Here is a 56,952-nt window from a genome sequence, read left to right as displayed (position 1 = left end):
GAGAAGTTCGATTACGAGAAGGGCTTCAAGTTCTCCACGTATGCAACGTGGTGGATTCGTCAGGCCATCACCCGCGCCATCGCCGACCAGGCGCGCACGATTCGCATTCCCGTGCACATGGTCGAGACGATCAACAAGCTCGTCCGCGTTCAGCGCCAGCTGCTTCAGGACCTTGGTCGCGACCCGACTCCGGAAGAGATCGGCGCCGAGATGGACATGAGCGCCGATCGCGTTCGCGAGATTCAGAAGATCTCGCAGGAGCCCGTTTCCTTGGAGACGCCCATCGGTGAGGAGGAAGATTCGCAGCTGGGCGATTTCATCGAGGACTCCCAGGCGGTCGTGCCGCCCGAGGCGGCGAGCTTCTCGATGCTGCAGGAGCAGCTCACCCAGGTGCTCGATTCTCTTGCCGATCGCGAGCGCAAGGTTATCGAGCTTCGCTTCGGCTTGGTTGATGGGCATCCGCGCACCCTCGAGGAGGTTGGTCGCGAGTTCGGCGTGACGCGTGAGCGTATCCGTCAGATCGAGTCCAAGACGCTCGCCAAGTTGCGCCACCCCAGCCGCTCGAGCAAGCTCAAGGACTATATCGAGAGCTAGCGATTCTCGTTTATCGCCTTTGTTGTTCAGGCCCCGGTTCGCCGGGGCCTTTTCTATGACGTTGCGCACCTGGTGCGTGCAACGCTCGGCGCGCTCTGCGTGGTTGCTGCTTCTCGAGCTTATGCATGCGTTCGCGTTCTCGGGGACAGAGGCGATTCCATCCTTTCGCATATATCGGATCGGACGGCAATCGACGGCATAAAAAATCCCCGCCAGCAAGCTGACGGGGATATAGAAATCTGGCTCCTCGAGTAGGACTCGAACCTACAACAGCGCGGTTAACAGCCGCGTGCTCTACCATTGAGCTATCGAGGAATTCGGTTGCGGCTAAGCAACGAATCTTAGTATACGCGCTGACGAATGGATTGCAAGAACAAAATTCGATTTTTCTAAAGACGAAGTAAGGTGCGCCGTTGTTGCATGGAAACATGGTGTGAAAGAACGACCCGCAAGAGAAGGGGCGGGAAGGGGCGATGGGGGATCGTTCGGGTTCTCGGGGGATGATGCGAAGAAAGCGCCAATCGTGAGGGCAGGTAATAAAAAACCCTGCCAGAAAACTGACAGGGTAAATATTCATGGCTCCTCGAGTAGGACTCGAACCTACAACAGCGCGGTTAACAGCCGCGTGCTCTACCATTGAGCTATCGAGGAATGGTAGTTGCGTTCGCAACAAAGAGAATTATACACAGGGGTTTCGCGATGACAAGCGAGATTCTAAAACTTTTTTCCTGCTGCCTGCGTGCGCCGCTACGGCTGATGGCTGCGGGCATCGGGGGATGTGACGCCCCGTGGTGCGGCCGCGACCGGGCCTTGGTCCAGATGGGCCTATTCGGAAACATCTGCACGCGAACGCGGTGGATTCGTTGTGCGTCCATGTAGAGACACTGTTTTCACGGCGCGCCACCAGGGCTGCGTAGTAACATAGTTAAGAATACTCCCAAGAACTGGCGCGGCATGGAGCCCGTCGCGGAAGGAGATACATGTCTGAGATTATCAAGGGCGCCCTCAGCGTTTCTAACGATGTGATCGCTGATATCGCGGGCTACGCCGCCATGTCCTGCTACGGTGTCGTCGGCATGGCTGAGCAGCTACAGGGTGCCGAGAGCGTTCGCCTCTCGCCCGGTCAGCGTCTGCGCAAGGGCGTTTTGGTTTCCACCTCTGAGGAGGGCCTCGCGGTCGACCTTCATGTGGTTATCGAGGCCGGCGTCAACATGAAGTCCGTCTGCCAGAACCTGGCTAGTTCCGTAACGTTTACGTTGCAGGAGATCGCGCAGATCGATCCCGCCCGTTTGAAGATCGCCATCCATATCGATGGCATGAAGTCCCGCGCTTAAGCGGCTATATTCGAGATGGAGTCGCACGCCTCATGATTGCAAAGACCGTTCGCACTTGCTTTCCCATCGCCGCCGGCGCGGTTGCCGAGAAGGCCGAAGAGATCAATAAGCTCAACGTATTCCCCGTACCCGATGGTGACACGGGAACCAATATGTCCCTTACCCTGCAGTCGGTCGTGAAGGAGCTCTCAGCCCTTCCCGGCGACGCCGATATGGAGGCTATCGCCGGCGCCATCACCCACGGCTCGCTTATGGGCGCGCGCGGCAACTCCGGTGTCATCACCTCGCAGATCCTGCGCGGCGTTGCCGAGGGCCTCGTGGGCGCGACCGAGCCGGCCACGTCGTCTGACGTCGCCGTGGCCCTTCGCCGTGCCGTGAAGGTCGCGTTCCAGGCCGTTCGCAAGCCCGTGGAGGGCACGATCCTCACCGTGTTGCGCGACATCTCAACCAAGGCCGATGAATGCGAGCGCAAGCGTCTCACCATCGAGGAGGCGCTTGATGCCATCGTCGTCGAGGCATACCAGTCCGTCGCTCGCACCCCCGATCTGCTGCCCGTTCTGAAGGAGAACGGCGTCGTCGATTCCGGCGCATTCGGGTTCGCCATCTTCCTCGAGAACTTCGTCGCTGCCGCTTTGGGCCGCGCGAGCGCCGTGGAGAACTTCTCCGCCACCTTCGACGCCGATTCCGCCAAGGCCGGCGCGCTCGGACGCGTCGAGATCGAGGCGAACGACGACTGGGAGGGCTCCGAGTACCGCTACTGCAACGAGTTCCTCTTCAAGGCCGAGAAGCGCTTCGACGAGGACAAGGCGCTGCAGTTCCTGGCTTCCATGGGCGACTGCGAGCTGCTCGTGGGTGCGTATCCCGACTATAAGATCCACGTTCATTCCAATACCCCCAACCTGGTGCTCGAGCACATGCTGCAGTACGGCCAGGTATACGAGGTGTTCATCCATAACATGGATATCGAGGCGGCCCAGCGTACCGCGAAGATCCATGCCGACCAGCAGGCTGCTTCCGAGCCTGCGAAGCCCCTGGGCTTCGTTGCCGTTGCGGCCGGATCCGGCGAGGCCGACATCCTGAAATCTCTCGGTGTCGACGTGGTCGTGTCGGGCGGTCAGACCATGAACCCCTCCACCGCCGATCTTCTCGATGCGGTTTCCCAGGTGAATGCCGAGGCCGTCATCATCCTGCCCAACAACTCCAACATTCGCATGGCCGCCGATGCGGCTGCTTCCGCTTGCAAGGATAAGCGCGTCGCGGTGGTCCCCACCAAGACCGTGCCGCAGGCGTTCTCCGCGCTCTTCGCCGTTATGCTCGACGCCGATCTCGACGAGTGCGTCGAGGCCATGGTCGAGGCGTTCGCCGAGGTTCGCGATGGCGAGGTCACGCGCGCCGTCCGCGATAGCTCCGCTTCCGACGGCACGCCCATCCACGACGGCGACGTCATGGGCATCATCTCGGGTTCGATCGATATCGTCGGTTCCGATGTGAAGCAGGTCACCGTCGATTGCATCAATCGCATGATGGGCGATGAGGAGGGCGATTCCCTCACCATCCTGGCCGGCGAAGAGCTTGATGACGAGGCTTTCCAGGAGATTCTGGATGCCATTGAAGAGGCCCAGCCCGACCTTGAGATCGACGCCCAGCGTGGCGAGCAGCCCCTGTATCCGATCATCTTCTCCATCGAGTAGGGACGGCTTATCATGTCGCGCGGCGTGCAGCTGCCGGACGCATCCGCGCGACTTTCGCGCACCTCGCTGCTCGGTGCAGACGTGGCGCGTCTTCCATATGTTTCGGCATCGCGTGAGGAGGCCCTTCGCAAGCTCGATGTACATCGGGTGGGGGACCTCCTCTTTCACGTTCCATATCGGTATCTAGATTTCAGCCATGCCCATTCCATCGAAACCGCGCCCATCGGGTCGGTCTGCACGGTCGTCGCGGTGGTCGATCGGGTGCTGCAAAAGCGTCCGCGCCCCAACCTCACGGTTACCGAGGTTGCCCTTGTCGACGATACCGGCGTCATGAACGTCGCCTTTTTCAAGCAACCGTGGATCGCCCAGCAGATCAAACGTGGTGACCGGCTGGCCGTGATGGGTAAGGTCGAGTTCTCGTACGGCTTCAAGCAGATGGCGTCGCCACATTTCGAGAAACTTGATGCGAGTGCGAAAACCGGCTCTATCCTGCCGGTGCATAGGGTGCACGAGGGGCTTACCGCAGCTTGGATGCGACGTATCGTTTCGACCGCGCTCGAGCAGGCGGTCGATCTATGCGATCCCATACCGGCTCGGCTTCGCGCCGGCCGGCGCCTCATGAGCCTCTCCCGCGCGCTTCGCCAGATTCACTTTCCTTCCTCGACCGGTCAGGTCAAGCTGGCTCGCCGCAGGTTGGCGTATGAAGAGGTCCTGTACCTGCAGCTCGCGCTCCGCTTGCGAAACGACGCGAATCTTTTGGAGGTTCGGCCCGTCGCCCATGTTCGGGGGGAACATGCCGCCGCGCTCATCGCCGCGCTTCCATTCGAGCTTTCCTCCGAGCAGCGCGCGGCCGTGGATGATATCCAGCGCGATATGATGAATCCCGGGCGCGTTATGAACCGCTTGCTTCTGGGCGATGTGGGTACGGGTAAGACCGCTGTGGCGAGCGCGGCGTTGGCGCTGGTCGTCGACACCGGGACCCAGGCATGCGTGATGGCTCCCACCGGCGTTCTCGCGCAGCAATATGCGGTGAAATGCGGTCCGCTGCTCGACGCCGCCGGAATTCGATGGGCGTTGCTCACGGGTTCCACGGGGCATCGGGAGCGCGAGCGGATCCTGCACGACCTGGCTTCGGGCTCGCTCCACGTCCTGTTCGGCACGCATGCGGTCCTGAGCGATGACGTCCGCTTCGCGCATCTGTCCTTCGTCGTGATCGACGAGCAGCATCGTTTCGGCGTGGGGCAACGCAACATCCTGCGCTCCAAGGGGCCCGGCGCCGATCTGCTCGTCATGACGGCGACCCCTATTCCGCGCACGCTCGCCCTCTCCGTCTATGGTGATTTGGACACCAGCATCATTCGCACCAGGCCCGTGCCAGGTGCCGGCGTTTCGACGCGTGTGCTCGACGATGCCAACCGCGATATCGCCTGGGGGGCCGTTCGCGCCGCGCTCGAGTCCGGACAGCAGGCATACGTCATCTGTCCTCTCGTCAACGAGAAGGAGCCCGAAGACGAGCTCGAGGACGTGCCCGGGGTCGAGGCGATGGATGGCGGCGGGCGGCGTTCGCGGCCGCCGCTGCGATCCGTGGAACGCGAAGCCGAAGAGCTTTCCCGCATGTTTCCCGATCGTGTTGTAGACGTGCTCCATGGCAAGATGCCGCCGCGCGAGAAGGATCGAGTCATCGAGGCGTTTCGTGCCGGCGCCATCGATGTGCTCGTTTCGACCACCGTTGTCGAGGTGGGCGTGGATGTGCCCAATGCCACGGTGATGGTCGTGGAGAATGGAGAGCGTTTCGGCCTTGCTGCGCTGCATCAGCTGCGGGGCCGCGTCGGACGTGGTAAGCTATCTGGCTCGTGTTATGTCATGTGCTCGCTCAAGCGCTCTCGCTCTAAGCGCAACGTCTCGCTCGACCGTCTGGAAGCCCTCGAATCGACAGCCGACGGCTTCGCATTGGCCGAGCTGGACCTTCGTCTGCGTCATGAAGGGGAGATTCTCGGTCTGCGGCAGCACGGCGGGGTGAGCCTTCGCTTCGTCGACCTCGATGATGATGTCGATATCGTCGAGGCGGCCCATGACGATGCCTGCGAGCTGCTGCGGTATGCTCCGCGGCTTCATGCGACCGCCACGTTGCCCCTGCGCCACGAGGTGATCGATCGATACGGAGATGTTTTCAAGGAGGTCAGCGGCGGATGAGAATCATTGCCGGCGACTGGCGCGGGCGCAAGCTCGCAGAACCAAAGGGCCGCGAGACCACGCGCCCCACGACCGATCGCGTGCGCGAGGCCTGCGCCTCGATGATCGATTCCGCTCTCGAGACGGGCATCGAGGGCTCCTGCGTTCTCGACGCCTTCGCGGGGTCGGGTGCCATGGGCATCGAGATGCTTTCGCGCGGTGCGGATCGCGCCGTCTTCTTCGATGTAGACCGCGGCGCTGCGCAGCTCGTTCGAAAGAACCTCGAGTCGCTCTCGTGCCCCGCCTCGCGCGGCTCCGTCGTGGGTGGCGATATCCTGGCCGCCGCAGAGCGCGGACGCGTTCCCGGCGCCCCGTTCGACGTCGTCGTGCTGGATCCCCCGTATGCGCTCGATGTCGCCACGGTGAGCTCCCTGCTCGATAACCTTGGGAGCCGCGGGCTGTTGCGCGAGGGCGCCGTGGCGCTCTACGAGCATGCGCGCGGTTCGGCGGGCGCGTCTGCGCGCGGGTTCGCGGAGGTGCGCGATAAGCGATATGGTGGAACATCCGTCCAGCTGCTTCGCTACGGCTCCGCTTCGCCCGATCGCGATGCTGCGTGCGAGGCGGGCGCCGATGAGTAGCATCGAGCATGCCCTGGTCCCCGGCACCTTCGATCCCATCACATTCGGCCATATCGACGTCGTGCGCCGTGCGAGCCGCCTGTTCCCGCGCGTGACCGTCGCCGTGGCCGAATCCCTTGGAAAAAACGGCGTGGGCACGGTCTTCACGCTCGACGAGCGCGTCGAGATGGCGAGCCGTGCGCTGTCGGATATCGACAACGTGTCGGTCTTGCCTTTTACGGGGCTGCTCGTCGATTTCGCCCGTGAGCAGCATGCCGGCGCCGTCGTCAAGGGGCTTCGCGCCATGACGGATTTCGAGTACGAATTGCAACAGGCCGAGCTCAACTACCGCCTCGATGCCGAGCTCGAATCCATCTACGTCATGAGTTCTCCGCAGTACGGCTACCTCTCCTCATCGGTCGTTCGCCAAATCGCCTCCTTTGGAGGGGATGTGTCGGACTTCGTGCCCGCGTGCGTAGTTGGCGCGCTGCGCGACCGCTTTCGGTAAGTCGCTTGCAGCATGTGGTACCATTACCGATTGACATGAAACCGTTGAAAGGAGATCGGATGCCGGGCGAGTACCTTCCTGGCGAGAGGATTGAGAGCTTGGTCGATGAGCTTGAGGGCATCATCGAGGAGGCCAAGCCGCCTTTCGGCAAGGGCGCGCAGTTCAAAGTGATCGAGACCGAGGTCTTCTTCAACATCCTCGAAGAGATCCGCATGAGCTATCCCGAAGAGTGGCAGAAATCCCGCCGTATCCTGCGCGAGCGCGATGAGCTCCTGGCCTCCGCCGTGTCCCAGGCTGACTCCATCGTTGCCGATGCCGCCCAGCAGGCGCTCACCATCGCCGGCGAGCAGGAGATCGTTCGCCTTGCCCAGCAGCAGGCCGATGATATCCGCGACCGCGCCCAGCAGTACGAGCGCGAGACGCGCTACGCCGCCGAGGATTACGCCGAGCAGGTGTTCACGCATCTCGAGGAGAACCTCAAGAGCCTTACCTCTACCGTTGCACGCTGCCGCTCCCAGCTCAATGAGAGCGCGAGCCAGTCCCAGAACGGTGCCTGGTAGCCATGGACGAGTTGATTCCAGTCGTGGTCGACCTTACCGGCCAGCTCGAGAACCCCGGTGAGTCGCTTCCGGTGAACGGACGCGTCGAGGTCTCGAGCTTCACGGTGGGGGATAAGGACTTCGCACTTGCCGACGGCATCTCCTATGATGTCGTCCTCACCAACGCCGGCGACGGTATTCTCGTGACGGGCATGGTTCGGGCCACCGCTACGGGTGCGTGCGACCGCTGCCTCGATGAGGCGCACGTGGAGATCGCGGGCGAGATCGAGGAATACTACCTCTTCGAGGCGCCCGAGGACCAGGAGGAGTTCGAAGACGGCTTCGAGCTCATCGGCGAGGACCGCCTCATCGATCTGGCGGGCGCCATCAACGATGCCGTCGTTATGGACGTTCCCTACGTCGTGCTGTGCCAGCCCGATTGCGCCGGCCTGTGTCCCGTGTGCGGGGTCAACCTCAATCGCGAGCAGTGCGACTGCGCCGCCGGCGCCGAGGAGCGCTGGGTGGAGAGTGATGAAAACCCCTTCGCAGCCTTGAAGAACCTTAAGTTCGACGACTAGGCTGCTTGATTGTGAAGCTTCGTTCACAATTCCTCTACGCAGCTGGCGTTCATCAAAATCTCCCCTGTACACAGGACGTATCTATGCTAATATCGCTACTTGCGCGTAATTGTGCTCAAGATTAGTTTATAAGGAAGGTCAACATGGCAGTACCTAAGCAAAAAAAGGGTCGCGCGAAGACGCATTCCCGTCGCTCCACGAACATGAAGATCACCGCCGCCGCACGCTCCGCGTGCCCCCGCTGCGGTGCCGTGAAGCTTCCTCACCACGTGTGCCCCAACTGCGGGTTCTACAAGGATCGTGAGGTCATCGTTACCGAGTAGCTTTCATGAGCTATCGTGACGTTATCGCGAAACATGCATGGCCGGCTCGGTGAGTCGGCCATTTCGCTATAGAGGGCAAATGGTTCCGTTGGGGGTTTGACATCATGAGTACTGTTCGAGTTTGCGTTGATGCCATGGGCGGAGATGAACCCGTCGAGGTCGTGCTGCGTGGAATAGAGGCCGCGCTCGAGGCCGATGAGGGGCTCGAGATCGTCGTCGCCGCCCCCCAAGAGCAGATCGAGCCGTTTTGCAACGAGCACGAGCGCGCGGAGGCGCTGTTCGCTCCCGACGTCATCGAGATGGAGGACGATCCGATCGCGGCGGTCATGAGGAAGCGTAAGTCCAGCATCGTGCTGGGTTGTCGTGCCGTTAAGAAAGGCTCGGTCGATGGTTTCTTCTCAGCCGGCTCCACCGGTGCCGTCACCGCCGCGGGCGTGGCCTACGTCACCCCCTTCAAGTTCCAGGCGTCGACGGGGGAGAAGCGCCCCATCCGCCCGTGCCTGACCTCTACGCTCCCCAATCGCCGCGGCGGCTTGACGGTGTTTTGCGATATGGGGGCGAACCCGGACGTCGATCCCGAGGACGTCGTGCGATTCGCGCAGATGGGCGCCGCCTATGCCCGTACGGTCCTGAATGTCTCCGCCCCCCGCATCGGCCTGCTTTCCAACGGCACCGAGGAGGGCAAGGGCTCCGCGTTTACCAAGTCGTGCTTCCCGCTCATGCGCGAGCATGTCCCCGGGTTCATCGGCAACTGCGAGGGCAACGATATCGTCTCCGGCGATTTCGACGTCGTGGTTACGGACGGCTTCGCGGGCAACGTGGCCCTGAAGGCCACCGAGGGCGCTGCGAAGTTCCTCATGGCCGAGCTCAAAACCTCTCTCAAGAGCTCGCTGCGCGGCAAGATCGCGGCCATGCTCATCAAATCCGACCTCAAGGAGCTGAAGGATAAGATGAGCGGCGACGCCAAGGGCGGGGCGATCCTGCTGGGCCTGCGCGGCGTCGTGCTGATAGGCCATGGCGCCACTTCCGTCGAGGCCGTGAAGAACGGCGCCCTGGCCACGGCCCAGGCCGTGCGAGCGGGTCTTGTCGACAACGTGGCGGCTTCTATGGATGGTATTGTTCGGTAGCGTGAGCCCTCGTGTTGAGCAGCCCTGCTCGAGCGGGTACACTACTAACCGATTGTCGATACGGCAGGGCGTCCGCGCGGCCTGCTGCGAGCTGAAAGGAGCTCATTCATGGATCGCTCTGAGATTTTCGAGAAGGTCGCCGAGATCGCCAGCGACGTTTTGGGGATCAACGCCGACGAGGTCACCGAGACCACGTCCTTCGATGACCTCGATGCCGATTCCCTCGACCGCCTGCAGCTCGTAACGGCTATGGAGGACGAGTTCGACCTTGAGATCGAAGAGGACAAGCTGCTGAGCATCAACTCCGTTGCCGATGCTATCGAGGCTATCGAGTCCGCCCAGGAGGCTTAGTCGTTCGTGTCCATCGCTAAGAAAGCATCGCGCGCCGAGCAGATCTGCGGGTATTCCTTTAGCGACCGCAGCCTGCTCGAAAGCGCCCTCACACATCCCTCGGCCGTCGAGGGCCAGCCGGTCTCGGCATCCTACGAGCGTCTCGAGTTCCTGGGCGATTCCATTTTGGGTGCGGTGGTAGCGGAGTCGCTGTTCCGCACCTATCCGGGATTCGACGAGGGCAAGCTCACGCGCCTCAAGGTATCCCTGGTTTCGGGCATGACGCTTTCCGAGGTCGCGCTCGAGCTCGGCATCGACGAGTGCATCGTCTTCGGCGCTTCCGAAACGGGCACCGGCGCCCGCGGCCTGCATTCCGCGCTCGAGAACGTGTACGAGGCCCTGGTGGGCGCGCTGTATCTCGATGGCGGCTGGCAGGCCGCAGCCGATTTCATCGCGCGCACGCTCAAGCCCCATCTGGCCACCGAGCGTGCCGAGCATCCTTCCAATCCCAAGAGCTACCTGCAGGAGCGTGTGCAGGCAGACCATATGGAGGCCCCTTCGTACAAGCTGATCGGCGTCGATGGCCCCGCTCACGAGCCCACGTTCACAGCCGTCGCGTTCGTCGACGGCGTTCGCCGCGGGCGCGGCACGGGCTCCTCCAAGAAGGAGGCCGAGGCTGCAGCGGCCCTCGACGCGCTCAACCGCATGGGCTACACGCACAACGGCGTTATCCTAAAGAAAAAGCCCGGTAAATAAGCGAGGCCCCGTGTATCTCAAGTCTCTCACCCTCAAGGGGTTCAAATCGTTTGCCGACCGGGCTCATATGACGTTCGAGCCCGGTCTCACCGTGATCGTGGGTCCCAACGGGTCGGGAAAATCGAATATCTCCGACGCCATCCTCTGGGTCCTGGGCGAGCAGAGCGCCAAGCAGCTGCGCGGACAGGCTATGGAGGACGTCATCTTCTCGGGCTCCTCTGCGCGCAAGCCCGTGGGCGTGGCCGAGGTGACGCTCGTTTTGGACAACTGCGATCACATGCTGCCCGTCGACTTCAACGAGGTCGCCGTCACGCGTCGCATGTACCGATCGGGTGAGAGCGAGTACCTTATCAACAACAGCCCCTGCCGCCTTATGGATATCCAGGATATCCTGCATGATTCGGGCTTGGGCAAGGAGACGCATTCCATCATCTCGCAGGGCAAGCTCGACGCCATCCTGCAGAGTCGTCCGGAGGAGCGCCGCGCGCTCATCGAGGAGGCCGCGGGCATATCCAAGCATAAGCGCCGCAAGGAGCGCGCGCTGCGCAAGATCGCGTCCATGGATGAGCATCTGACCCGTGCACGCGATATCAACCGCGAGATCTCCCGCCAGCTTAAACCGCTCGAGCGCCAGGTCGATCGCGCGCGAAAGTACAAGGATCTTTCCACGCGCGCCCGCGAGCTTACGCAGATGCTCGCGGTAGACGAGCTTCGCCGCCTGCAGGCGCAGTGGCAGGATATCGAATCGGCTTCGCGCGAGGCCGCCGCCTCATTGGAGCTCGCCCGCTACCGCGTTGCCGAAAAGGAGCGCGAGCTCGAGAAGCTTCAGGTCATGCTTGAAGAAAAGGGCCTGTTCGTGGGCGACTTGGGCGAGCGCCGCCGCCATATGCAGGATGTGGTGGGCCGCATCGGCTCCGATATGCGCCTGCTCGAGGAGAAGGGCCGCAACATGGTCGCGCGCCTTTCCGAGATGCGCGGCACCCTTTCCGGTTCCGAGCACCAGCGCCGCCGCGTCGCCGCCGAGCTCGAGGACACCGAGCGCCAGCTCGACGAGGTGCGCGCCGCCGCCGATATCGCCCAGCGCGACGTCGACGATTTCCTGCCGGCGGCTGACGAGCTCCATGCGCGCCGCGTAGAGCTCGACGAGCGCATCTCCCGCCTCAGCCGCGCGCAGCGAGACGCCCAGCGCGCCATCGATGAGGCCTCGCTGTCGCTGGTAAAGGTGAAGGAGTCGCTGTCCAATGCGGAGATCGAGGACTCCATGTACGCCTCTCGACTCGAGCAGATCGACTCCAACATCGAAAACGTCCAGGCTTCCCTCGAGAGCCGTCGTTCGCGCGCCGACGAAATCGAGGAGCTTCTGACCGATGCTCGTGCTCGTCGCGAGGAGGCCCGCGCCGGCATCGAGTGCGCCCAGGCTGCGTTGCAGGGGCTGCGTGATCGCGAGCGCGAGGCGCGCCGCAAGCTCGATGAGGTCCGTTCCGAGCTCGCAAGCCTCGAAAAGCTCGATGAGAAGCTGTCCGATTCGTCCCCGCTGGTCTCGCGCATCGCCCAGCAGCGCTCGGGCGATATCGCGGCGCGTCTGGGCGATGTGATCGAAGCCCCGGTGGAGCTCGAGCCGCTCGTCGAGCGACTGCTCGCATCCGACATCGAGGCGTTCGTCGTCGACGACGCGCGTTCGCTCCGAAGCGTCTCGTCGTTCGCGATCGATGAGGCCAAGACCACGGGCGAGGCCGTGGTGCTCTCACGTGAGCTTCGCGTCGCTCCTTCGTTGCCCGATGCCGCGGGCTACCGTCTGGTGGAGCGCTTGTCCGTTCGCGATGGATTCGCCGGCGTCGTCGGAGCGCTGCTCGGCGGCTATTACGTCGTCGAGTCCATCGACGACGCCCTGTCGGCCCCCTCGCTCCCCGGTGTGACGTATGTGACCGCCGACGGCGCCCGCGTGCGCGATGGCGGCGTGGTCCGCATCGGATCGGGAGCCGTCCAGACGAGCGGCGCGCTCGAGCGCAAGCGCCGCATTCGCGAGCTCGAAGGCGTGGAGCCCGATCTTGCAACGGTGCTCGAACGAGCCTCCGCCCAGGTCGAGGAGGCGCTTAAAGCCGTTGAGGACGCGCGCGCGCTCGAGTCGGGCTGCGCGGGAGATATCGCGCGCCTCGATGGCGAGCGCAGCTCCGTTCTTTCCGAGGTGGGACGCCTCGAGCATTCGCTCACGCAGGCATTCGCCGAGCAGAAGCAGATCAAGCGCCGTCGCGAGGAGGCCGCCGAGGCCGTTCGCGCGGCGCAGCCGAAGGTGGACGAGCTGACCGAGAAACGCGACGCCGCGCGCACGGAACTCGATGGCCTGGCCTCCCAGATCGCCGATGCGACCGACGAGCTGGACCGCGTTCGCCGCGACGATAGCGAGGCCGCCGGCAAGCTCGCCGACGCCAAGGTGAGGCTCGCGCAGTCCAAGGAGCGCCTGCGTAGCCTTTCGAGCAGGCAGCCCGAGCTCAAGCGCAGGCTCGAGGGCATCGACCGGCGCATCAATGCCACCGAGCAGGCGTCGCGGTCGCTCGAGGTCCTGCGCCTGCGTGTCGACCCGCTGCACAGCCGCTACGAGGCGCTCTCCGAACGCGCGATGGACTGGGCGGCGCGCCTGCGCGACCAGGCATCGCTCGAAGAGGCCGATTCCGCTTCGCTCAAGAAGACCATCGAGGATGCCAAGGCCGAGGTCATGCGGGCCAAAGCCGAGGTCGAGGCTGCTAACGTGCAGGTGAACGATGCTCGCGTCGCCCGCGGAAAGCTCGAGGTCCAAGTCGAGAACGCCGTGCAGTCGATCACGGCCGACGGCCAGACGGTTCTAGAGGAGGCGCTGCAGCTGCCCGCTCCCACCGACCGCGCCGCGGCCGAGCGCGAACTCGCTTCCCTGGCGCGCCAGATCAACAACCTCGGCCCGGTGAACCAGGTGGCCTTCGAGGAGTACGAGCGCTTGAAGGAGCGCGCCGATTACGTCGAGACCCAGCTTGCCGACCTCGAGAGCGCCCGCAAGGCGCTCACGAAGATCACCTCGGCCATCGATCGCAAGATGCGTCGCCAGTTCCTCGTGACGTTCGAGAAGGTGGATGAGAACTTTCGCGAGGTCTTCTCCATGCTCTTCCCGGGTGGCCAGGCCCATCTCGAAATGACCGACCCCGAGCATCCCGCCGATACGGGAATCGAGGTCGTCGCTCAGCCGCGCGGCAAGCGCATCACCAAGATGATGCTCATGAGCGGTGGCGAGAAGAGCCTCACGGCGCTCGCGCTGCTCTTCGCCGTCTACCGCACGCGCACGGTTCCCTTCTATGTCCTCGATGAGGTCGAGGCGGCTCTGGATGACTCGAATCTCTCGAAGCTCATCGGCGCCATCAACGTCTTGCGCGAGAGCACGCAGCTGTTGGTCGTCTCGCATCAGCGCCGCACGATGGAGGAGGCCGACGTGCTATACGGAGTGTCCATGCAGGCCGACGGCGTGAGCCGTGTGGTCAGTCAGAAACTTGATCGCGAAACCGGAAAGGTCGTGAACGCATAATGGGATTCTTTGATGCTTTGTCGCGCGGACTGGAGCGCAGCCGCGAGGCCCTGAACGAGGTTTTCTACTTCGGCGGCGAGGTCGACGAAGACTTTTGGGAGACGCTCGAGGATACGCTGGTGATGGGGGACATGGGCGCCGAGATCGCCATGCAGGTTACCGATGACCTTCGCGACGAGGCCGCACGGAAGAACCTGCGCACTGCGCGCCAGCTCCGCCGTGCGCTCTCCGAACGCCTCTCCCGGGTATTCGTGCGCCCCGATCGCGATATCTTCCGAGATACACCCAGCTGCGTGCTGTTCGTGGGAATCAACGGTGCGGGTAAGACCACCACGGTGGGCAAGATCGCCAGCGATATGGCCCATCGCGGCAAGAAGGTCGTCATCGGCAGCGCCGATACCTTCCGTGCCGCCGCCATCGAGCAGCTCGATGTGTGGGGCACCCGAGCCGGCGTTCCCGTGGTGAAGCGCGAGCGCGGCAGCGACCCCGCGAGCGTGTGCTACGACGTCCTCGATGAAGCCGACCGTCTTGGCAGCGACCTCGTGCTCATCGACACCGCCGGCCGACTCCATACCTCTCCCGAGCTCATGCGCGAGCTCGCCAAGGTCGTCAAGGTGACGCGCAAGCGCGCAGAGCAGATGAAGCGCGGACCCATGGCCGTGCACGTGGTGCTCGTTATCGATGCCGCCACCGGGCAGAACGGTCTGAACCAGGCACTCGAGTTCAACGATGCCCTGGGCCTGGACGGCATCATCATGACCAAGCTCGACGGCACGGCGAAGGGCGGCATCGCCCTGGCGGTCGCCTCGCGTCTCAAGCTGCCCATCTATCGCGTGGGCGTGGGCGAGCAGGTGCATGACCTGCAGGAGTTCGACCCGGATGACTTCGCCCGCGCGCTGGTGGGCGAGGAGTAGCCCGCACGACCCGCGGGCCCGTGCGCGTTCCCGGCGCTCGCCCGCGCCCGATTCCATGCCGGATTCGCCTGGCAAGACCGCGGCGATACCGGCTCTATGCAGTATGTTCGACTCTCCAAGGGGATGACCAATGTTCAACAGCCTTTCCGACCGCCTGAACGACACCTTCGACCGCCTGCGCGGCAAGGGCAAGCTCACCGAGGCAGACATCACCTCGGCTATGCGCGATATCCGCATGGCGCTGCTCGAGGCCGACGTCAACTACAAGGTGGTCAAGGATTTCGTGGCCAAGACGAAGGAGCGCTGCCTCACCGCCGAGGTGCTCGAGTCGCTCTCCCCGGCGCAAAACGTCGTGAAGATCGTCCTCGACGAGCTCATCGAGCTGCTCGGTGCCACCGAGAGCAAGCTCGTGCTGTCCAGCCGCATCCCCAACGTCATCATGCTTGTCGGCTTGCAGGGCTCCGGTAAGACCACCGCGGCCGTAAAGCTCGCCTACATGCTCAAGAAGCAGGGCAAGAGCCCTCTGCTCGCAGCCTGCGACGTCTATCGTCCCGCCGCTGCCGACCAGCTCGCCACGCTCGGCGGCGAGATCGGCGTGCCGGTGTTCCGCGGCGACGGCAAGAATCCCGTCGAGATCGCCCGCGCCTCCATCCGCGAGGCCGTCGACCACATGCGCGACGTGGTCATCGTCGATACCGCCGGTCGCCTGCAGATCGACGAGCAGATGATGCAGGAGGCCGTCGATATCAAGAAGGCGGTCAAGCCCGACCAGGTGCTCATGGTCGTCGACGCCATGACCGGCCAGGACATCGTTAACGTGGTCTCTACCTTCGCCGAGCGCACCGACTTCGACGGCGTCATCATCTCCAAGCTCGACGGCGATGCCCGCGGCGGCGGCGCCCTTTCGGTGCGCCAGGTGACCGGCAAGCCCATCAAGTTCGTCTCGATGGGCGAGAAACCCGAGTCGCTCGAGGTCTTCAACCCGGAGCGCATGGCCAAGCGCATCCTCGGTATGGGCGATGTCATCGGCATCATCGAGAAGGCCCAGGAGATGGCCGACGCCGAGCAGATCGAAGCTGCCGAGCGCATGCTGCGCGAGGGCTTCACCATGAACGACATGCTCGAGCAGATGCGCGCCGTCAAGAAGATGGGCGGCATGAAGGGCATTCTCGGCATGCTCCCCGGCGGCCAGCGCGCCCTCAACCAGATGGGCGGCAACCTCGACGAGAGCGTGTTCGAGCGCAACGAGGCGATGATTATGTCCATGACGAAGGAGGAGCGGGAGAAGCCCAGCATCATCAACGGCCAGCGCCGCGCGCGCATCGCCCGCGGTTCCGGAACCACGCCTGCCGACGTGAACGCCCTTATGAAGCAGTGGGGCGAGATGAACAAGATGATGGGCAAGATGCGCTCCATGACCCAGCAGATGGCCTGTGGCGGCAAGAAGGGTAAAAAGGGCAAGAAGGGCAAGAAGATGCGTATGCCCGGCATCCCCGGCATGGGCGGTATGAACATGAACCAGCTCATGGGTGGCGCGAACCCCTTCGGAGGCGCTTCCGGCGGAAGCGAGATGGATATGCTGCGCGCTATGGAGCAGCAGATGCGCAACAAGCGGTAGCGCATACGGCCCGTCGTTTCTCCGGCGGGCCGTTTTCGTGCATATCGTTTGGGCATCGTGTGATGGGCCGCCATCCGCGTCATCAAGGGGGACGCGGCGGGTACACAGCAGCAAGTACGTTATTCGACGCGCGCGGGCTGCGTGCGAGAGGAGCCGGATATGAGCAAGGCCGACCAGCAGTTCGTGAGCATGTGCCGCGAAATCTTGGATCACGGAACCACGACGGAAGGGGAGAAGGTGCGCCCGGTTTGGGAGGACGGCACTCCCGCGTACACCATCAAGAACTTCGGCGTGACGGCTCGCTATGATCTGCGCGAGGAGTTCCCCGCGCTCACGCTGCGCCGCACCGCCCTCAAGTCGGCCATGGACGAGATCTTGTGGATCTACCAGAAGAAGTCCAACAACATCAACGATCTGAACTCGCATATCTGGGACCAGTGGGCGGACGAGACCGGTTCGATCGGCCGCGCGTACGGCTATCAGATCGCGCAGACCTCGCACTACCCCGAGGGCGATTTCGACCAGATGGACCGCGTTCTGTACGACCTGACGCATACGCCCTATTCGCGACGCATCATGACGAACATGTACACGTTCGCCGATCTCTCCGAGATGCATCTGTATCCGTGCGCGTACAGCGTCACCTACAACGTCACGGCCGAGCCGGGTTACGATAAGCCCGTGCTCAACATGGTGCTCATGCAACGAAGCCAGGATATCCTGGCCGCTAACAATTGGAACGTCTGCCAGTACGCCATTCTGCTTATGATGGTTGCGCGCCACTGCGACATGGTCGCCGGCGAGCTGCTGCACGTGATCGTCGATGCCCATATCTACGACCGCCATGTCGATATCGTGCGCGAGCTCATCGAGCGTCCCCAGTACGCGGCGCCCAAGGTTTCCCTCAACCCCGAGGTGACCAACTTCTACGATTTCACCACCGACGATCTCATCGTCGAGGATTACCAGCACGGTCCCCAGGTAAAGAACATCCCCATCGCGGTCTAAAGGAGCACCGTGGGGGTCCGCGTACATGGGGCGATGCATCCCGTGTGCGTACAGATTGGAGTGTTATGAGCTGTGAGTTGAAGGCGATCGTCGCCGTTTGCGATGATTGGGGAATCGGCCGTGCCGGAGATATGGTCGTTGCCAACAGGGCCGACATGCGCCATTTCGTTCGGATGACCACGGGGCATCCGGTCATCATGGGCCGCAAGACGCTCGAGAGCTTTCCCGGCGGCAAGCCGCTTAAGAATCGCCGCAACATCGTACTTACACGCGATCCGTTGTTTCATTGCGCGGGAGCCGAAGTCGTGCGATCGGTCGACGAAGCGCTCGGGCGCGTTGCAGACGATGGGGAGGCATGGGTTATCGGCGGCGCGGAGGTATATCGGCAGTTTCTTCCCCTGTGCTCGACGGCGATCGTCACGAAGAATCATTGCATCCGTCCTGCGGATGCGTTCTTCGACGACCTTGATAGCGATGACGCATGGCGGCTTGTTGATGAGACCGAACCCGAGCAGGTAGGTGAGGGCGAGGGCGACGAAGGTGTCTACTACACCTTCGCCACCTACGTCCGCGTATAGGGCCAACCCGCCCGCTGCGTGCTAAACGGCAGCGTGGTGGGGTATCATGGAGAGCATTGCATTCCTGCCGGGCCCGCTGGGGCCCGGCTTTGTTGAAGGGCCTCGTTCATGAAAACCATGATTCTGTATCGTTCCAAGCATCACGGCAACACCAAGAAGCTGGTCGACGCCGTCGTCAATGCGTTTCCCGAGGTGGAGGCCATCGATGTTGCCACGCTTGGCAAGAACGAGTATCCCGACCTGTCCGAGTATCCGCTCGTGGGCGTAGGTACTGGAATCTATTACGGCGAGATCGACAAGGACCTTGCGCGCGTCCTCGCCAACACGCTGTGCGAGGGCCAGCAGGTTTTCGCTCTCATGACCTATGGCGGCAAGGACAAGTGGTATGGCAAGGACATCGACGGCCTGTGCCGCATGCGCAAGGCCAATTTCCTTACCTCCTACGGCTGCCTCGGCTACGATACCTGGGGCCCTTACAAGCTCATGGGCGGTATGTGGAAGGATCATCCCAACGACGAGGACATCCAGGGCGCCATCGACCATTACCAGCGTTTGATGGACGAATACGGCGATATCATCGTCGATCAATACGAGCAGGCGCGCAAGCGCGCGGCCTGGGCGGCCGCCCATCCCGCGGGCGGCCTCATGGCGAACATCAAGCGTTCCGCCAAGAAGATCGCCAACAAGAGCGCGCAGAAGAAGCACGACCGCGCTCCCGAGCACGAGGCCGCTTCCGCATCCGACCGAGCCGAGTCCGCTGATTCCCCCGAGGCGAACGAGTAGACGATGAGCTACCAGGTCATTCCTATCGCATCCCTCGATGACGAGCGCCTATCCGCCTATACGAAGCTGACGGAGCGCGAGCTGCGTTCGGTTCTCGAGCCGCAAAAGGGGATCTTCATCGCCGAGAGCGCCAAGGTGATCGAGCGCGCGCTGGCCGCGGGCCTCGAGCCCGTGAGCTTTCTTATGGGCGAGCGCTGGCTCGACTCGCTGCTTCCCCTCATCGAAGAGGTCCCAGCTGCACAGCCCGTACCGGTGTTCACGGGCAGCATGGACCTTATGGAAGAGCTCACGGGTTTCGCCGTGACGCGCGGCGCCCTGTGCGCGATGCGCCGCCCGCCGCTGGAGCCGGCCGCCGCGTTCTTGTCGAACCTATGCGCGCACGCCGGCGACCGCCCGGTCCGCGTGTGCGTTCTCGAGGGCATCGTCGACCACACGAACGTGGGCGCCATCTTTCGCAGCGCCGCGGCGTTGAACGTCGACGGCATCCTCGTGAGTCCGACGTGCTGCGACCCGCTGTACCGGCGAGCGGTGCGCGTGAGCATGGGCACCGTGTTCCAGGTGCCTTGGACGCGTATCGGCACCGATGCCCGCGCCTGGCCGGGTGACGGCCTCTCCGTGCTGAAGGAGGCCGGCTTCACCTGCGCCGCCATGGCGCTGACCGACGATTCCGTCTCCCTTGACGACCCCGCCCTGCTCGAGGAGCAGCGTCTTGCGCTCTTCATGGGCACCGAGGGCCAGGGGCTGGGCTCGCGCACCATCGCTGGATGCGACCGTGCCGTTCGTATCCCCATGGCGCACGGCGTCGACTCGCTCAACGTGGCCGCGGCCTCGGCCGTCGCGTTCTGGCAGCTTTGCCCCCACGTCGATAACGGCTACCGCTATCAGCCCGGCCGCTTTTAGCCGTCGAGTGCATCGTTCGATCTTGCGGACCCCTTGGGCCGGGCTTCGTCCTCGCTGTTCATCGACCCTCAGCCTCCGTTCATAGATTGCTTGAGCGCGCCCCTTGTATCAAACGATACGAGGGCGTACCCTTTATGCGGGGGATTGCATACGCTGTGATCTATATGCTGCAATAATGAGATACGGGGGAGTGCATATGGCTGGACGGGGCTCGTCGGGTTCTATCGATGTGACGCAGGGGGTTATCTGGCGGCAGCTGCTTGCGCTATGCGTACCGATCTTCTTCGCCTCGTTTTTCCAGCAGTCGCATGCCCTTATCAACGCGTTCATCGTGGGCCAGTTCGGTGGAAAGCTCGCTCTCGGCGGCATTCAGGCGACGATGAGCCTCTCCGAACTCGCGGTTGGCTTTTCAGTCGGCTTGGGTGCCGGCTGCGCCGTTATCACCGGCCAGTTTTTCGGATCGCATGATGATGAGCGCCTCTCGCGTTCCGTTCATACCGCTATCGCCATCGCGCTGGGCCTCGGTTTGGTCGTCTCCATCGGCGGCGTCATATTCATGCCGCAGATTCTCTCGATCATGGAGACGCCGCGGGAGCTCATGTGGGAGGCGGTTGCCTATTCGCGCTGCTATTTCGGTGCGATGGTGTTCGCCTTGCTGCTGAATATGGGCACGGCGCTGCTGCGCGCGGTGGGCGACACGCGGGCGCCCGCGCTCATCATCGCGAGCGGCTGCGTTATCAACGTGATCTTGGACCTGATACTCGTGGCCGGGTTGGGGCTCGAGGCCCTCGGCTGCGGTATCGCTACGGCAACTACGATCTTTATCAACTGCTGCTGCGTGCTGTGGCGCCTCATGCGCGCTCAGGGCGCGTGGCGCCTTGATCTGCGCCGCATCGGTATCGATCCGCGTATCTGCCGCTCGATGCTGTCGTGCGGCTTGCCGCTCGCCATTCAGGCCAGCGTCTATTCGGTGTCGAACATCATCATGCAGTCGACGGTGAACACCTTCGGCGTCGATGCGGTTACGGGTTGGGGTCTGTCCGGCCGACTCGATGCCATCGTGTGGATGGTCACCGAGGCCCTGGGTGTATCCATCACCACGTTCTCCGCTCAGAATTTCGGTGCGCGGAACTACGAGCGCATGCGCAAGGGGTACCACACCTCGCTGCTCATCACCGTCTTCCTCGTCGGCTCGCTGTCGCTCTTCCTCGTGCTGTTCGTGGAACCGCTTGCAGCCATCTTCATCGACGACCCCGCGGTTACGGGCTATACGGCCAAGATGGTTCATTTCATCGCGCCGTTCTATTTCTTCTATTCCATCGTTGACAATACGTCGGGGGCGATCCGCGGGTCGGGCGAGAGCTTCCGCCCCATGCTCCTCACCATCCTGGGCACCTGCGTGTTCCGTGTCATCTGGCTGCTCGTCGTCGTTCCGCTGCATCATACGGTCGAGACCATGTTGCTGGTATATCCGGTCACCTGGATCCTGACGGCCGGGCTGTTCGTTGCCTATCATCATTGGGGCCATTGGCTGACGCATGCCGAGGAGAAGGCCACTCGCATGGAGGTCCAGCTGTAGGGGAGACCTGATCGCGGAGCCGGCTTGCGGGCGCTAACCGTCGTGTCGTCAGTACTCGATGCCCTTGCGCGCGAGCAGTCCCTCGTCGAAGTAATGCTTCTCGCAGCGCATCTCGGTGACGAGGTCGGCGAGGTCGGCGATCGGAAGGAGTCCGCGTCCGGTGAGGACAAGCTCGGTGGTCGCGGGCTTCTCGTTCACGAGCTCCTCGACATCCTGGCGGGTCACGAAGCCGCGTCGCATCGCTTCTCCCAGCTCATCGAGGATCAAAACATCGACCGGCTCTGCTGCGTGGGGTGTCGCGCCATCGCTTTCCGTGCTGGCGGGCGCTCCGAGCGCCCGATGGGCGAGCTCGATGATCTGCCTCGCGCATGCCTCGGGCGTATCGCGCGTGGCCTGTACGATTTTCAAACCGAAGCGGTCGGCGGCATCGTGCTCGGCGCAGTGGAGCTTCTTGGCGAACTGCAACATGAGGACGTTGAGCCCGTAGCCGCTCGCCCGGAAGGCGAGACCGAGCGCCGCCGTTGTCTTGCCCTTGCCGTCGCCGGTGTAGATCTGGACCTTGCCTTCGTCGAGTCGCGTCATCTTAGGGGCTCCTTAAGTATCTGGAAGTCTACGAAATACGTCTGTGGGTACTATTACACCATTGTGAAACCTTTGGGATGGAGTTTGGTATATGGAAATGGATGATCATAAGCGTAGAAGGAATATGATCCTCTACGTGCTCATTGCATTCGTCGTGTACCTGGTTATGAGTCAGCTGCTCTTCCCCAGCATGAAAAACCAGGTACAAGTCGAGCCTGCCAGCTACTCGACGTTCGTTGAGAAGCTTGAGGACAAGCAGGTGAGTCAGGTCGACTACACGCAGGATGCGTCGTCGCAAGCCCTCTATATGCTCAAGGGCGAGAAAGACAAGGCGTACAGCACCACGGTTCCCACCACGGACAGCGGTATCTGGCAGCTCATCCGAGAGTCGGGTGCCGATACGACGGTCGATATCCCCAGCCAGAACTCGGGATACATGACCTATATCCTGCTTACCGTGGTGCTGCCCATCGGCTTGTTCTTCCTTGCCGGCTGGTGGCTCAACCGCCGCATGAAGAAGGCTATGGGCGACGATAACCCCTCCATGAACTTCGGCGGCGGCGGTTTCGGCGGCATGGGGGGCGGCCTGGGCAAGTCTGGCGCCCGCATCGTTGCTTCCAAGGACGTCGGCGTCACCTTCAAGGATGTTGCCGGACAGGAAGAGGCCAAGGAGTCTCTCAAGGAGGTCGTCGACTTTCTCGAGAACCCGAAGCGCTATGAGGACATCGGTGCCAAGCTTCCGCGTGGCGCACTGCTCGTGGGCCCTCCGGGTACGGGCAAGACGCTCCTCGCCAAGGCGGTTGCCGGCGAGGCCGGCGTTCCGTTCTTCAGCATCTCCGGTTCGGAGTTCGTCGAGATGTTCGTCGGCCGCGGCGCTGCCAAGGTTCGCGACCTGTTCAAGCAGGCAAAGGAGAAGGCGCCCTGCATCGTCTTCATCGACGAGATCGATACCATCGGCAAGAAGCGCGACGGCGGCGGATTCTCGGGTAATGACGAGCGCGAACAGACCTTGAACCAGCTCCTTACCGAGATGGATGGCTTCGACAACCAGAAGGGCATCGTCGTGCTCGCTGCTACGAACCGCCCCGATAGCCTCGATCCGGCCCTGCTGCGCCCTGGCCGCTTCGATCGGCGCGTCCCTGTGGAGCTTCCCGATCTGGCCGGCCGCAAGGCTATCCTGGAGCTTCATTCCAAGGACGTTAAGACCGAGCCGCCCATCGACTTGTCCGCTATCGCACGCTCTACCCCCGGCGCTTCCGGCGCGGATCTTGCGAACATCATCAACGAGGGCGCGCTGCGCGCTGTCCGACTTGGTCGCAAGCGCGCGACGCAGGAGGATTTCGAGGAATCGGTCGAGGTCGTCATCGCGGGCCAGCAGCGCAAGTCCACCGTTTTGTCCGACCACGAGAAGCAGGTCGTCTCCTATCACGAGATCGGCCATGCGATCGTGGCGGCAAGCCAGACGGAGTCTGCGCCCGTTACCAAGATCACCATCGTTCCTCGCACCTCGGGCGCGCTGGGATATACCATGCAGGTCGATGCCGACGAGAAGTTCCTCACGACCAAGCAGGAAGTGCTCGATAAGCTTGCCGTCTACTGCGGCGGACGTGCTGCGGAGGAGCTCATCTTCGGTGAGATGACCACCGGCGCCGCCAACGATATCGAGCAGGCTACCAAGCTCGCCCGCAATATGATCACGCGCTTCGGTATGTCCGAGGAGTTCGGCATGATGGCGCTGGGCACCGTTCAGAATGCCTATCTGAATCAGGACACCTCGCTCACCTGCGCCCCCGGTACGGCCGAGCGCGTCGACGACGCCGTGCTCAAGCTCATCACCGAGGCGCACGAGCGCGCCATGCAGATTCTGAAGGAGAACAAGTTCAAGCTGCACGAGCTCGCTCATTATCTCTACAAGAAGGAGACCATCACCGGCGATGAGTTCATGAGCCTGCTCACACGCGAGAATCCGCTCATGCCTCCGACCAAGCCTGCGGAGTAACGTCTCCCGCTCCCGGATCCCCGGCCCGCATCCCTTGCCGTTCGCACGCGTGTCTCGTGCGTCGGCAACGGGGTGCGGGCTCTTTTCGTATGCTGCCGAGCTGCGTCCGAACGGGGCGTTTGCATCCACGCCTTCGGTCGCGTTGCGCCGCGCGCATGCGCGCCCCCGTCCGATGCGACGGCTCCTGCTGGATATCGGTCCGCGCTTCTGGGGTAAGATGAGGCGGATGATACGTAATGAGGAGGGTATTCCCCATGAACAACGAACCCGATCTTCGCTTTGCGATCCTGATCGATGCCGATAACATTTCCGAGAAGTACATCAAGGTGATCTTGGAAGAGGTCGCGAATTCCGGCGTGGCTACGTACAAGCGCATCTATGGTGACTGGACGAGCCCGCGACTGGCCAGCTGGAAGAGCTGCCTGCTCGATCATTCGATCATCCCCATGCAGCAGTACAGCTATACCTTCGGCAAGAATGCCACCGATTCGGCCATGATCATCGATGCGATGGATATTCTGTATTCCGGTACAGTGGACGGCTTCGCCATCGTGAGCTCCGATTCGGATTTCACCCGTTTGGTGGCTCGTTTGCGCGAAAGCGGCATGGTCGTCATCGGTATGGGCGAGCAGAAGACACCGCGTCCGTTCATCTCGGCGTGCAACCAGTTCAAGTATCTCGATCTGCTCTATGCGGCCCGCAAGGCGGAAGAGGAGCTGTCGGAGGACGAGGACGATGCCGAGGAGGCGCCGCGCCGGCGCCGTCGTGGCCGCCGCGGCGGCAAGCGCGCGAATCGTGGCAGGTCTGAGCAGGCGTTGTCTGCGGATCTCGAGGATGCCGCACCGGCGAGCGCGGCGCATGCCGACGCCGCTGACGACAGCTCCGATGCCGCGCTCGCAGATCCGGTCGAGGGCGACGCGCCGAAGCCCCGTCGCAGGCCGGGGGACCGTGGCGCCGGGCACGCCGACGCCGGCGTCCGCGATGCGGAGGACGACGAGCTGGTCGGAGCGAACAGCTTCGAACTCGATTCCGATGCCGACTTGGATGTGGATGACGAGCTCGATGAGCAGGATGGCGACGTCGCGTTTGGCGAGATGAGCAAAGCCGATCGCCGCCGCCATATGCGTATGATCCGCGAGACCATCAACGCGATCATCGATAAGTTTTCCGATGACGACGGCTGGGTAAGCCTGGGAAAGCTGGGAGACCAGCTCGGTAAGCGCCTCTCCGATTTCGATGTCCGCAACTATGGATTCAAGAAGCTGCGTCCGTTCCTCAAGTCGCTGGGGGTCTATGAGTTCGAAGAGCCGCAGGACGATTCGGGCCATCGGCAGATCTACCTGCGTTTGCGCGAGTAACATCGTCAGCGGGGAGAATCGGTCCGCTGCGCGCATCGCGCGCCCGGCGGTTGCAATGAGGTTGCCACAGTCGATCGGAGGCACACATGAAGGTGGCGGTGAGCGCCTGCCTGCTTGGTGAGAACTGCAAATATAGCGGGGGCAGCAATCGATGCGAGCGTCTGTTGGAGCAGCTCGCGCGTCATCCCGAAATCGAGGTGGTCCCCGTATGCCCCGAGGTTGCGGGCGGCCTGCCCACGCCCCGCCCGCCCGCCGAGATGGTCGACGGACACGTTGTCAACAACCAGGGCGTCTCGGTCGACGCCGCGTACCGACGGGGCGTTGCGCATGAGATGGGTCGTCTGCGCGCGGCGATCGACGCAGGGGATCTTGCCGGGGCCGTGCTGCAGTCGCGCAGCCCGAGTTGCGGGGTCCATCAGGTGTACGATGGCACGTTCCAGGGCGTTCTGGTACCCGGAAGGGGCTTGTTCGCAGACGCCCTGTCGAAGGCTGGCGTCCAGCTGTTCGATGTTGCAGACCTCTAGCGCGACACCGCCGTCCAGCCCCCCTTTGGCCCGCGGTCTCGTGCGCGTTTTTCGCGTGCACGAGCTTTGGGGAGATCCGCTGGGGTGCCGCATCCCGTGGCATACGTGGTATCATTCATAAACACAGGCGTCGATGGGGACGAGTAGATGGGATCCGCGCGGCACAGAGAGTCCGGGCAGCTGAGAGCCGGATGCGTGCGACCTTTTCGAATATCACCCCGGAGCCGCGGCCCCAACGGCGCGTGCGCGCCCAGTAGGCGTCGCCGGGATGGTCGTCGTTACAGACCAGCCGAGTACGGGCACGTGTGGATGCGCGGGCCTTTGAGCTGGGTGGTATAGCGAAACGCTGTGCGGGGCAGCCCCGCGTGTTCCAAGAGCGCTTCGTCCCAGCTTGAGCTAGGACGGGCGCTTTTTTCATCGCGCCCAAGATCTGAAGGGGGTATTCGTGGCCAACGAGTACAAGCAAACTATGAACTTGCCTAAGACCAAGTTCCCGATGCGCGCCGCCCTGGCGCAGCGCGAGCCCGAGCGTCTCAAGCGCTGGCAGCAGAACCACGTGTACGAGCTCATGCTCAAGAAGAACGAGGGCCACGAGAAGTTCGTCCTGCACGACGGTCCTCCCTACGCCAACGGCCCCATCCACCTCGGTCACGCGATGAACAAGATCGCCAAGGACATGATCAACCGCTACAAGGCCATGCAGGGCTACGAGACCCCGTACGTGCCCGGCTGGGACTGTCACGGCCAGCCTATCGAGCACAAGGTCGAGACCCAGATGGGCACCGAGAAGTTCAACCAGGCCTCCACGGCCGAGATTCGCGAGCTCTGCAACAAGTTCGCCGTCGAGAACATCGACCTGCAGCGCGAGGGCTTCAAGCGTCTGGGCGTGCTGGGCGATTGGGACAACCCGTACCTCACGCTCTACCACCAGCACGACGCCGCCGACATCGAGGCCTTCAAGGCCATGTTCGACCGCGGCATGGTGTACCGCGGCCACAAGCCGGTCCATTGGTGCAAGCACTGCCACACCGCGCTCGCCGAGGCCGAGATCGAGTACGCCGACGAGACGAGCCCGTCTATCTACGTCCGTTTCGAGCTCACGAGCAAGCCTGCCGGCCTCGAGTCCTTCGACGGCCCGGTCGACTTCGTGATCTGGACCACCACGCCCTGGACCATCCCGTCCGACCAGGCGGTCTCCCTTAAGCCCGAGGCGATCTATACCGCCATCGAGCACGACGGCCGCGCCGAGATCATGCTCAAGGACCTCGCCGAGAAGGTCTGCGGTATCGCCGGTTGGGACGTCACGCCCGTGATGGTCGACGGAAAGCCCTACGAGGTGCCCGCCGAGGTTCTGGATCACTTGCATTACAAGCAGCCCGTCTTCGACGGCGTCGAGGGCGTCGCCCTGCTGGCCGACTACGTGGGCACCGAGGACGGTACCGGTATCGTCCACAACTCGCCCGGCCACGGCGTGGACGACTACTACGTCTGCATGAAGGAGGGCATGGACGTCTGCATGCCCGTCGACGACGACGGTCGCTTCTACAACGGCGATGAGTTCGGCGCCGGCGGCCCGTTCTCCGGCATGGACACCGACGAGGCCAATCCGCACATCATCCAGTTCCTGCGCGACCGCGGCATGCTCGTGGCCGAGGTCAAGATCACCCACAGCTACCCGCACTGCTGGCGCTGCAAGAACCCGGTGCTCTTCCGCGCCACCGACCAGTGGTTCGTCTCCATGGATAAGACCGGCCTGCGCGAGCAGGCGCTCGACCAGGTGCGCAACCACGTGTCCTGGTATCCGGAGCACGCCGTCAACCGCATCGGCGCTATGGTGGAGCAGCGCCCCGATTGGTGCATCTCCCGCCAGCGCAACTGGGGCGTTCCGATCCCGTCCTTCACCTGCGCCGACTGTGGCGAGAAGATCATGAACGACGACACGCTCGATGCGGTCATCGCGCTGTTCCACGAGAAGGGCTCCGATGCCTGGTTCACCGACGCCCCCGAGTCCTACCTCGGTGACGCCTGCGTGTGCCCCAAGTGCGGCGGCCATCACCTCAAGGCCGACCGAGATATCCTCGATGTGTGGTGGGACTCCGGCGTGTCCTGGAAGGCCGTGTGCGAGTACCGCCCCGAGCTCAAGTACCCCGCGGACGTCTACCTCGAGGGCTCCGACCAGCACCGCGGCTGGTTCCAGTCCTCGCTGCTGACTTCCGTGGGCACCAACGGCATCGCGCCGTACAAGGCCGTCATCTCCCAGGGCTTCACCCTCGACGGCCAGGGCCGCAAGATGTCCAAGTCGCTCGGTAACGTCATCGATCCCAACAAGATCTGCGACGAGATGGGCGCCGACATCATCCGCCTGTGGGTCGCCTCCGTGGACACCTCCACCGACGTCGCGTGCGATACCGAGATCCTCGCCCGCACGTCCGATGCGTACCGCCGTTTCCGCAACACCCTGCGTTTCCTGCTGTCCGTGCTCGAGGGGCAGTTCGAGCCCACGACCGATGGCGTGGCCTTCGACGAGCTCATGCCGCTCGACAAGCTCATGCTCGCCCGCCTCACCCAGGTGCAGGCCGAGGTCGACGCCGCGTACGAGGGCTTCGAGTTCAACCGCGCGTACCGCACGCTGTACGACTTCGTCGTCACCGAGCTCTCCAACGTCTACCTCGATGCGCTGAAGGACCGCCTGTACTGCGAGAAGCCCGGCAGCCACGAGATGCGCAGCGCGCAGACCGTCGTGGCCGAGCTGCTCTCCATGCTCATGCGCGATCTGCAGCCGATCCTGTCCTACACGGTCGACGAGGCCATGGAGTTCGCTCCCGCCGGTTGCCGCGACAACCAGGACTACGCGGCGCTGCTCGATTGGTACAAGAGCCCCATCACGCTCGAGCAGGCTAACGAGTTCGCCGGCGTCCTCGAGGCGTCGCTCGAGCTGCGAGGCGTGGTCACCAAGGCCATCGAGGCCGCGCGTGCCGAGGGCACCTTCACCAAGAGCCAGCAGGTTCGCGTGAAAGCGACCGCTCCGGCAGAGGCCTTCGCCCTGCTCACGGGTGACAAGGCCGTCGACCTTGCCGAGTTCTACATCGTTTCCGAGGTGGAGCTGGCCGAAGGCGAGGAGTTCACCGCCCAGATCGAGGCTGCGCGCGGCGAGGCTTGCGATCGCTGCTGGAACCTCCGCGAGAGTACGGGCGTCCATGGCGAGCATGCGCATATCTGCGACCGCTGCGCTTCCGCCCTGCTGTAGTTTTGTTCCGCGCGCCGCTTTGTGCGGCGCGCGGCTCTGTTGCCGTTGACGGCGGGACCGCGTTTCGAACGCACCTGCGTTGCGGGGTGCATGGGCGTCTCGCGTTCGGCGCGGGGGTCCATTCATCTAGCTGTTGGAGAGGAACGACGTGAGATCGAAGAGTGACGGGTATACGCCGAGCCGACGTGGGCGCCTTCTAGCGGCGGGGCTGGCGGCCCTGCTCTTCGTTGTGCTCGATCGCGTGACCAAGCTGCTGGTGCAGGCACATCTGTCTCCCCGGCCTTTTTCGGGCGACTCGTTCGAGGCTCCGCTCATCCCCGGCATCGTGCGCTTGTATTATGTTGAGAATCGCGGCGCTGCGTTCAGCCTGGGCGAGGGAAGCGGCTGGCTCTTCGTGCTCGTCGCGCTGTTCGTCACGGTCGCGGCGGTGGTCTACCTTCGCCGCGCGCCGCTTGTGAGCCGCATCGAGGCCATCGGCCTCGGCATGGTCGTCGGCGGCGGTATCGGCAATGCGATCGACCGCATATGCTTTGGTTACGTGGTGGATTTTCTGGCAACCGAGTTTATTGACTTTCCCGTCTTCAACGTGGCCGATATCGGTATTACCTGCGGTGTCGTTATAGCGTTTCTCGGATTCATGTTCCTCAGTCCGGCAAATGCGCTCGAAGGCGACGACGCCGGCGCAAAGGCTGCCGGCGGGTCGAAGGATGACAATAGGGGAGGCGGGCTGTAATGGCGCAGGACGTTCATTATCTCGTTCAGGCTGAAGACGCGTGCGTTCGTATCGATGCGTATTTGGGTGCTCGTGATGGCATGCCCTCGAGGAGCGCCTGCGCGAAGCTCATCGAAGCCGGCGCCGTGACGTTGAACGGCGAAGCGTGCCTCTCCAAGAAGTATATCGTCCAGGCCGGCGACAGGATCTCCGCGGAGCTTCCCGAGGAGCGCGAGCCCGGCGATATCGTCGGCGAGCCCATTCCGCTCGACATCCGCTATGAGGACGACCACCTCATCGTACTGTCCAAGCAGCGCGGTCTCGTATGCCATCCCGCTCACGGCCACGATTCCGGTACGCTTGCCAACGCACTCGTCTACCACTGCGGTATCGAGCATCTGGGGACCGTGCAAGGCGAGGATCGTCCGGGCATCGTTCATCGCCTCGACCGTGACACCTCGGGGCTCATGCTTGCAGCCAAGGATGATGACACCCAGCGCGAGCTGCAAAACCTAATCCGCACGCGCACGTTGGATCGTCGCTATATCACCCTGGTCCACGGTCATATCGCCATGGACGAAGGCACCATCAATACCGGCATCGCCCGATCAACGCGCGACCGCGTAAAGATGGCCGTATCTGACGATCCCTTCGCACGCCAGTCCATCACGACGTTTAAGGTGCTCGAACGCTTCGATTCGACGCGTTGGGACGAGGGGTACACGCTTGTCGAGTGCCATCTCTATACGGGGCGAACGCATCAGATTCGCGTGCATATGCGCCATATCAACCACCCGCTCGTGGGCGATCCGCTTTACGGCAAGGGAAGCGACCGTATTAATCTCGATCTCGACCGCCAGTTCCTTCATTCATGGCGCGTCGCCTTCGATCATCCTGTCACCGGTGAGCGGATCGAGTGCCGCGACGAGCTTCCCTGGGACCTCGCTGCCGCGCTCGACGAGTTGTCCGATCGCTCGCTCGGTCGTACGGAGGCGGGCGCCGTCATCATCCCGAAGCTCGGCCTACTCGAGGACTAGGCCTCGTCTCCCTGCTTCGTTGCGGATATGTCCCCCTTTTGCGCATATCGCGGGCGAAGCGATGCGGGTCGTCGCGGCTGCGCTACACTACCTTGAGCATAGTTATCTGTCTGCTCAAGGGATGTTTCGTGGCACCTATCGTTATCTTCAATTTCATACTCGGCGTCCTGTTCACCGTGTGCTTCGCCTACCAGGCCGTGTATCTGCTCATCGGCCTGTTTCGGGGTGAGGTCAAGATTCCGCCCGCGAAGAAGCAGCATCGGTATGCGTTCTTCATCGCCGCCCACAACGAGGAGGCGGTGATCGCCAACCTCGTGCAGTCCATCCGCGACCAGGACTATCCGTCCGAGCTCATCGATATCTTCGTTGTTGCCGACGCCTGCACCGATAACACCGCCCAGGCCGCTCGCGACGCAGGTGCGATCGTGTACGAGCGCAACGACCTCGCCCGTAAGGGAAAGAGCTGGGTGATGGATTACGGTTTCGACCGCATTCTGCGCGAGTACCCCGGCAAGCACGAGGCGTTCTTCATCTTCGATGCCGATAACCTGCTGTCTCGCGATTACGTCTCCATCATGAACGATGCGTTCGACCAAGGCTACCTCGCCTTGACGAGCTATCGCAACTCCAAGAATTTCGGTAGCTCATGGATCTCCGCGGCTTATGCCACCTGGTTTCTCCGCGAGGCGCGCTATCTCAATAACGCCCGCATGATCTGCGGGACCTCGTGCGCGGTCTCCGGTTCGGGCTACCTCATCTCGTCGAAGATTGTCGAGGGAATGCACGGCTGGGATTTCCATACCCTAACCGAGGATATCCAGTTCTCTACGTTCTGCGCCGTGCATGGAATCCAGATCGGTTACGCGCCCGCCGAGTTCTACGATGAGCAGCCGGTTACCATGTCGGCTTCCTGGAAGCAGCGTATGCGCTGGACGAAGGGCTTCTACCAGGTATTCTTCACGTACGGTTCGCACTTGCTGAAGTCGATCTTCCACCATCATCGCTTCGCAGCCTACGACATGCTCATGACCATCGCGCCCGGCATGCTCCTTACTCTGGTTTCGCTATTGGCGAACAGCACGTTCTTGGTCGTGGGCTCGCTGTCCCATGGCTTCCTGGCAACCGACGCCGAGCTTGAGCTGTGCGTCGGATCCCTACTTATCACGCTGTTCTATATGTATTTCACGTTCTTCGTTCTCGGCGTCGTCACGACCGTTACCGAGCACAAGCATATCCATTGCCCGCAAACATGGCGCATCGTCGCCAACCTGTTCACGTTCCCGCTGTTTATGTTCACCTATATTCCGCTTACCGTGGCCGCGCTTTTCCTCAAGGTCGATTGGGTGCCCACCCCGCACGATGTATCGGTGACGCTCGACCAGGTTATCGAGGGAGCTCAGTAACGACTCCCGTCCGTTTTCGGGCAGAGGCTTGAACGGGATATCGCAATCCGCCCCGGCATCGCATAGAAAGCGCGGTGCCAGGGCGGATTTCTTCAATGGGTTCTGGTGCGGGGGCTACATGAAATCGTGAAAATCGAGGTCGTAGTCCTGGTCCCAGTCGTCATGGTCGTAACCGTAGCCGTAGTCGTAGTCGAAATAGGTGTCGTCGGTGGAGAAGCCATCGGTATAGACGTAGCTCGATACTGCAGCATATACGATCATGACCAGCGAGAATACGATGAGAATGATGATGCCCAGCACGCCTGCGGTGAGCGCGTAGGCAAAATTGGATTTCGTCGTCTGGGGAGCGGTTCCAGCCGATGCGCTTTCAACATTCAACGGGTTGGGCGCGGCGATCGGTGCGTTGTCCTTGCCTTGGTCCATACTGGTCTCCTTTCATGTTTGATTCTCGATATTATACGAGGACAATTCTGTTGGAGCCGCCGCATCCTCTTCATTTCGTTGATTGCGGCAACGTCGCGGAATAGGTTGGGTATAACTCCTGGCATCGCTGCGCGACGCAACCCGTCGCCGCTTTAGATTCGTAAGAGATGGGGGATATGATGAACGATTATCCTTTGGTGGATATCCCGGTCGCCGCTTCTTCGAGCCATGGCGTTCCGCTCGACTCGCTCGGATACCAAGAGACGTATCGCTCTATCGTTCACGCGCTGGATGGAGACGTGGAATCCCGCCGCCGAGCCGACGAGGCGCTGGTGCAACGCGGCGCGCTCTATCATGGCGCGCCCGTTCCCTGGAGCGTGGTTCCCAAGGTGTTTTCTCGCTCGGACGTCTCGTATCTGGCATGGATCGCCGAGATGATGGGCCGTATCATGGATAAGGTCACCGAGGCGTACGTTGCAGACCCGTTGGTTCGCGCGTTCTTTTCATTCGATCCTCGCGTTGAGGCGGCGTGTAGGGCGCCGGTGCCCTATGAGCGCCCCATACCCATTGCGCGCGTCGACATCTTCCTTGATGAGGAGACAGGAGATTTCCAGTTCTGCGAGCTGAATACCGATGGTTCTGCCGGCATGCTCGCCACATCCGAGATCACGCAGGTCAATCTGGAAACGGAAGCAGGGCGCCTGTTCGCCCGCGACCATGCGGTGTCCGTGTTCGACATCTACGGAGCGTGTGCCGATGCTATCTTGGATGCGTATCGGAGCGCCGGCGGATCGGCCGAGCACCCCGTTGTCGCCGCCATTGATTATCGTGAAAGCGTGAACGCTCCGGAGATCGCGCGGTTCGTCGATGTCTTCTCCGAGCTTGGCGCGAGCCTGCGCTTTGCAGATATTCGTGACTTGGCGTACGAGGACGGCGTTCTACGCGATGCCGTCGGTCCTATCGACTGCGTGTGGCGACGTCTTGTTATTTCCGACCTGGAAGGTCGGCCGTCCCCGGGTGTCGATGCCTTCCTCGCCTGCGCGAACGAGGGGCGCGTCCCCATGGTTGGCGCATTTCGAACGTGGCCCTGTGCGACCAAGACGGTCTTCGCCCTCTTTCACGACGAGCTTGCCGAGCGGATCCTCGATGCAGAGGAGCTCGCGTTCGTTCGCGCGCACGTACCGGCAACCTATATGTTGGATGCGCAGAGCGACCTGTCCCGTTTCACCCAAAGGGAGCGTTGGATCGCGAAGCCTCGAGACGGCTTCAACGGCAAGGGCGTTCAGGCGGGTTCGGAGTGCACCGATGCCGAATGGCTGGACGTGCTGCAGGAGATGGCGCGCAGCGGGGGTACCGTGCAGGCCTACGCGCCCCAGTTCTACACCATGAATGCCGACGGCAGCGTTGCTGACGGCGTCAAGCGCGAGGAGCCTCACTCCAACATGGAAGGACTCTACCTGTTCAACGGTCGCTTCGCCGGCGTGTTCACGCGTTGCGGCACCACCGCGGTGATCGGCGCGCTTACGGGTCGTTTGAACATGGGCTGTCTCGTGGTGGACGAATAGGTGGACCATGGACGATTGGGTCCTGACTCTCTTCGGCGCGCTGTACGCGGTCGCGGCCGCGATCGGGGCGGTGGTCGATGTTCGCACGCGCAGCTTGCCGAACGGCCTCGCGTTCGTTCTCGCGGCGTTCTCGTTCGCCTATGCCGGCCGGCTCGGCGGAGCGTCTATGCTGGCGGGACGTATCGGCACCGCGCTGCTGGTAAGCGCGTTCCTCGTGTGCTTCGAGCTGCTTTGGAGGCGCTCGCATGGTGCAGCGGGCTTGGGTATGGGGGACGTCAAGGCGTTGTTCTCGCTGCTCGTGCTCGATCCCGGGCTGGCGCTCTTATCATTTTCCGTCGGTCTGCTCGCCCTGGCTGTCGCGGCTTCGTTTCGCGGGGTATCGTCCCTGCCGTTCTTGCCGTTTTTGTTCGGGGCGTTCGCCGTCGCCTCCCTTCTGTCGTATGGAGGCGGGGCGTCTGAACAGGTGGGCGATGTCGGTGCGCTGTGCGATGATACATGCAAGGTCCAGATGAATTGAAGGAGATGGGGCGAATCATGATGGCGATGGACGATCGCGATAACCTTCGGGCCCGGTTGGAGCGCATGCCCGATCACCTTTCCGATGAGTTGGTCAGGCGTATCGAGCATGATCGCGCCCGGGGGCATCGTAACCCATATCGTGCTCCCGATGACGGCGCTTGCCGTCGATATGACCGGCCTTCAGATCGCAGCAGCATGTGGCGCCCCGCATATGTGCGCGATGTCGAGAAGATCATGCATCTTCCTGCGTATAACCGCTATGCGGGCAAAACCCAGGTGTTCAGTTTTCGCAGCAACGATGATCTGTCGCGTCGCGGCCTTCACGTGCAGCTGGTGGCCCGTATCGCACGCGATATCGGCCGCGCCCTCGATTTAAATTGCGACCTCATCGAGGCGATCGGGCTCGGGCACGACCTTGGTCACACGCCGTTCGGCCATGCAGGCGAACGCTATCTCAACGAGGCCTATCGGAAGCGGACGGGGCGCTTCTTTTTCCACAACGTACACTCCGTTCGCGTCATGGACGTCCTGTACGGCCGCAACGTGTCCCTGCAGACCCTCGATGGCGCCTTGACCCATAACGGGGAGTACGAGCAGCGCGTATTCGATCTGTCGGGGCTGCGCGATTTCGACGAGTTCGACCGCACGGTCGAGCTCTGCTCGGTGCAGGGCGGGCGGGCGATCGGCCATCTCAAGCCCATGACGCTCGAGGGCTGCGTGGTTCGCATCGCCGATATCATCGCCTATGTGGGCCGCGATCGGCAGGATGCGATCGAGGCCGGTCTGCTTGACGAAGATGCCTTCGAAGATGGGATGGGCGGTCGCTACAACACGTGGATCTTATCGCGCGCGTCCGTGGACATCATCGAGAACAGCTATGGTAAAAACCGTATCGAGATGAGCGAGCCGATGTTCGAGGAGCTTCGCCGTGCCAAGGCGGAAAACTATGCAAAGATCTATCGGTCGGGCGGCATAGAAGGCGAGTGCGCCGAGGTGCTCTCTGGTGCGTTCGAGCAGATGTACGATACGTTTTACGATGACCTGCGGCGGGGGAACGAGGATAGCTTCATCTTCCGCCATCATATCGCCCGCATCTCCCGCTCTCTGGCTCATTATGGTGCGAGCTACGACTGGCAATCCGATCTACACCAGACGGTGGTCGACTATATCGCCAGCATGACCGATGGATACTTCGCCGAGCTCGCGACCAAGCTTCTGCCCGATGTCGATTTACCGCGGCGCACGTACATCAATGAGCGCTAGCATGCGATCGTCATCGGCCTTCGTCCGCTTCGACGCCTTCGGCTAGAATGGGTTTCATGGATACGTTATTTTCTCAACAAGAGCGCGCTACGCAGCTTAGGAACGCCCCTCTTGCGGTGCGCATGCGTCCGGCCACGCTCGACGATTACGTCGGCCAGCAAAAGGCGGTAGGACCTGGTTCTTGGCTGCGTTCCGCCATCGAGCACGACGTGTTGTCGAGCGTTATCTTATACGGTCCGGCCGGCACGGGTAAGACCACGCTCGCGCATATCATCGCCGCTACTACTAAAAGCGAGTTCGTCGAGGTGTCTGCCGTGACGGGTACGGTTAAGGACCTTCGTCGCGAGATCGATGAGGCGAAGCGCCGATTGCTGATGTACGACCGCCGCACCATCTTGTTCATAGACGAGATCCACCGTTTCTCGCGCTCCCAGCAAGACGCCCTTCTCCATGCCGTCGAGAACCGTACGATCGTCATGATCGGCGCAACGACGGAGAATCCGTATTTCGAGGTGAACTCCGCCCTGCTTTCGCGCGGGCGCGTCGTGGAGCTCGAGCACCTATCCAACGAAGATGTCGAGCGGCTGGTCCGCCGTGCGTTGAGCGCCCCGCAGGGCCTGGCGGATCGGTTCGCCGCCGGCGACGACGTCGTATCCGCCATCTGCACGCTGGCGGCGGGCGATGCGCGTTCGGCGCTCACAACGCTCGAGCTTGCCAGCGAGATCGCCGTCACGCGACCGCTGAAGGGGGAGCGCTTCGTCATCACCATGGAGGATGTGCGCGTCGCCAACCCCCGTCGCGGCCTTTCCTATGATAAGTCCGGCGACATGCATTACGACGTTATCTCAGCCTTCATCAAGTCGATGCGCGGCAGCGATCCCGATGCCGCCGTCTATTGGCTCGCCCGCATGATCGATGCGGGGGAGGACCCCAAGTTCATTGCCCGGCGCATCATGATCCAGGCTTCGGAGGATATCGGCAACGCCGATCCGCAGGCGTTTCTTATCGCCGAGGCAGCGTTCAAGGCGGCGGAGGTCATCGGATATCCCGAGTGTCGCATCAATCTCGCCCAAGCTGCGATCTACAACGCGCTCGCACCGAAATCCAATGCCTGCGAGTCCGCGATCGATGCCGCTCTCTCCGACGTCCGCTCGAGCGGGCTTCGCGAGGTGCCCGCTCATCTGCGCGATCGCCATCGACCGGGTTCCGAGGAGTACGGCCCCTACCTCTATCCCCATGATTACCCCGAGGGGTGGGTCGAGCAGCGCTATCTGCCCGAAGGTCTCGAACGCGGCGCCTTCTGGAAGCCCGCCGGCCGCGGATGGGAAGAGTGGCGCTATGAGCAGACCTCGCGTGATAGGACCGGTCGCGCGCCGCGCGCGAATGGCGCCGATTCGTAGGCCCGTCCTCGTTGGATAGACGGGCACGGCATGGGGTACCATGAATCGTAACCGTCTCGCGTCCGCGGGCGCCGCGGTCGCATCTATTGTGGAACGTATGGAGGCAAGATGGATTTCATGCAGGTTGTGCTCATCGTCTTGGTGCTCGTCGGCATCTGGGCGGTTGCGGAAATCGCCATGACGGTGCGTCGGGCGCGCCAGAGCGTCGACACGTTGGATAAAACGGTTGGCGAGGTGAACGACGCCATCGCCGAGGCCCGTCCGGTTATCTCGAAGCTCGACGGCGTCCTCGACGACCTCGGTCCCGCCCTGTCTCAGGTCGAGCCGCTCCTCAAGCAGGCCAATGTGGCCGTCGAGGCCCTCTCTGCCGACCTCATCGAGGTCAACGGCGTCTTGCGCGATGTTTCATCTGTTACCGGAACGGTGTCTACCGCTTCCGGCGCCGTGAGCGGTATCGCCGACGCCGCCTCCGAAAAGGTGCAGAAGTTCTTCGCTAAAAAGGTTCGTCATACCGATTTCCCCGGTCGCGCCCTGGTTCCTTCGGAGGACGAGGCGTCTGAGCCCGCCGGTACGATCGAGGTCGAGGATGACGTCTTCGACGCCTCTTCGGCTCATTACTTCACCTACGATGCCGCTCAGGGAGATGATTGCGATGAGTGCTAACGAGCCCGTTATTCTTACCGTTGCGGCCGATCCCCATCTGGCCCGCCTGGTGCGCATGACCGCTTCGAATGTGGCCATGCTGTCCTCGATGTCCGTCGACCGCGTGGAGGATATCCGCATGGTTGCCGAGGAGGCGTTCGTGTACGCGTGCTCCTCCTATCCCGGCTCCGCTTTCGATATCGTGTTCGAGTACGACAGCTCGCATGTTTCCATGACGTTCGATTTGGGCGAGGCGGCCTTCGCCACGCCAACCGCAGACGATCCCACCGCCGCCTATGCGGATCTTATCTTGACTGCCGTTTGCGATTCCTATGAGAAACGCGAAGACTCGAATGCGCTCGTTCTCACGCTGAAGGCTGATGTGGCATGACCGAGTCGCCACGTGCTGCGCGTTCTACGAAGACGGCGTGGGATAAAGAGCGGACTCACGAGCTGTTTCGCAAGTTCAAGGAAGAGGGGGATCTTGATGCGCGCGAGAAGCTCGTCATGTCCCATATGAACCTCGTCCGTTTCCTCGCCAACAAGTTTAAGAACCGTGGCGAACCGCTCGACGACCTTGTCCAGGTTGGCTATCTAGGCCTGCTCAAGGCTATCGATCGCTTCGATCCCGGTCGCGGCCTCGAATTCACTACATATGCCACGCCCACTATCCTGGGAGAGATCAAGCGCCATTTCCGTGATAAGGGGTGGAGCGTTCGCGTGCCCCGCCGCCTACAAGAGCTTTCCGCAAAGGTCAATCAGGCAACTGATGCGCTTACCGTCCAGCTTCAGCGTTCGCCCACTATCGAGGAGATCGCCGCGTATCTCGATGCGTCTGTCGACGAGGTGCTTGAGGCGATGGAATCGTCTTCCGCGTATAGCTCGGTTCCGCTGGAGGGATCGAGTAATTCCGAGAACGAGGACGCCCCCAGCGTCATCGACCGCTATGCGACCGAGGATAACGCCTTGAATTTCACCGAGGACCGCCTCATCATCGAGGAGGCGCTCAAGGGCTTCTCGCCGCGCGAGCGCGAGGTCATCGACTTACGTTTCCTCCAGGGGATGACGCAGATCGAGATAGCAGAGCAACTCGGCATCTCACAGGTGCAGGTGTCGCGTCTTTTGAGGCGCACGCTCAAGAAGATTCAGGACAAGATCGATCCCGAGGGGATCATGACCAAGAAGTCTTAGGTAACAAGGAGCCCGATGAACCCATCAACTGCAAGGGACGACCGAGAACGTGCCGCAAAGGCTGCATTTGTAAGCGTATGGACGGTGATCGGTGCCGCCATCATCTTTTTCGCCGTCTTGAAGTTGCTCGGGGTGCTATCGGGCACCCTGCTCTTTCTGTCCATCGGCGCCATCGCCGCCTTTGTCGCCAGCCCGATCGTCAACCTGCTTGAGCGTCGCGGGCTCCCTCGCGGCTTCGCCGCGCTCGCGGGCATCCTGTTCGTCCTCGTAGCGCTGCTTGTCTTATTCGGGTTCGCGATCCCGTTCGCAATGGCTCAGGTCGCTTCCATTCTTCGCGATGCGCCCTCGTGGCTATCGGCGCTTGGATCGTGGCTGGTCGAACTCGAGAGCAAATACGCCGTGTTCGAGCATCTGAGCAATACCGTTCAGCTCGACTCGCTGCTTAAGTCCCTGGGCGACCTGTTCAACCAGGTCCTCTCCGGTTTGCTATCGACGTTTCGCGACGGCGTCGTCCCCATGGTGAGCAACATAGCATCTACCGTATTCATCGTATTTCTCGCGTTCGTCTTCGCGTTTTGGCTCGTGCTCGATTATCCCCGCATCAACGAGGAGATCTGCTCGGTCCTTGGCGAGAACCGAGCGCTCGATTATCGTCTGATGGTCGCCGTTGTGTCGAGTTCCGTTGGCGGTTACCTTCGGTCTACGCTCATCAATTCGGTGATCCAGGGATTCCTGGCGTTTCTCGGCTTCGCGCTCGTCGGACATCCCTATGCTGCAGCTATGGGTATCCTCTCCGGTGTGCTCAACATCATTCCGGTCGTCGGTCCGAGCATCTCCGCCATCACCGCCTCGCTCATCGCCTTGTTCTATAGCCCCATGATGGCAATCTGGACGATGGTCGTCGCCATGATTTCCCAAAATGTGACCGATAACGTCATAGCACCCAAGATCAACCAGTCGACCATGCAGGTGCATCCGGTGCTCTCGTTGACCGCGCTCATCATGGGGTCCACGCTGGGCGGCACCATGGGCATGGTGATCGCGCTGCCCATCGCCGCGGTTTTGAAGAGCCTGTTCATCTTCTATTACGAGACGAAGACGAACAAGCAGATCGTTTCCTACGACGGTGCCCTGTTCAAGGGGACGCCGTATCTCGATCACAACGGCACGCCCGTCCCTGCGTTCGATGCGCTGGGAGACGACACGTTTGTAACCGAGTCGCAGATTATCGATACCGACGTTATGCCCGAGGCGAATGTGGCGCCTAAGCCCAAGCTCGATAATCCTTGGCATGATCTGAAGTTCCTCGAAAACGTCGCGCTCAAGCCGGGGAGCACCGGCGTGTTCAAAAATCCGTTCGCCGACCTTGCCCGCGGCGACGGGGATTCATCCGAGGACGCACGGGAAGACGATGGAAAATAGTTCGTCGCACAGGTCAGGAGCGACTCGCGGCCGTTCGCATATGTGGCGAGCGGCCGTCGCTGTATTCTGAGCCGTCTGCCTGCCACGCGATAGCGCGGGCGGGGTCGGGAGTCTGTGCAGGAGCAAAAACAATGCCAAGGGATTCGGGGAGTTCGGTATAATTTATCGGGTTAGAGCTATCTATACACGCTAGGGGAGTTTTCACCATGACCGCTGATTACCCAACTATGACGACCGCCGAGATCCGTTCGGCGTACCTTTCGTTCTTCGAGGAGCGCGGCAACAAGCTGTATCCCTCCTCGTCCCTTGTTCCCGATGATCCCTCGCTGCTCCTCGCCAACGCCGGCATGAATCAGTTCAAGGAGTATTATCAGGGCAAGAAGACCATGAAGGAGATCGGTGCCTGTTCGTGCCAGAAGTGCGTTCGCACCAACGATATCGACATTATCGGCGCCGACGGCCGCCACGCCTCCTTCTTCGAGATGCTCGGCAACTTCGCGTTCGGCGGCGTGACCAAGGAGCAGGCGTGCGCCTGGGCCTACGAGCTCATTACCGAGGTCTTCAAGCTTCCCAAGGAGCGCCTGCACTTCACCGTCTTCACCGATGACGACGAGACCCATGACGTCTGGCGTTCGCTCGGCGTTGAAGAGGACCACATCACGCGCCTGGGCGAGGATGATAACTTCTGGGCTGCCGGCCCCACCGGCCCGTGCGGTCCCTGCTCCGAGATCTACTTCGACCTCGGCGAAGAGGTCGGCTGCGGGTGCCCCGATTGCGCTCCCGGCTGCGATTGCGATCGATTCCTTGAATTCTGGAACCTCGTCTTCACGCAGTTCGACCGCCAGGAAGACGGCTCCATGCCCGAGCTGCCCCATCGCAATCTCGATACCGGTATGGGCCTCGAGCGCATGGCCGCTATCATGCAGCACAAGAGCTCGTTCTTCGACGGCGACGTCATGCAGAGCCTCATCAAGCTCGGCGTGGACATCTCCGGCAAGACCTATGTCGACAACGACTACACCGGCGCCTCCCGTTCCCTGCGCATCATCGCCGACCATGCCCGCTCGGTGAACTTCCTTATTTCCGATGGCGTGCTTCCCGGTAACGAGGGCCGTGGCTACGTGCTGCGCCGCCTGCTTCGCCGTGCCGTCTTCCATGGCCGCCTGCTGGGCATCGAGGACGCGTTCCTCGGTCGCTTCATCGACGCCGTCAACGACGTCATGGGCGAGGCCTACCCCAACCTCATCGAGAACGCCAACCTTGTGAAGGGCATCGTGAACGCCGAGGAGGAGCGCTTCTCCACCACGCTCAACAACGGTCGCGTGTATCTCGACGAGCAGCTCTCTGCGCTCGCCGAGGGCGATCAGCTTCCCGGCACGGCTGCCTTCATGCTGCATGACACCTTCGGTTTCCCCATCGACCTTACCGTCGAGATCGCCGAGGGCGCCGGTCATGCCGTCGATATCGACGGCTTCAATGCCGAGATGGCGCAGCAGAAGGCCCGCGCCCGCGCCGCCGCGAAGGGCGACGCCTGGGGTTCTTTCAACGACGTATGGACCGAGCTCTCCGACGAGCTGCCGGCTACCCAGTTCGTCGGATACGACCATGAGAGCATCGACGACGCGCACGTTCTGGCTATCGTCGTCGACGGCGAGCGCGTGAAGAGCGCCGAAGGCGGCTCCAGTGTGCAGGTGGTCCTCGACCGCACCCCCTTCTACGCCGAGATGGGCGGCCAGACCGGCGACCGCGGTCTCATCGATTGCGATGCAGCCCAGCTTATCGTCACGAGCACCGTATCCAAGGGCGGCCTGTACGTGCATGAGGGCCAGCTCTCCGGCACGCTTTCCGAGGGCGATGTCGTCTTCGCCGGCTACGACCTCGATTGGCGGGCGCTTGTTCGTCGCAACCATACCGCTACGCACCTGCTCGACGCAGCGCTCAAGGAGGTTCTCGGCGACCACGTGAACCAGGCGGGTTCGCTGGTTGCCCATGATTACCTTCGTTTCGACTTCACGCATTTCGAGGCGCTGAGCTCCGAGCAGATCAAGGCGGTCGAACGCCTCGTCAATCGCGAGATCCTTGCTGCTAAGCCCGTGGTCACGCGTATCATGGGCATCGATGAGGCCAAGGCCTCCGGCGCCGTGGCGCTGTTCGGTGAGAAGTACGGCGACGTCGTCCGCGTCGTTTCGGTCGGCGAGGAGGACCAGCCGTTCTCCCGTGAGCTGTGCGGCGGTACCCATGCCGCCAACACGGCCGAGCTCGGTCTGTTCAAGATCGTCTCCGAGTCTTCCACCGGCTCCAATATTCGTCGCATCGAGGCCGTGACGAGCACCGGAGCCATCGAGTGGCTCGAGGGCCGCGCTGCCATCGCCGAGCAGGCATCGGCTGCTCTGAAGTGCCGTATCGACGAGCTGCCTGCGCGCATCGCCGGCCTGCAGTCCGATCTGCGCGAAGCAAACCATAAGCTCAAGGCCGCCCTTACCGGTGGCAGCTCCGATGCGATCGGTTCGGCTATCGAGGGCGCCCTGGATGCCGGCTCCTACAAGCTCGTTCTTGCCGAGCTTTCAGGTCTCGAGGCTGCCGACCTGCGTAACGTCTGGGATACCGTGCGTCAGAAGGTCGCCGGTCCCGTTGCCTGCGTTATCGCCACGGTAACCGAGAAGGGTACGCCCGCGCTGCTCGCCGCCGGCACCGATGAGGCTGCTGCAGCCGGCTTCCATGCGGGCAACGTTATCAAGGAGATCGCGCCGATCGTCGACGGTCGCGGCGGCGGCCGTCCCACCATGGCGCAGGCGGGCGGTAAGAACGCCGCCGGCCTCTCCGATGCCCTTGCTGCGGCCTCTCAGATGATTCTGGGGTAGGAAACATGGTCGCTCTTGGTCTCGATATAGGTGAAACGCGTATCGGTATCGCCGTATCCGATCGCAGCGGCACCATGGCCATGCCGCTCAAGGTGCTGCCCGCTCAGGAGGTCGTATCCCTTGCACGGTCTTTTCGCCTGCTTATCGAGGACCATGAGCCCGATGTTCTCGTTTGTGGCCTTCCTCGCACCCTGGCTGGTGAGGAAGGCCCCCAGGCCGATCGCGTAAAACATGTGGGGGAGGGCGTTGCCCGCGCGCTGGGTTTGCCCCTCGAATTCGTCGACGAGCGTCTGAGCTCGCGCGAGGCGAAGCGTATCCTGCGCGAGCAGGGTCTCTCCGAGAAGCAGATGCGCGGCAAGATAGATATGGTTGCAGCCTCGCTGTTCTTGCAGGCGTGGCTCGATACCCATAATGGAAAGGATGCGTGTGAATAGCGGTAAGCGCCCCGTCGGCGAACCTCGCAGCGGTCAACGTCCCGCAGGGACTCGATTCAAGCAGCCCCAGGCCACCAAGCCCGCGCCTCGTGCAACGCAGCGTAGCGCTACGCGCGTTCGTCCTTCGAGCTATGCCCCCGGTTCCCGTAATTCGCGGGGGTCGGCATCTCGAACTCCTCGCCGCTCCTCGCATTCGGGTTCCCCTCTTGCGGTCGTGGCGGTCGTAGCCGCGGTCGTAGCCGTGGTTGCCGTCATCGCGTTTTTCATCGCCCCCGCCCTGGGCACGCGTCTGTTCAACCAGCGCGAGCCCATCGAAGCCGGTCTCGAGGTTTCGGTTTCCATTCCCGAGGGTGCGTCGGGCGACACCATCGCCTCGGCCTTGTCCGAAGCCCGCGTGATCGATAATCCCAAGGATTACTATGCAGCCGTTGAGCGTCTGGATGCCGCTATGGCCATCAAGCCCGGAGATTATCTGTTCAAGACGGCGCAGGATCCCGAAGACGTCGTCTGCCAACTCGTCGAAGGACCCAATGTCGCGGGGGTCAAGCTTGTTGTCCAGGAAGGACTCACCGTCGCCCAGACCGCCGTGAACGTCGAGGCGACCTATGGTATCCCCGCAGATGAATTCATCGCGCAGGCGAAGGCATCCAACTATGTCGACGATTACCCCTTCCTCGAGGGTGCGTACGACGACTCGCTCGAGGGCTACCTGTATCCCAAGACCTATTCTTTGGGCGCGCAGCCTTCCGTCGATTCCGTTATCCGCGCCTTGCTGGACCAGTTCAAGAAGGAAACCGCTGGACTCGAGCTATCGAAGGGCGCCCATGGGTTGGATGCGCAGCAGATCATCTGCCTGGCTTCGCTCATCGAGCGCGAGACTGCTGTGGAGAGCGAGCGTCCGCTGGTTGCAAGCGTTATCTACAATCGACTGAAAGCGGATATGCCGCTTCAGATCGATGCTGCCATCGTGTACGCCCGTGGAGGCGGAAGCCAGGGCGTGACGTATGCCGATCTTGAGATCGACTCTCCGTATAACGTCTACAAGAATCGCGGCCTCACACCGGGTCCGATCTGCTCGCCGAGCATTTCGTCGATCAAGGCGGCGCTTCAGCCGGCCAGCACGGATTACCTCTACTATGTTGCATCTGCTGCTATGGATGGCACCCATCGCTTTACGATCGACTATGACGAGTTCCTGAAGTATCGCGACGAGTACGGGGCGTCGTTGTAATGCGCTTGTTCTCTCCTTGTCGATATGTGGCTTCCGTCCCGCTCCTGGACCCTGCCGAACTCTGGGCTCAGGGAAAGCGCGCTCTTCTTGTCGATCGCGATAACACGTTGGTTCCACGTGATGCGAGCCGTGCGCCAGAGGACGTGAAGGCGTGGCTCGATTCAGCTCGCGGCCATGGTTTCGCGTTGTGCATGATCTCCAATAACTGGCACCGCGCCGAGGTGGCGCAATCCGCTGCCGAGCTCGGTATCGATTCCTTCATCGCGTTCGCCTGCAAGCCGCTGCCATGTGCACTTCGTTCGGCCTGCAAAAAGCTCGGCGTAGCTCCTCGGGACACGGTCCTGATCGGCGACCAGCTCTATACCGATGTATGGTCGGCGAACCTCGCTGGGATCGATAGCATCCTCGTCCGCCCGCAGACCTCTGTCGATTTGTGGTACACGCAGGTTTTTCGCGTCTTCGAGCGACGCGCCCTGCGCGACCTGCCGTGTGAAGAGTAGGTGCGTGCTTATGGAACGTATCGACAAGCGCGGGTGCGACCACATCTTCTTCATCGGATTTCTGGGCGCGGGAAAGTCTACGCTCGCCCGCAACCTCGGTGGGATGTTCCATCGGCGGTTCGTTGACACCGATCGCATGGTCGAACGGCAGCAGGGTATGAGCGTTACGGATCTTTTCGCAACGTACGGCGAGCCCGAATTCCGCATCATGGAGACGCGTGTTCTCGAGGGCCTGCGGAGCGAACGCAGCCTGTTGGTGAGCTGTGGCGGAGGAATCGTTGAGACCGCGCGCAACATCGATCTTATGCACGAGATGGGGTATTGCGTGTACCTTGATGGCGATATCGATGATTCCCTCCGCCAGATCAGGCGGAGCGATACCCGTCCCGATTTTCGTTCTGCCGAGCATGCGGCTCGCCTGATCGAGCATCGCCGTCCGCTGTATCGAAAATCGGCCGATTTCACCGTTGATATTCGAGGTAAGAGCTTCCTGGATGTTTCTTACGCCGTAGCCGAGTTATTGCTGGAGCGTGGTTTGCTGTGATTCGTCGCCAGTTGATCAATTTTGGAACCAGGAGCACCGATTTCCGCATGGGATTCGGCGCGTTGTCCGAGTTGTCCCGGATGGTTTCCGCGGTAGTCGCGACCCCGAAGCGCGCCGTCATCGTAACGGATGCCTCGCTTGCCAGCGCGCACGGGCTCGAGGTGTCCCGTGCGTTGATCGACGCCGGCTTCACCGTCGAGGACCTGTCTTTTCCATCCGGGGAGCATGTATCGACGCTCGCGTATGCGATGCAGTTGTTCGAGGCGCTGGATCGCAGCGCGATCACGGCGGACGATGTCATCGTCGCCCTCGGCGGCGTGGAAGTATGCTCTCTGGTGACGTATTGCGCGGGTTCGTGGTGCGGTGGAACCACCTATGTGTTGCTGCCCACGACGCTCGATGCCATGGTCACCTCGGCTACGACGATGACCCCGCTTGATACCTCGTCGTCTTCCCAGATGGTTCATGTGGAGCCGCGCGCTTCGCTCGCCGTATGCGATCTGTTCCTGCTGGCTGATTGTTCCGAGGACGAGCTGCGTTCCGGATACGTCGAGCTCATCATGGCGGCCCTTATCGATAGCCGTCGTCAGTGGGAGCGTATGGATTCCATTCTCCCGGGTGCCGTTTCGGGTGAGGAGGTGCCGCTGTACGATCTTATCGGCATGGCGCAATCCGCCCGTGTTCGCGTGCTCACGTCGGCAAATCCCTCGGCGCGTAATGCGATACAGTTCGGGCGCACCACCGCGCGTGCGCTCAAGCATTGCCTGGGCGACGCCGTGCCCGACTACGCCTTGCTTGCCGAAGGTATGCGCTTCGAGGCTCGTCTCGCCCATGATGTGACCGATTTCGACGTCGACGACGTGTTCACTTTGGACGACTTGCTCGATGAGGCGGGTATCGACGAGGTTCCCTTCGACCTGGGTTGCGGTCGTTTTATCGAGGCGCTCAAGGATACGCGCTTCAAGCGATCGAATCGTCTCATGTTCTCGCTTCCCCGCCATCCTGGAACCATTCGTTTCTCGGTTGTCGACGATGAGGTGCTCGAGCGCCACGCCCGGGCGTACCTGGCATCTCGCGCCGAGCTCATGGACGGGCCGCGTTAGGCGCGCGCCGCCGTGTCCCCGTTGCTGTTACCTACCGTCGTTTCGATGAAAGGATAGATGTAATGACTGAATGCCTGAATGGACCCGCTGGTCGCATCGCCCGCGTGCGCGCGATGATGGACGAGCGCGGATACGACGCGGTCGTCGTGCGCGACGAGGCCAACCTGCGGTGGCTGACGGGCGCCATGGGCGTGTTCGATTACACGTTCGAGTTCCCGCACGTTGCCTTTATCAGCAAAGATTCCTGCTACCTGCATACTGATTCACGATACTTCAACTCGTTTGAGGAGAACCTTCCCTCTGGACACGCTTGGCAGCTCGATATGGACGAGGTTGCGATGACCCGTTGGGTCGCCGATCGAGCCCGTGAGACCAAGAGCTCCGTCATCGCCGTCGAGGACGATATGCAGATTTCGTTCTTCCGCGGTATCGAGCGCAGCTTGGAGGACGTATCCATCTGCGCAGCGTTGCCGCTCATGCATGGCGATATCCAGCGCATGCGCGCGGTCAAGGACGATGAGGAGCTGTCGCTCATGCGCCATGCGCAGTCCATCACCGATGCCGCATTCGAGCATATGTGCGCCTTCCTGCGCCCCGGCCTCACCGAGAAGCAGATTCGCACCGAGCTCGAGACTTTCATGTTCAACAACGGCGCCGATTCCCTTGCATTCTCCTCGATCGTCGCCTCCGGTCCCAACACGGCCAACCCGCACGCGATTCCCGGCGACCGCGTTGTCGAAAAGGGCGACTTCATCCTGATGGATTACGGCGCGGGCTACCGCGATTACCGCAGCGATATGACGCGCACCGTGGTCATGGGCGAGCCGTCCGCCGAGCAGAGGGCGCTCTACGATCTGGTTCGCCGTACGCACGAGGAATGCGCCGCCGCCATCCACGCGGGCGTCGATGGTCACGAGATCCACAAGCTCTCGCAGAAGATCATCGGTGACGCCGGGTACGGCGCCTACTACGGTCACGGCCTGGGCCACGGCGTTGGCATCGACATCCACGAGCTGCCCAACCTGGGCCGCACGAGCAACGTCCTCGCTGCGGGTTCCGTCGTGACGGTTGAACCCGGCGTGTACCTGCCGGGCGTCGGCGGCGTGCGCCTCGAGGACTACGGCGTGGTCACCGCCGATGGCTTCGAGCCCTTTACGCGTTCCACGCACGACCTCGTCGTCATCGACTGCTAGATACGCTTCGTTTCATTCCTTGGCAGCGCTCCTTGCGAGTTGCGTATCGTGTGTGCGCTTCACGGGGGAGCGCCGGCATGAGGTATAATCGACTAGTTATAAGCTCAGCGGCATGTTCCGTACAGAGAAAGGCACTTCCATGGCATCCATCTCCACTGCTGATTTCAAGAACGGCATGGGTCTGCGCATCAAGGACAAGGTGTGCACCCTCGTAGAGTTCCAGCACGTCAAGCCCGGTAAGGGCGGCGCGTTCGTCCGCTATAAGACCAAGGACATCAAGACCGGCCGCGTCGTCGAGCAGACCTGCAACGCTGGCTCCAAGTTCGAGAGCGTCCAGCTCTTCACCAAGGAGATGCAGTATCTCTACAACGACGGCGTCGACTTCATCTTCATGGACAACGAGACCTACGAGCAGGTTTCCGTTCCCGCTGATTTCGTGGGCGACAACGCCAAGTGGCTGCGCGAGAACGATACCTGCCAGCTGCTCTACGCCGAGGAGGAGCTCATGGGCGTGAACCCGCCCATGTTCATCATCGCCGAGGTCACCGAGACCGTTCCGGGTGCTAAGGGCGACACCGTTCAGGGCGCTTACAAGCCCGCCACCATCGACACCGGCGCCGTGGTCCAGGTCCCCATGTACCTCAACGAGGGCGAGAGCATCAAGGTCGACACCCGTACGGGCGAGTTCGTTTCCCGCGCCTAGCTTTATTTCATTCATGATCTAAGGAGGAGACTATGTCCGAAGAGATCAAGATCGCCGGAATGGGAATTGCTCCCGAGGTCCTGGCCGCCATCGTCTCGCGTGCTGTCGAGGAGATCGAGGGCGTTGCCGCTGTCGGCGTCAAGGATATCGCCACCAACCTCGTGTCGATGTTCTCCGCACGCGGTCCGATCGCGGGTCCGTCGGTCGAGGCCGCTGTCGTCGACGATACGCTGGCCATCACCGTCCACGTCACCGTTTTCTTTGGCTATCCCTTCAAGAAGCTTGCCGAATCGATTCGCGAGGCCGTTTCCCGCGCCATCGACGCCCAGGTTGGTGTCGAGGTGTGCTCGGTCGATGTCTGCATCGACGGCCTCGTTTTCCCCAAGGAGTAATGCGTGAGTCTAAAAGTGGAACGCGGGCGCACCCTTGCCCGTAGCCAGGCGCTTCAGATCATCTTCCAGGCCGAGGCGCTCGACCTGTCCGTCGACGACGTCCTTGCCGGCGACTACCTTCTTTCCAAGGGCCCGCTCGATGCCTATGCAGTCGAGCTCGCACGCGGTTGCCATGACCAGATCGATCGCATCGATTACGCGCTGCAGTCGGTCTCGCACAATTGGAGCCTGTATCGCATGCCCGGCACCGATCGCAACCTGCTTCGCCTTGCGGTGTACGAGATGCGGTTCCTCGATGGCGACGAAGCAATCGATGACGCCGTGGTGATCAACGAAGCCGTCGAGATCTCGAAGGCTTACGGCACGGACGAGTCGTCGCGCTTCGTGAACGGCGTTCTGGGGCGCATCGCTCGCATGGACCAGCTCCCCGAGCCGCCTCAGGACGAGACCGATGAGGTCGAACTCGATGACGAAGAGGCCGACGCGCTCTCGAATGATGATGAGGCTCTTGAGTTCGCTCAGTCCGAATGCGAGGATGTGCCGCTCGCTTCCGAGGGTGAGTAGGCATGGCCGACACCACGGTCAAGACGTTCGATGACATCACCGAGCGCCTCGACGAGATCATCGCCACCGTTCGCTCGAAGGATACGTCGCTCGAGCGCAGCCTGGATTTGTTTGACGAAGCCATTCGTTTGGGTTCGAAGGCCGTCGACATGGTTGACCAGTTCGAGCTCTCGCCGCGCGAAGCCGACCTTCTGGACGCCGATTCCAAGTCGGATATCGAGGCATCGGCTGCTGATCCCTCGAGCCCCGAGGACGCGTCATGAAGCGCGTTCGACTCGACGACGAATTGATTTCACAGGGCATCTGCGAGAATCGCGCAGATGCCCTGCGCACATTGATGGCCGGCCTCGTCTCCTCCGGTGGAGAGCGGCTGTCATCTCCGGGTATGAAGGTCGTGCCGGGCATCGAGCTCCACGTGAAGGGCCGTATTCCCTATGTGGGTCGCGGCGGGGTCAAGCTCGCAGGTGCCCTTGATTCGTTTTCAATCGACCCCGACGGCCTTGCATGCCTCGATGTGGGATGCTCCACGGGCGGGTTTACCGATTGCCTTTTGAAGCGCGGGGCGTCGCGGGTCATCTCGGTCGATGTGGGCCGCGCCCAATTCGATTGGTCGCTTCGCCAGGACGCTCGGGTGACACTGCTCGAGCGTACGAATATCGTCGAGCTTCCCGGGCTCGGGTATTCAGCCTGTTGCGACCTGGCTGTCTGCGACGTGTCGTTTACGAGCGTCGGCGCGGTCATCGATGCCGTCCTGTCCGTCCTGAGCGATGAGGGCGCATTCGTAACCCTGGTTAAACCTCAGTTCGAAGCCCCTTCGAGCCAAGTCGGCGAAGGTGGCGTCGTGCGAGACCCCCGTGTTCATCACGAGGTGCTTGGTCGCGTGATCGGGCTCTTCGCGGACAAGGGCCTGTATCCGGTCGATGTGTGCGCGTCTCCCATTACCGGCGCGAAGGGAAATCGCGAGTTCTTTCTTTATGGTGATCGCATGCGCTTCTCGACATCGTCTCCCAGCGAGCTGGAGGCGCAGGTCGAGAGCCTCATCGCGAAGGCGGAGCTGCTATGAAGGTGTTTTTAGTCCCTAATTTCTATAAGCATGAAGCCGTGCAGAGCGGTTTGACGCTCGAGCTTTGGCTTGGTCGTCAGGGCTACGAGGTTGCCTGGGCCGCCGACCAGCGCTCGGGCATCACGGAACCTGCCGATATCGACGGGAGCGACCTGGTCATCTCCCTCGGCGGCGATGGTACGCTGCTGCGTGCCGTTCGACTGGCGGGGGACCGTGAGATTCCGATTCTAGGTCTTTCCTACGGCCATCTGGGGTTCTTGACGGCAGCGAGCCCGGAGGACCGCGATATTCTCGGCGTCGTCTCCGATGCCCTTGCCGGCGAGATGCATGTGAGCCGTCGTTCACGGCTGGATGTTCGCGTTTACTCCGAGCGAGATGACGGCTCCGTTGCGGAAATTAGGTCCAGCGCCCTGAACGATATGGCGCTCGCGCGCGGTCCCTTGTCCGATATGGTCGAATTCGATATGACGGTATCCGGGCACCATATCGATCGCTTGCGTGGCGACGGCGTGGTCGTCTCGACCGCTACGGGCTCAACCGGCTACGCTTTGTCTGCCGGCGGCCCTATCGTCAACCCCGAGTTCACGGGTATGGTATGCGTTCCCATCGCGCCCCACACCATCCAGGCGCGCGCTTTTCTTACGTCGCCGTCGGACGTCGTCGAGGTGACGATGTCGACGTCTCGTCCGTCTGTTCCCGCCATCGCGGTCGATGGGCAGTTCCTTGATCCCGAGGGCGTAGTCGATCGCGTCGTCGTATCGCGCGCATCCCATGACGCGCTGCTGCTCGACTACGGCCCCGAAAGCTTCTACGCCTCGGTGTCCCGCGTTTTCTACGGAGTGCGTCGCCATGATTGATGAAATCCGTGTCGAGAACCTCGCGCTTATCCGCGAAGCGTCCGTCGTGGTGGGCGATGGACTCACGGTCCTGACGGGCGAGACGGGTGCTGGCAAGACGGCTCTTCTTTCGGCTTTGAAGCTGTTGATGGGGGAGCGCGCCGATGCTTCGGCGGTTCGCGAGGGTGCCGACGCCTTGCGCGTGGAGGGCCGTCTGTATCGCGACCTCGATGACCCCGAAGGCTTTTCCGTGGTTCGCACCGTTTCGGCCGATGGCCGTAGCCGTGTGAAGATTGATGGGGCCATCGCCAGCGTGCGGGAGCTTTCCGTTCGGGTCAGACCCCTTGTCGACCTCTGCGGTCAGCATGAGCATCAACGTCTGCTGGACCCTTCCTACCATGCCGAGATGGTCGACGCCTGGGCGGGCGAACCCGTACAGGCCTCTCTTGCCGCATATCGCGAGGCGTGGCATGCCCTTCGTGCTGCCACCGAGGAGCGCGAGCGCGTCGAGGCCGCCGTACGAACTCAGGGCGCTCAGCTCGATGAGGCCCGGTTCTGCGCGGATCGCATCGCCGAAGTGGATCCTCGTCCCGGTGAGTACGAAGAGCTCGAGGCGGCGCTTCCCCGCGCCGAGTATGCGGAATCTCTCGCTCGTTGCGCCCATGATGCTCAGGCAATGCTGTCCGATGAGGGAGGGTCGCTCGATGCGCTTAATTCCGCCATCGCCGACTTATCGCGGATGGCCCGGGTCGATTCCGCATTGGGTGCGTTTGCCGATACCCTTTCCGAGGCTTCGATCATCATCGAAGATGCAGCCTCCAGCCTGCGTGCCTATCGCGACGGCATCGAGCTCGATCCAATCGAGCTAGCACGCTCCCAAGAGCGTTTCAGCTCCCTCAAGGGCCTCATGCGCCAGTTTGGACCTTCCATGGACGATGTGTTTCGTCGCTATGAGGAAGCCCAGGAGCTGCTGAGCTTGGTCGACGAGGGGGGCGAACGGTTGCGCCGGGCCCGTGCGGCGGAGGATGCAGCCGAGAGCGCGTTGCAGGATGCTGCGCGGCTCCTTATGAAGCGTCGTGCTGCCGCGGGGCCTCGATTCTGCCGCGAAACCATGCGCCATATGCAGCGCCTCGAGATGGTCGGTGCCGAACTCGTCTGGGACCAGAGGGTTCTTCCGCGCGAACGCTGGAGCGCGTCTGGTCCCGCGAGCTGCGAGCTGCTGTATCGAAGCGGCAGCGGTCTTGCGGCGCGGCCTTTGCGCCGTATCGCCTCGGGTGGCGAGCTCTCCCGCGTCCTGCTTGCAACGAAGGTCGTGCTCGGTTCGGCGGATACCGCTTCGACCCTCGTATTCGACGAGGTCGATGCCGGCGTGGGCGGTGCCACCGCTCGCTCGCTCGCTGCGGTGCTCTCGGATCTGGCTCGAACGCATCAGGTTATCGTTGTCACGCACCTCGCGCAGGTGGCGGTGGCGGCATCCCATCACTATGTGGTGCGCAAGACCCCTGCCGACGACGGCGTTCCCGTCACGTCCCTCGAGGCGGTAGATGGAGAAGAGCGTGTGGAGGAAGTCGCACGCATGCTTTCAGGCGAGCAGTCCGAAGCATCGCTTGCCCACGCGCGCTCGCTGTTGGGTTGGTCCTAGTCCGTCAACGCATCGACGAGCAGCTCGAGCGCGCGGGCGTATCCCTGTATTCCTTCGCCGCTTACCGTCGTGATGCATGCATCGCGGATATAGGATCTTTGTCGGAACGCTTCGCGTTCTTCGATCGCTGAGACGTGCACCTCTATGGTGGGGATGCCCACGGCTGTTATGGCATCGAGCAGGGCGATGCTCGTGTGCGTATAGGCGGCGGGATTGATCACGATTCCGTCGTACACGCCATACGACATCTGGATGGCGTCGACGAGGGCTCCCTCGTGGTTTGACTGGAAGCAGTCGAGCGTTTCGACCCCGAGGCGCTCGGCGGTTTCATGGCAAACCTCGACGAGCTGCTCGTATGTCTCGTTTCCGTAGATATCAGGCTCCCGGATCCCCAGCATATTGATGTTGGGCCCATTGATGACAAGCAGTTTCATGCTCGCTCCTAGCGGTTTGGATATGCGGCGCGCTCGAGCTTCGACAGGACGTCGCGCGCCGTATCGGCGGCGGTTCCCTGGACGTCGACAACGATATCGGCCCAGGTCCGGTACGCGTGCATGCGCCGTGCCGCCAGCTGCTCGACGCCTTCTCGCTTGCTCAACGGCCGTCCATCTACCGAGAGCTCGGCAAGCGAGCGGTCAAGCATGACGATGCGGCTGTTCTGATGGAGCAATTCGTAGTTAGCCGTTCGTTCGACCACGCCGCCCCCGCAGGAGATAACGGTGCCGCTTTTCGACGCCGTTTCCTGCAGCACGCGCGTCTCCTCCTCGCGAAAGGCTGCCTCACCATGCTTGTTTATGAAATCCTCGCACGTCATGGCGTGTCGTTCGGCGATGACGTGGTCGGTATCGATGTGAGGACGCCCGGTGAGTTCCGAGATGGATCGGGCTACCTGCGTTTTGCCGGAGCCCGGCATGCCGATAAGAACGATGTTCTCCTCGGCGGATGCGAGATGGCGGGTCACCTCGAGCATACGTTCGTGCGAGATGACCTCTCCCGTATAGAGTTCCACGGCCCGCGCTGCCTGCGCGACGAGCATGAGCAGTCCGCCCGCGCACGGGATGCCGCGTCGCTCCGCCTGCATCATCAAGTCGGTGCGCGCCGGGTTGTATACGATATCGATGAGTCCTTCGAGCCCTGAGAGGGCATCCAGGCTGCATACGCTTGCTGGGCATGCTGGATACATACCGACGGGCGTGCAGTTGACGGCAACCGCCGCGTGGCCCCAGCGTCCGAGGTCGTCGTAGGTCACCGCGCCCGCACGGGCTACGGGATGCACCTCCATGCCGAGGTCCGATAGAACCGTGCAACACGTTGATCCGGCGCCGCCGTCACCGCCGAAGACCAGGGCGGTCTTGCCTGCAAGGTCGATCTCCATGCTCTGGATGAGTACGCGAAAACCGTAATAGTCCGTGTTGTCTCCACGTAGGCGACCGTCGGGCAGACGCGTGATGGTGTTCACGTTGCCAAGCCGCCGGGCGATGGGGGAGACATCATCAAGGTATGGCATGACATCCCGTTTATAGGGAATGGTCACGTTGATGCCTTCCCAGCTGTCGCCAGCTAGAAACGATGCGACTTCTTCGGGTTCGCGTTCGAATGTGCGGTAGTCCAGGCCGGCGAGCTCGCGGTAGATCACCGGGGTATAGCTGTGTCCGAGCAATCTGCCTAAAACACCGTACGGTCTCTGTTTCATTCGAGTACCTCCATCGTTGTTACTCGTGGACGGCATGGCGCCCGTCCGATCCGGCTGCCTCGGGGGATGGGCTGGCGTCGCGCGACGGCATGGCGCTGCATTCGAGTTGCCGAAGCGCAAGGACCTGTTCAGCTTTGTTGGCATCCATGATATGGGTGAAGAGGGCGCGCATCGTATCCGCGCGCTGCGGGGCGACTCGCTCCGCGACCCATGCGAGCTTGAGCTGCTCGCGCTCGGGGTCGTATAGGGGTGCACCGGTCGCCTGCTTTGCCTTTGCTATTGCAGCGGCCATATCGAGCCGTGCATCGAGCAGGGTGACAAGGTCGTTGTCGATGCGATCTATCTTTTGGCGAAGTTCATCGAGCTGCATGGCGCGCTCCTTACATCACGGTATACGGGGGTCACGCTTCCAGTGGGGGCATGACGGGAGCCGCGTCCTCGAGCAGGGCGTCAAGCAAGGCGAGCGCGCAGACCGCTTCGGCAACGGGAACGGCTCGTGGCACGATGCACGGGTCGTGTCTTCCGCGAATGGAAAGAACGGTTTCGTGCCCCTCAACCAGGTCGACGCTCGCCTGCTTGCGGCCTATCGAGGGCGTTGGCTTTATTGACATGTTCCAGACGATGGGCAGCCCCGTGGTGATGCCCCCGAGGATTCCCCCTGCGTTGTTCGACATGGGCTGCGCGGTTCCATCGACCAGGTGATAGGGGTCGTTGTGCTCGCTGCCGTAGCGTCGCGCGGATGCAAAGCCGTCGCCGAATTCGACGCCCTTGACAGCCGGGATACCGAAGGCGATGCGTGCGATCCGATTCTCGATGCCGTCGAACATAGGGTCTCCGATTCCAGCCGGCATGCCGTAGGCGACGCACTCAACCGTACCGCCCACGCTGTCGAGGGAGAGTTTGGCATGGGAAATGGTATCGCGCATGGCGCTTGCAGCGTCCGGGTCGATGCAGGGAAGGGAATTGCTTCGAATGGAATCGATCTGCTTCGGGACGATGTGCATGGCGTCGAGCGGCTCGTCCACAACGGGACGGGGCCCCAATGCGGAGATATGAGCTGCTATTCTCACGCCATGGCGGGCAAGCACCTGTTTTGCGATACCGCCCGCGATGCAAAGCGGAGCGGTGAGCCTCCCGGAAAAATGGCCGCCGCCCGCTACGTCGTGATGGCCGCGATATTTGATGAATGCAGTGTAATCGGCATGTCCCGGTCGCGGAATCCGGCCAAGCTCCTCGTAGTCGACGGAGCGGGTGTCGTCGTTGACGATGACGGCGGCGATGGGGGCTCCGCACGTGTATCCGTCGACGATTCCGGATACGATGCGCACCTTGTCGGCCTCGTTTCGGCTGGTGGCGGTGGCGTCGCGGCCGGGTGCACGCCGATCGAGGAATCGCTGCAGCTCATCGAGG

General features: G+C 62.2%; 55 protein-coding genes and 2 tRNA genes (1 of these 57 running past the window's edge). 49 read left to right on the top strand and 8 right to left on the bottom strand.

Annotated features, from left to right (window positions below; genetic code table 11):
• Window positions 1-594, top strand: partial view of an RNA polymerase sigma factor RpoD gene (gene rpoD, locus E4J93_RS05095; RefSeq protein ID WP_147588375.1) — the 3' portion only. Its footprint begins 726 nt before the window's first position; 594 of the gene's 1,320 nt are visible here — the last part of the coding sequence; the start codon falls outside the window, past its left edge; the stop codon is at window positions 592-594.
• A 240-nt stretch (window positions 595-834) separates the two neighbouring features.
• On the opposite strand, the gene E4J93_RS05090 is transcribed toward rpoD, so the two are convergent.
• Window positions 835-909 (bottom strand) — tRNA-Asn (locus E4J93_RS05090).
• Window positions 910-1,170: 261 nt separating this feature from the next.
• Window positions 1,171-1,245 (bottom strand) — tRNA-Asn (locus tag E4J93_RS05085).
• 329 nt (window positions 1,246-1,574) lie between these two features.
• On the opposite strand from E4J93_RS05085, the gene E4J93_RS05080 reads away from it, so the two are divergent.
• The 19 genes from E4J93_RS05080 to E4J93_RS04990 all read left to right on the top strand — a co-directional run bounded on the left by E4J93_RS05080 (window position 1,575) and on the right by E4J93_RS04990 (window position 21,496).
• The gene (locus E4J93_RS05080; protein ID WP_147588374.1) at window positions 1,575-1,928 is read left to right on the top strand and encodes an Asp23/Gls24 family envelope stress response protein; all 354 of its coding nucleotides are present in this window, start codon (window positions 1,575-1,577) and stop codon (window positions 1,926-1,928) included.
• Window positions 1,929-1,960: 32 nt separating this feature from the next.
• Complete coding sequence (locus E4J93_RS05075; RefSeq protein ID WP_147588373.1) at window positions 1,961-3,619, top strand: DAK2 domain-containing protein; 1,659 nt, start codon at window positions 1,961-1,963, stop codon at window positions 3,617-3,619.
• A gap of 12 nt (window positions 3,620-3,631) precedes the next feature.
• The gene (recG, locus tag E4J93_RS05070; RefSeq protein WP_147588372.1) at window positions 3,632-5,812 is read left to right on the top strand and encodes an ATP-dependent DNA helicase RecG; all 2,181 of its coding nucleotides are present in this window, start codon (window positions 3,632-3,634) and stop codon (window positions 5,810-5,812) included.
• Window positions 5,809-6,429 carry a 16S rRNA (guanine(966)-N(2))-methyltransferase RsmD gene (rsmD, locus tag E4J93_RS05065; RefSeq protein WP_147588371.1) on the top strand — a complete coding sequence of 207 codons (621 nt, stop codon included), beginning with the start codon at window positions 5,809-5,811 and terminating at the stop codon, window positions 6,427-6,429. The genes recG and rsmD overlap by 4 nt, the downstream gene beginning before the upstream one ends.
• Entirely contained in the window at window positions 6,422-6,916 is a 495-nt protein-coding gene (gene coaD, locus E4J93_RS05060) for a pantetheine-phosphate adenylyltransferase (RefSeq protein ID WP_147588370.1), read from the top strand. The genes rsmD and coaD overlap by 8 nt, the downstream gene beginning before the upstream one ends.
• Before the next feature lie 59 nt (window positions 6,917-6,975).
• Window positions 6,976-7,476: an ATP synthase F0 subunit B gene (locus E4J93_RS05055; protein ID WP_147588369.1), complete on the top strand. Its 501-nt coding sequence runs from the start codon at window positions 6,976-6,978 to the stop codon at window positions 7,474-7,476.
• Window positions 7,477-7,478: 2 nt separating this feature from the next.
• Window positions 7,479-8,033, top strand: coding sequence for a DUF177 domain-containing protein (locus E4J93_RS05050; RefSeq protein WP_147588368.1), 555 nt, complete (start codon window positions 7,479-7,481; stop codon window positions 8,031-8,033).
• 143 nt (window positions 8,034-8,176) lie between these two features.
• The gene (gene rpmF, locus E4J93_RS05045) at window positions 8,177-8,356 is read left to right on the top strand and encodes a 50S ribosomal protein L32 (protein ID WP_147588367.1); all 180 of its coding nucleotides are present in this window, start codon (window positions 8,177-8,179) and stop codon (window positions 8,354-8,356) included.
• A gap of 104 nt (window positions 8,357-8,460) precedes the next feature.
• Complete coding sequence (plsX, locus tag E4J93_RS05040; RefSeq protein WP_147588366.1) at window positions 8,461-9,483, top strand: phosphate acyltransferase PlsX; 1,023 nt, start codon at window positions 8,461-8,463, stop codon at window positions 9,481-9,483.
• A gap of 108 nt (window positions 9,484-9,591) precedes the next feature.
• Complete coding sequence (locus tag E4J93_RS05035) at window positions 9,592-9,834, top strand: acyl carrier protein (RefSeq protein ID WP_147588365.1); 243 nt, start codon at window positions 9,592-9,594, stop codon at window positions 9,832-9,834.
• Window positions 9,835-9,840: 6 nt separating this feature from the next.
• The gene (gene rnc, locus E4J93_RS05030) at window positions 9,841-10,569 is read left to right on the top strand and encodes a ribonuclease III (RefSeq protein WP_147588364.1); all 729 of its coding nucleotides are present in this window, start codon (window positions 9,841-9,843) and stop codon (window positions 10,567-10,569) included.
• A 10-nt stretch (window positions 10,570-10,579) separates the two neighbouring features.
• Window positions 10,580-14,116, top strand: coding sequence for a chromosome segregation protein SMC (gene smc, locus E4J93_RS05025; RefSeq protein WP_147588363.1), 3,537 nt, complete (start codon window positions 10,580-10,582; stop codon window positions 14,114-14,116).
• A complete protein-coding gene (gene ftsY, locus E4J93_RS05020; RefSeq protein ID WP_147588362.1) occupies window positions 14,116-15,030 on the top strand; it encodes a signal recognition particle-docking protein FtsY in 915 nt (304 codons plus the stop codon). The genes smc and ftsY overlap by 1 nt, the downstream gene beginning before the upstream one ends.
• 130 nt (window positions 15,031-15,160) lie before the next feature.
• A complete protein-coding gene (gene ffh, locus E4J93_RS05015; RefSeq protein ID WP_147588361.1) occupies window positions 15,161-16,648 on the top strand; it encodes a signal recognition particle protein in 1,488 nt (495 codons plus the stop codon).
• A 159-nt stretch (window positions 16,649-16,807) separates the two neighbouring features.
• Window positions 16,808-17,656, top strand: a complete 849-nt coding sequence (thyA, locus tag E4J93_RS05010; protein ID WP_147588360.1) for a thymidylate synthase — start codon at window positions 16,808-16,810, stop codon at window positions 17,654-17,656.
• 65 nt (window positions 17,657-17,721) lie between these two features.
• Complete coding sequence (locus E4J93_RS05005; protein WP_187231612.1) at window positions 17,722-18,234, top strand: dihydrofolate reductase; 513 nt, start codon at window positions 17,722-17,724, stop codon at window positions 18,232-18,234.
• 108 nt (window positions 18,235-18,342) lie between these two features.
• Window positions 18,343-19,017: a hypothetical protein gene (locus E4J93_RS05000; protein WP_147588359.1), complete on the top strand. Its 675-nt coding sequence runs from the start codon at window positions 18,343-18,345 to the stop codon at window positions 19,015-19,017.
• Between the two features lie 3 nt (window positions 19,018-19,020).
• A complete protein-coding gene (locus tag E4J93_RS04995; RefSeq protein WP_147588358.1) occupies window positions 19,021-19,917 on the top strand; it encodes an RNA methyltransferase in 897 nt (298 codons plus the stop codon).
• A gap of 196 nt (window positions 19,918-20,113) precedes the next feature.
• Window positions 20,114-21,496 carry an MATE family efflux transporter gene (locus E4J93_RS04990; RefSeq protein ID WP_147588357.1) on the top strand — a complete coding sequence of 461 codons (1,383 nt, stop codon included), beginning with the start codon at window positions 20,114-20,116 and terminating at the stop codon, window positions 21,494-21,496.
• A gap of 48 nt (window positions 21,497-21,544) precedes the next feature.
• On the opposite strand, the gene E4J93_RS04985 is transcribed toward E4J93_RS04990, so the two are convergent.
• Complete coding sequence (locus E4J93_RS04985) at window positions 21,545-22,078, bottom strand: cob(I)yrinic acid a,c-diamide adenosyltransferase (RefSeq protein ID WP_147588356.1); 534 nt, start codon at window positions 22,076-22,078, stop codon at window positions 21,545-21,547.
• A 91-nt stretch (window positions 22,079-22,169) separates the two neighbouring features.
• Here E4J93_RS04985 and ftsH point away from each other — a divergent pair, with 91 nt between their 5' ends.
• From ftsH to E4J93_RS04950, 7 genes are all read left to right on the top strand, one after another.
• On the top strand, window positions 22,170-24,077 hold the full coding sequence (gene ftsH / locus E4J93_RS04980; RefSeq protein ID WP_187231611.1) for an ATP-dependent zinc metalloprotease FtsH: 1,908 nt from the start codon (window positions 22,170-22,172) through the stop codon (window positions 24,075-24,077).
• 254 nt (window positions 24,078-24,331) lie between these two features.
• Entirely contained in the window at window positions 24,332-25,435 is a 1,104-nt protein-coding gene (locus E4J93_RS04975) for an NYN domain-containing protein (RefSeq protein WP_147588355.1), read from the top strand.
• 86 nt (window positions 25,436-25,521) lie between these two features.
• Window positions 25,522-25,959 (top strand): DUF523 domain-containing protein, encoded by a 438-nt coding sequence (locus E4J93_RS04970; RefSeq protein ID WP_147588354.1) that lies wholly within the window; start codon window positions 25,522-25,524, stop codon window positions 25,957-25,959.
• A gap of 445 nt (window positions 25,960-26,404) precedes the next feature.
• On the top strand, window positions 26,405-29,206 hold the full coding sequence (gene ileS / locus E4J93_RS04965) for an isoleucine--tRNA ligase (RefSeq protein ID WP_147588353.1): 2,802 nt from the start codon (window positions 26,405-26,407) through the stop codon (window positions 29,204-29,206).
• Window positions 29,207-29,354: 148 nt separating this feature from the next.
• A complete protein-coding gene (gene lspA / locus E4J93_RS04960) occupies window positions 29,355-29,939 on the top strand; it encodes a signal peptidase II (protein ID WP_187231610.1) in 585 nt (194 codons plus the stop codon).
• The gene (locus tag E4J93_RS04955; RefSeq protein WP_147588352.1) at window positions 29,939-30,955 is read left to right on the top strand and encodes an RluA family pseudouridine synthase; all 1,017 of its coding nucleotides are present in this window, start codon (window positions 29,939-29,941) and stop codon (window positions 30,953-30,955) included. Before lspA ends, E4J93_RS04955 begins: the two co-directional genes overlap by 1 nt.
• Before the next feature lie 128 nt (window positions 30,956-31,083).
• Window positions 31,084-32,358, top strand: a complete 1,275-nt coding sequence (locus E4J93_RS04950; protein WP_147588351.1) for a glycosyltransferase family 2 protein — start codon at window positions 31,084-31,086, stop codon at window positions 32,356-32,358.
• 114 nt (window positions 32,359-32,472) lie between these two features.
• On the opposite strand, the gene E4J93_RS04945 is transcribed toward E4J93_RS04950, so the two are convergent.
• Window positions 32,473-32,781 (bottom strand): hypothetical protein, encoded by a 309-nt coding sequence (locus tag E4J93_RS04945; RefSeq protein ID WP_147588350.1) that lies wholly within the window; start codon window positions 32,779-32,781, stop codon window positions 32,473-32,475.
• A gap of 179 nt (window positions 32,782-32,960) precedes the next feature.
• Here E4J93_RS04945 and E4J93_RS04940 point away from each other — a divergent pair, with 179 nt between their 5' ends.
• From E4J93_RS04940 to E4J93_RS04835, 22 genes are all read left to right on the top strand, one after another.
• Window positions 32,961-34,346, top strand: coding sequence for a hypothetical protein (locus E4J93_RS04940; RefSeq protein ID WP_147588349.1), 1,386 nt, complete (start codon window positions 32,961-32,963; stop codon window positions 34,344-34,346).
• 7 nt (window positions 34,347-34,353) lie between these two features.
• Window positions 34,354-34,863, top strand: a complete 510-nt coding sequence (locus tag E4J93_RS04935; RefSeq protein WP_147588348.1) for a prepilin peptidase — start codon at window positions 34,354-34,356, stop codon at window positions 34,861-34,863.
• Window positions 34,864-34,880: 17 nt separating this feature from the next.
• The gene (locus E4J93_RS04930) at window positions 34,881-36,128 is read left to right on the top strand and encodes a deoxyguanosinetriphosphate triphosphohydrolase family protein (RefSeq protein WP_370511756.1); all 1,248 of its coding nucleotides are present in this window, start codon (window positions 34,881-34,883) and stop codon (window positions 36,126-36,128) included.
• A gap of 56 nt (window positions 36,129-36,184) precedes the next feature.
• Window positions 36,185-37,528 carry a replication-associated recombination protein A gene (locus E4J93_RS04925; RefSeq protein WP_147588347.1) on the top strand — a complete coding sequence of 448 codons (1,344 nt, stop codon included), beginning with the start codon at window positions 36,185-36,187 and terminating at the stop codon, window positions 37,526-37,528.
• 108 nt (window positions 37,529-37,636) lie between these two features.
• The gene (locus E4J93_RS04920) at window positions 37,637-38,191 is read left to right on the top strand and encodes a hypothetical protein (RefSeq protein ID WP_147588346.1); all 555 of its coding nucleotides are present in this window, start codon (window positions 37,637-37,639) and stop codon (window positions 38,189-38,191) included.
• Complete coding sequence (locus tag E4J93_RS04915) at window positions 38,181-38,561, top strand: ATP-binding protein (protein WP_147588345.1); 381 nt, start codon at window positions 38,181-38,183, stop codon at window positions 38,559-38,561. Before E4J93_RS04920 ends, E4J93_RS04915 begins: the two co-directional genes overlap by 11 nt.
• Window positions 38,558-39,361 (top strand): RNA polymerase sigma factor SigF, encoded by an 804-nt coding sequence (locus E4J93_RS04910; protein WP_147588344.1) that lies wholly within the window; start codon window positions 38,558-38,560, stop codon window positions 39,359-39,361. The genes E4J93_RS04915 and E4J93_RS04910 overlap by 4 nt, the downstream gene beginning before the upstream one ends.
• Before the next feature lie 15 nt (window positions 39,362-39,376).
• On the top strand, window positions 39,377-40,783 hold the full coding sequence (locus E4J93_RS04905) for an AI-2E family transporter (RefSeq protein ID WP_147588343.1): 1,407 nt from the start codon (window positions 39,377-39,379) through the stop codon (window positions 40,781-40,783).
• Window positions 40,784-40,989: 206 nt separating this feature from the next.
• Complete coding sequence (gene alaS / locus E4J93_RS04900; RefSeq protein ID WP_147588342.1) at window positions 40,990-43,644, top strand: alanine--tRNA ligase; 2,655 nt, start codon at window positions 40,990-40,992, stop codon at window positions 43,642-43,644.
• Window positions 43,645-43,649: 5 nt separating this feature from the next.
• Window positions 43,650-44,078: a Holliday junction resolvase RuvX gene (gene ruvX, locus E4J93_RS04895; protein ID WP_147588341.1), complete on the top strand. Its 429-nt coding sequence runs from the start codon at window positions 43,650-43,652 to the stop codon at window positions 44,076-44,078.
• Window positions 44,079-44,292: 214 nt separating this feature from the next.
• Window positions 44,293-45,309 (top strand): endolytic transglycosylase MltG, encoded by a 1,017-nt coding sequence (gene mltG, locus E4J93_RS04890; protein WP_255431923.1) that lies wholly within the window; start codon window positions 44,293-44,295, stop codon window positions 45,307-45,309.
• Entirely contained in the window at window positions 45,309-45,809 is a 501-nt protein-coding gene (locus tag E4J93_RS04885) for a YqeG family HAD IIIA-type phosphatase (protein WP_147588339.1), read from the top strand. The genes mltG and E4J93_RS04885 overlap by 1 nt, the downstream gene beginning before the upstream one ends.
• Window positions 45,810-45,819: 10 nt before the next feature.
• The gene (locus E4J93_RS04880; protein WP_147588338.1) at window positions 45,820-46,353 is read left to right on the top strand and encodes a shikimate kinase; all 534 of its coding nucleotides are present in this window, start codon (window positions 45,820-45,822) and stop codon (window positions 46,351-46,353) included.
• A complete protein-coding gene (locus tag E4J93_RS04875) occupies window positions 46,350-47,456 on the top strand; it encodes a hypothetical protein (RefSeq protein WP_222705689.1) in 1,107 nt (368 codons plus the stop codon). Before E4J93_RS04880 ends, E4J93_RS04875 begins: the two co-directional genes overlap by 4 nt.
• A 62-nt stretch (window positions 47,457-47,518) precedes the next feature.
• Window positions 47,519-48,649 carry a Xaa-Pro peptidase family protein gene (locus E4J93_RS04870; protein ID WP_147588336.1) on the top strand — a complete coding sequence of 377 codons (1,131 nt, stop codon included), beginning with the start codon at window positions 47,519-47,521 and terminating at the stop codon, window positions 48,647-48,649.
• 139 nt (window positions 48,650-48,788) lie between these two features.
• The gene (efp, locus tag E4J93_RS04865) at window positions 48,789-49,352 is read left to right on the top strand and encodes an elongation factor P (protein WP_147588335.1); all 564 of its coding nucleotides are present in this window, start codon (window positions 48,789-48,791) and stop codon (window positions 49,350-49,352) included.
• Window positions 49,353-49,384: 32 nt separating this feature from the next.
• Window positions 49,385-49,744, top strand: a complete 360-nt coding sequence (locus tag E4J93_RS04860; RefSeq protein WP_147588334.1) for an Asp23/Gls24 family envelope stress response protein — start codon at window positions 49,385-49,387, stop codon at window positions 49,742-49,744.
• A 3-nt stretch (window positions 49,745-49,747) separates the two neighbouring features.
• Complete coding sequence (nusB, locus tag E4J93_RS04855) at window positions 49,748-50,308, top strand: transcription antitermination factor NusB (RefSeq protein ID WP_147588333.1); 561 nt, start codon at window positions 49,748-49,750, stop codon at window positions 50,306-50,308.
• A 2-nt stretch (window positions 50,309-50,310) separates the two neighbouring features.
• Window positions 50,311-50,571, top strand: coding sequence for an exodeoxyribonuclease VII small subunit (locus E4J93_RS04850; protein WP_147588332.1), 261 nt, complete (start codon window positions 50,311-50,313; stop codon window positions 50,569-50,571).
• Window positions 50,568-51,371: a TlyA family RNA methyltransferase gene (locus E4J93_RS04845; RefSeq protein WP_147588331.1), complete on the top strand. Its 804-nt coding sequence runs from the start codon at window positions 50,568-50,570 to the stop codon at window positions 51,369-51,371. Before E4J93_RS04850 ends, E4J93_RS04845 begins: the two co-directional genes overlap by 4 nt.
• On the top strand, window positions 51,368-52,228 hold the full coding sequence (locus E4J93_RS04840) for an NAD(+)/NADH kinase (protein WP_147588330.1): 861 nt from the start codon (window positions 51,368-51,370) through the stop codon (window positions 52,226-52,228). Before E4J93_RS04845 ends, E4J93_RS04840 begins: the two co-directional genes overlap by 4 nt.
• Window positions 52,221-53,849 carry a DNA repair protein RecN gene (locus E4J93_RS04835; protein ID WP_147588329.1) on the top strand — a complete coding sequence of 543 codons (1,629 nt, stop codon included), beginning with the start codon at window positions 52,221-52,223 and terminating at the stop codon, window positions 53,847-53,849. Before E4J93_RS04840 ends, E4J93_RS04835 begins: the two co-directional genes overlap by 8 nt.
• Here the strand turns inward: E4J93_RS04835 and aroQ are convergent.
• The 4 genes from aroQ to aroC form a co-directional block, all read right to left on the bottom strand.
• Window positions 53,846-54,283 carry a type II 3-dehydroquinate dehydratase gene (aroQ, locus tag E4J93_RS04830; RefSeq protein ID WP_147588328.1) on the bottom strand — a complete coding sequence of 146 codons (438 nt, stop codon included), beginning with the start codon at window positions 54,281-54,283 and terminating at the stop codon, window positions 53,846-53,848. The two genes, E4J93_RS04835 and aroQ, sit on opposite strands and share 4 nt — an antisense overlap.
• Before the next feature lie 8 nt (window positions 54,284-54,291).
• Window positions 54,292-55,542 carry a shikimate kinase gene (locus E4J93_RS04825; RefSeq protein WP_147588327.1) on the bottom strand — a complete coding sequence of 417 codons (1,251 nt, stop codon included), beginning with the start codon at window positions 55,540-55,542 and terminating at the stop codon, window positions 54,292-54,294.
• A gap of 19 nt (window positions 55,543-55,561) precedes the next feature.
• Window positions 55,562-55,912 carry a chorismate mutase gene (locus tag E4J93_RS04820; RefSeq protein WP_147588326.1) on the bottom strand — a complete coding sequence of 117 codons (351 nt, stop codon included), beginning with the start codon at window positions 55,910-55,912 and terminating at the stop codon, window positions 55,562-55,564.
• Between the two features lie 31 nt (window positions 55,913-55,943).
• Window positions 55,944-56,952 (bottom strand): chorismate synthase (gene aroC / locus E4J93_RS04815; RefSeq protein ID WP_255431922.1); only part of this gene is annotated, 1,009 nt, incomplete at its 5' end.

Source organism: Collinsella sp. BA40 (genome assembly GCF_008014645.1).
Classification (GTDB): domain Bacteria; phylum Actinomycetota; class Coriobacteriia; order Coriobacteriales; family Coriobacteriaceae; genus Collinsella.
The sequence above is the reverse complement of the archived record's forward strand: the minus strand, read 5'-3'. Positions and strand labels throughout refer to the sequence as shown.

What these genes read in the sequence shown, in the direction of transcription:
- E4J93_RS05080 (WP_147588374.1), top strand. Translation starts at nt 1,575, where the DNA reads ATGTCTGAGATTATCAAGGGCGCCCTCAGCGTTTCTAACGATGTGATC.
- E4J93_RS05075 (WP_147588373.1), top strand. Translation starts at nt 1,961, where the DNA reads ATGATTGCAAAGACCGTTCGCACTTGCTTTCCCATCGCCGCCGGCGCG.
- recG (WP_147588372.1), top strand. Translation starts at nt 3,632, where the DNA reads ATGTCGCGCGGCGTGCAGCTGCCGGACGCATCCGCGCGACTTTCGCGC.
- rsmD (WP_147588371.1), top strand. Translation starts at nt 5,809, where the DNA reads ATGAGAATCATTGCCGGCGACTGGCGCGGGCGCAAGCTCGCAGAACCA.
- coaD (WP_147588370.1), top strand. Translation starts at nt 6,422, where the DNA reads ATGAGTAGCATCGAGCATGCCCTGGTCCCCGGCACCTTCGATCCCATC.
- E4J93_RS05055 (WP_147588369.1), top strand. Translation starts at nt 6,976, where the DNA reads ATGCCGGGCGAGTACCTTCCTGGCGAGAGGATTGAGAGCTTGGTCGAT.
- E4J93_RS05050 (WP_147588368.1), top strand. Translation starts at nt 7,479, where the DNA reads ATGGACGAGTTGATTCCAGTCGTGGTCGACCTTACCGGCCAGCTCGAG.
- rpmF (WP_147588367.1), top strand. Translation starts at nt 8,177, where the DNA reads ATGGCAGTACCTAAGCAAAAAAAGGGTCGCGCGAAGACGCATTCCCGT.
- plsX (WP_147588366.1), top strand. Translation starts at nt 8,461, where the DNA reads ATGAGTACTGTTCGAGTTTGCGTTGATGCCATGGGCGGAGATGAACCC.
- E4J93_RS05035 (WP_147588365.1), top strand. Translation starts at nt 9,592, where the DNA reads ATGGATCGCTCTGAGATTTTCGAGAAGGTCGCCGAGATCGCCAGCGAC.
- ftsY (WP_147588362.1), top strand. Translation starts at nt 14,116, where the DNA reads ATGGGATTCTTTGATGCTTTGTCGCGCGGACTGGAGCGCAGCCGCGAG.
- ffh (WP_147588361.1), top strand. Translation starts at nt 15,161, where the DNA reads ATGTTCAACAGCCTTTCCGACCGCCTGAACGACACCTTCGACCGCCTG.
- thyA (WP_147588360.1), top strand. Translation starts at nt 16,808, where the DNA reads ATGAGCAAGGCCGACCAGCAGTTCGTGAGCATGTGCCGCGAAATCTTG.
- E4J93_RS05005 (WP_187231612.1), top strand. Translation starts at nt 17,722, where the DNA reads ATGAGCTGTGAGTTGAAGGCGATCGTCGCCGTTTGCGATGATTGGGGA.
- E4J93_RS05000 (WP_147588359.1), top strand. Translation starts at nt 18,343, where the DNA reads ATGAAAACCATGATTCTGTATCGTTCCAAGCATCACGGCAACACCAAG.
- E4J93_RS04995 (WP_147588358.1), top strand. Translation starts at nt 19,021, where the DNA reads ATGAGCTACCAGGTCATTCCTATCGCATCCCTCGATGACGAGCGCCTA.
- E4J93_RS04990 (WP_147588357.1), top strand. Translation starts at nt 20,114, where the DNA reads ATGGCTGGACGGGGCTCGTCGGGTTCTATCGATGTGACGCAGGGGGTT.
- E4J93_RS04985 (WP_147588356.1), bottom strand. Translation starts at nt 22,078, where the DNA reads ATGACGCGACTCGACGAAGGCAAGGTCCAGATCTACACCGGCGACGGC.
- ftsH (WP_187231611.1), top strand. Translation starts at nt 22,170, where the DNA reads ATGGAAATGGATGATCATAAGCGTAGAAGGAATATGATCCTCTACGTG.
- E4J93_RS04975 (WP_147588355.1), top strand. Translation starts at nt 24,332, where the DNA reads ATGAACAACGAACCCGATCTTCGCTTTGCGATCCTGATCGATGCCGAT.
- E4J93_RS04970 (WP_147588354.1), top strand. Translation starts at nt 25,522, where the DNA reads ATGAAGGTGGCGGTGAGCGCCTGCCTGCTTGGTGAGAACTGCAAATAT.
- E4J93_RS04955 (WP_147588352.1), top strand. Translation starts at nt 29,939, where the DNA reads ATGGCGCAGGACGTTCATTATCTCGTTCAGGCTGAAGACGCGTGCGTT.
- E4J93_RS04945 (WP_147588350.1), bottom strand. Translation starts at nt 32,781, where the DNA reads ATGGACCAAGGCAAGGACAACGCACCGATCGCCGCGCCCAACCCGTTG.
- E4J93_RS04940 (WP_147588349.1), top strand. Translation starts at nt 32,961, where the DNA reads ATGAACGATTATCCTTTGGTGGATATCCCGGTCGCCGCTTCTTCGAGC.
- E4J93_RS04935 (WP_147588348.1), top strand. Translation starts at nt 34,354, where the DNA reads ATGGACGATTGGGTCCTGACTCTCTTCGGCGCGCTGTACGCGGTCGCG.
- E4J93_RS04930 (WP_370511756.1), top strand. Translation starts at nt 34,881, where the DNA reads ATGATGGCGATGGACGATCGCGATAACCTTCGGGCCCGGTTGGAGCGC.
- E4J93_RS04925 (WP_147588347.1), top strand. Translation starts at nt 36,185, where the DNA reads ATGGATACGTTATTTTCTCAACAAGAGCGCGCTACGCAGCTTAGGAAC.
- E4J93_RS04920 (WP_147588346.1), top strand. Translation starts at nt 37,637, where the DNA reads ATGGATTTCATGCAGGTTGTGCTCATCGTCTTGGTGCTCGTCGGCATC.
- E4J93_RS04915 (WP_147588345.1), top strand. Translation starts at nt 38,181, where the DNA reads ATGAGTGCTAACGAGCCCGTTATTCTTACCGTTGCGGCCGATCCCCAT.
- E4J93_RS04910 (WP_147588344.1), top strand. Translation starts at nt 38,558, where the DNA reads ATGACCGAGTCGCCACGTGCTGCGCGTTCTACGAAGACGGCGTGGGAT.
- E4J93_RS04905 (WP_147588343.1), top strand. Translation starts at nt 39,377, where the DNA reads ATGAACCCATCAACTGCAAGGGACGACCGAGAACGTGCCGCAAAGGCT.
- alaS (WP_147588342.1), top strand. Translation starts at nt 40,990, where the DNA reads ATGACCGCTGATTACCCAACTATGACGACCGCCGAGATCCGTTCGGCG.
- ruvX (WP_147588341.1), top strand. Translation starts at nt 43,650, where the DNA reads ATGGTCGCTCTTGGTCTCGATATAGGTGAAACGCGTATCGGTATCGCC.
- E4J93_RS04885 (WP_147588339.1), top strand. Translation starts at nt 45,309, where the DNA reads ATGCGCTTGTTCTCTCCTTGTCGATATGTGGCTTCCGTCCCGCTCCTG.
- E4J93_RS04880 (WP_147588338.1), top strand. Translation starts at nt 45,820, where the DNA reads ATGGAACGTATCGACAAGCGCGGGTGCGACCACATCTTCTTCATCGGA.
- E4J93_RS04870 (WP_147588336.1), top strand. Translation starts at nt 47,519, where the DNA reads ATGACTGAATGCCTGAATGGACCCGCTGGTCGCATCGCCCGCGTGCGC.
- efp (WP_147588335.1), top strand. Translation starts at nt 48,789, where the DNA reads ATGGCATCCATCTCCACTGCTGATTTCAAGAACGGCATGGGTCTGCGC.
- E4J93_RS04860 (WP_147588334.1), top strand. Translation starts at nt 49,385, where the DNA reads ATGTCCGAAGAGATCAAGATCGCCGGAATGGGAATTGCTCCCGAGGTC.
- E4J93_RS04850 (WP_147588332.1), top strand. Translation starts at nt 50,311, where the DNA reads ATGGCCGACACCACGGTCAAGACGTTCGATGACATCACCGAGCGCCTC.
- E4J93_RS04845 (WP_147588331.1), top strand. Translation starts at nt 50,568, where the DNA reads ATGAAGCGCGTTCGACTCGACGACGAATTGATTTCACAGGGCATCTGC.
- E4J93_RS04840 (WP_147588330.1), top strand. Translation starts at nt 51,368, where the DNA reads ATGAAGGTGTTTTTAGTCCCTAATTTCTATAAGCATGAAGCCGTGCAG.
- E4J93_RS04835 (WP_147588329.1), top strand. Translation starts at nt 52,221, where the DNA reads ATGATTGATGAAATCCGTGTCGAGAACCTCGCGCTTATCCGCGAAGCG.
- aroQ (WP_147588328.1), bottom strand. Translation starts at nt 54,283, where the DNA reads ATGAAACTGCTTGTCATCAATGGGCCCAACATCAATATGCTGGGGATC.
- E4J93_RS04825 (WP_147588327.1), bottom strand. Translation starts at nt 55,542, where the DNA reads ATGAAACAGAGACCGTACGGTGTTTTAGGCAGATTGCTCGGACACAGC.
- E4J93_RS04820 (WP_147588326.1), bottom strand. Translation starts at nt 55,912, where the DNA reads ATGCAGCTCGATGAACTTCGCCAAAAGATAGATCGCATCGACAACGAC.